This is a genomic window from Aeromonas eucrenophila, assembly GCF_000819865.1.
Lineage (GTDB): Bacteria > Pseudomonadota > Gammaproteobacteria > Enterobacterales > Aeromonadaceae > Aeromonas > Aeromonas eucrenophila.
This window is the reverse complement of the sequence record NZ_CDDF01000001.1, coordinates 1-57,671: the sequence shown is the minus strand read 5'-3', so window position 1 is coordinate 57,671 and position 57,671 is coordinate 1. Positions and strand designations below refer to the sequence as shown.

The window sequence follows — 57,671 nt, the reverse complement described above, 5'->3', positions numbered from 1 at the left end:
GATGGGGGGCGTCATCTACACGCTCGAGCTGCTGCGGGCCATTCCCGGGGTCAAGGTGACGGTACTGGACTCCCAGTGCTGCGGCATCGCCGGCACCTACGGCTTCAAGTCGGAGAACTACCAGACCAGTCAGGACATAGGCGAAGGTCTCTTTGATCAGATAAACCGCCTCAAGCCTGATCTGGTCATCACCGACTGCGAGACCTGCAAGTGGCAGATCGAGATGAGCACGCCGTTCCGTTGCGAGCACCCCATCCATCTGCTGGCCCAGGCGCTGGCCTGACGGGTAGGGCTAAGGCGAGCTGAGCACACCTGCCCCCTTGTGAACACCAGCTCCATCCGCTGGCTCAGTCGCTGAGCATAAGGGATAAACACTGCCAACCTTCAATCCAGAACAGGTAACCGTCTATATCAGCAATGAATGACGACATAACCTAAAAACAATCGCGCAGAAAAAAAAAAGAGCCGGCAATTGCCGGCTCTTTTTATCTGCCCCTCTCTATCAAGGGTGCTGGATGATCAGGCTGTGCTGATCCAGCATGGACTGCAGTATGTCGTGGGAGGAGGAGCCGCTCAGGTTCCAGCCACTGAGATCCACGTCCTTCAGGGTGATCTGCTGGGTGACATGACCATCCCCCGCCGGCGACACCGACAGGCTGACATCGCTCAGGCCGCCGCTGCCGGCGGTGACAGAGGCGGAGAGGTGATTGAGCAAGCCATCCACGCTGTTGTCGGTCACCCCCTTGAGCAGGTCCGCCAGATCGATCCTGTCCCCCTGGGCCGGCTGGAAGTCGGTGATGGTGTCGATGGCCGGTTGCCCCGCCGTCCCCTCATCACCGCTGCCCCACACGAAGAGATCGCTGCCGTCGCCGCCGGTCAGGGTGTCGTTGCCTTGGCCACCGCGCAGCACGTCATCCCCCAGCCCGCCCAGGATCCTGTCGTCACCGCTTGAGCCAAACAACCAGTCCGCCTGAGCCGTGCCCAGCAAGTCATGACCGCTCTGGCTATGGATGTTGAGGGTCTCCTGGGCCGAGCTGAGGACATTGCCACCCGCGCTCGACTCGGCCGTCAGGATCAGGGCGTGATCCCCCGGAGTCAGGCCGCTCAGGTAGAGCGGTACCGACTGATCCATGGGCAGCAGCCAGTCAGTGCCGTCGGCATGGCCTACGCTCTGGCCGTGCTCATCCACCACCTGGGCACTGCCCAGATTCTGGATCCGCACCGAAAGCTCGCCGGTTTCCGGATTGACCACACTGGCACTGAGATTGAGCGGCACCCAGGCCCCTTGCAGGGCATGGATGTCGTGGGTCCCCAGGCTCAAGAGCGGATCGTCCGCATCGGCGGTGACCTGGATGCCAACGGTGGAGCTATCGGTCAACACGCCACCAGCGCCCGTGTTGCCCTGATCCGAGGTGGTGATGGTCAGGTTGTCCTGACCCCAGAAGTCCTTGGCCGGCTCGTAGTGCAGGTTGCCATTGATGAGCGCGTTGAGATCATCGAGCGACCCCACCAGGGTGATCACATTGGTCCCCGCCCCCTGCACATTGACGGCGCCCGCCGCCCCGAGCAGGGTCAGCACCCCGTGCTCGACCCGCAGCACCATGGACAGGGGCGCACTGCCGGCGTCCACGTCCTTGACGCTGATGCCGGACAGGGACAGAGAACCGTCCTCCTTCACTTGCATGGCGTCCGGCACCTGGTTGATCGGGGCATCGTTGACCGGTTGCACCTCGATGGGCAGCACATCGGTGTCGCTCAGGGCGCCGCCGTTGCCGGTGTTGCCATTGTCGTTGGTCACCATGGTCAGGGCATCCTGGCCATTGAAGTCCTGCTCGCCCTGATAGGTGACGCCGCCACTCAGCAAGGCATTGATGGCATCCTGCGAACCACTCAGCACCAGGGATCCTGTGCCGTTGCCGGTGACAGTCACCCCGCTGCCCGCCGGCAGATTGAGGGTGCCGTGTTCGACGGACAGGGTCACCTCGATGGCGCCGCCATCCGCATCCACGTCCTTCACCTGCAAGCCATTAATGACGAAGGGGTGATCCTCCTGCGCCACCTGGGGATCGCTTGGCAGCACGTTGACGGGGGCATCGTTGACCGGTTGTACCTCGATGGGCAGCACGTCGGTGTCGCTCAGCGCCCCACCACTGCCGGTGTTGCCATTGTCATTGGTGACCATGGTCAGGTTGTCGCCGCCGTGATAATCCGGGTTGCCCTGATAAGTCAGGCCGCCATTGAGCAGGGCGTTGATGGCATCCAGCGAGCCGGTCAGCACCAGAGAGCCGCTACCGTTGCCCACCACTGTCACCCCGCTGCCCGATGGCAGATTGAGGGTGCCATGCTCCACCGACAGGGTCACTTTCATGTCGCCGCTGCCCGCATCCACGTCCTTCACCTGCAGACCCTGGATGACGAAGGGCTGATCCTCCTGCGCCACCTGGGGATCCGTTGGCAAGACGTTGATGGGCGCGTCATTGACCGGGCTCACGTCCACGTGAATGGTGCCATTGACCTCGGGGCCGAGGGCGCCGTTGTCGAGGCTCTGAGCCGTGACTTTAAGATCCAGGGCGCCATTGGCGTCATTGGTCACCAGTTCGATGGTACCCAGCTTGGTACCATCGGTGATTACCTTCCAGACGCCGCCCCCCAGATTGGCCACTGAACCAGTGACCCCGTTTGGTAACTTGATCTCGGCCCCGTCGGGCACGCCCTGAATGGTGACCTGCACCTGCTCCGGCTTGTTCTCGTGCACATTGCCGGCGCTGCCGCCGGTGGCCTGGGTGTCCCGGGTTTCCAGCCCCAGGTTCAACTTAATCACATCCCCCTCGGTGCCGCTCGCCTTGTCCTGCATGTCGGCGATGATCACATCCCCCACCGGATTGACGGTGACGGTGAAGTTGCCGCTGGTGTCTTGTGGAACGCTGAGGCCATTGTCCAGGGTGTAGGCGGTCAGGGTCAGATCCACGCTGCCGCTAAAATCGGCCGGCGGGATCAGGGTCAGGGTGGAGAAATCGGTCCCCACGGGTATCTGCCAGACGCCGTTGCCATTGTTGACCGCCGGGGCCGACAGAGTGAAGCCATCCGGTACTCCGGTGATCTGCAGCCCCACTATCTGCTCGGAGCCGTCGGTGTCGATAAGCTCGGCGCCGACCCCCCCCAGATTGACGCTGCCATCCTCACCCCCCTGCACGTCGTGCACGGTGATCTTGGCCGGATCGTTGACCGGTTTGACCTCGAAGCCTACCTGCCCGCTCCAGCTGCCGGTATCCGTGCCCGTGGTGGCGGTATCCAGGATATCCACAGTCACATCGAGCGGCACCTGACTGCTGAAGTGCTCCTTGGGGATAAACACCAGATCCTTGAGGCCATTGGCATCCACCACCAGCGACTGGACGGGATTGCCGTTGGCATCGAGGAAGTGCCCGTACTTGGCATCGACGGTCACGGTCACCCGCTCCACCGTCTCGAGGCCACCGTTGGTCACCGAGGGGCTGATATCCGCCAGTTTGACCGAGAGATCGAGGTGGATCTCGGTGTCTTCCAGGTTGTCCGGCTGGCCGTCACCGTTCACATCCTTCACATCGAGCTGCAGGCTCGGCATGCCATCGTTGCCGCCATTGACGTCGACCTCGGGGGTGATGGAGAGGCGGATGTCCTGATCCGCCGTCTTGGTATCGCCACTCAGGGTGTCGGTGTTGACCAGCCGCACGTGCAGGCTCAGATCGTCGCCCGCATAGTCCTCCGGCAGGGAAAGCGTCAGCTTGTCGAGATCGCCGAGGCCACCCGGCAGCTTGATAAGGTACTCGCCGTTGACGAAGTCAAAGGTGAGCCCCTGCACGCTCACGCCGGGTGGCAGGCCGGTGATGACGATGCTGAGCTCGTCATCGCCGATGTCCGCCGTGCCCAGGGTGATCATGCTCTTGAGCTGGTTGCCGAAGTCGACGCTGTGATCCTCCACCCCGGTGATGTGCTGGACATTGTCGAAGGTGACATCCGCCGCAATTTGACCCGAATGGGTGGCCGCATGGAAGTCGGCGCTGGCGTTCAAGTCCTTGCGCACGCTGGCGCTCACATCCCCGTCATCGCTCAAGTCGACGACCTGGGCACTCACCTTGAAGTTGACGGTGCCGGTGAAGCCATCGGGAGAGCGCAAGGCATAACTGCCGAGGGCATCGTGGGGCACAGTCCAGTTGCCGTAACCGTCGTTGATCCCGCCTATCACCACGAAGCCCGGTGGCAGGTCGCTGATCACCAGATAGTCGATGGTCTCGACGCTGCTGGGATCCAGATCCTCGAATGCGAAGACCCCATTGAGCGGGATATCGTGCCCGTCCGGGCTCTCCAGCGCCCCGCCCGTCTGCACCAGATTGCCATCGGGCTCTACCACGGCCTGGATATCCACGTGCAGGTTGCCGTCGATCACCTTCTGGGCCATGGCGCCGGAGTCCACGTCATGCTGAGTCACAGTCACGTGGCTCTGGATATGGGTGTCCTTGTCGCTGTCCTCCGGTGCCCGTACCAGCAGTTGGCCGCCGCTGAGCAGGCTCTGCAGATCCGCATCGCTCAAGTCCACGACACCGCCGTTCACGCTGAGCTGGGTTTCGACACCACCCACGCGTATCCAGATCTCGTAGCCGGGCTCGATGCCGGAGAGGCTGAGGTGCGTCACCTGCTCGGCACCATCGGTCAGCGTTGGATGCCAGTCGAGCACCACATACTGGTCTTCCAGGCCATGACTGGTCTTGTCATAGTTGCTGGCATCGATCTCGGGCTCCACCTTGATGGTGAGCGGCACGTCGAAGCTCTTGTGATCCCCGTCGTTCTCGGTCACCACCACGTGGCCGATGAGGTGAATATCGGCGGTGCTGTTGGGCGGAGGCTGGATCTGCAGGTGGCCGAGACTCGACACATTAACCTGATAGAGGGGATTGCCCCGGGCATCCAGACCGGCGAAGGTCAGAGTCACCTCATTACCGTTGTTATCGAATACCTTGGCCCCTTCCGGCAAGCCCTCCAGCACCAGGTTGAGGCTCTCGGAGCCGTCACCCGTCGTCTCCCCCGACTCCAGCTTGAAGTTCAGCGGTGCCTTGCCATCTTCATCGATGGTGATGCTGTAGCCGCTACCTTCCGGGGTCCAGCCTGTGCTGGTCAGATCGAAGTGTGGGGCGTCCACTACCCCCACCAAATCCACGTGCAGGCTCTGGGAACCCGTCTCCTTCTCGTTGACGACCACATGAGTCTGGCCGTTGGCATCGGTCAGGGTGGCTGTGTCCTTCACCACCCCCTTGATGGTGAGCTCGAAGTCGACGTTGCTATCCTTCGGCGGCTGCAGTTGCAGTTCATTGATGCGATCGTAGGGCACCTCGTAATAACCGTTCGCATCCATGGCAACCGCGACCCCGCCGAGCAGCAGGGTGGCGCCGGCGGGCAGGCCGCTGATGCGCACAAACATCTGCTCCGAGCCGTCCGCGGTATCTCCCAGATGGCTGAGGACTATCTTGCTGCCCAGATTGAGCAGGGTGTCTTCCTTGCCCTGGATCTCGCGCACGGTCAGCTTGGCGTCATCCGCCTGCGGGTTGACGTTGATCACCAGCTCTATGCTGTCGCCGAGCGCTTTCTCCTGACCGCTCACCACAGGTGTCTTCTCGGTGCTGACCGGGGTGATGGAGAGCTTGATGTCGCCGCTGTAATCCTTGCCGGGTACCACATTGATCTTGTTGATGTCGCCAGCACTGACGGTATAGATGCCGTTGGCATCCGGCTTGAGCTCCTGGCCGTTCAGGGTCAGGTTGCCCTGGCCGGACGCCCACCTGATCTGGTAGCTCAGGGTTTCTGAGCCATCGGTATCCGTGAGGTTGGCCTGCACATTGAGGGCGATGCCGTTGCCATCCTCGTCGATGCTGTAGTGCTGATGCGTACTATTGGCATCCCATTCCGGCTTGTCGGCGATCCCTTGCACCGTGATGGCGAGATCCCCGGTTATCGCCGGTGGCGGGGTCCCCTCGGTGACCCCGACTTCCACCTGTACCTGGAAGTGCAGCGGCTGCTTGTTGTTGCTCCAGCTCGACCAGTCGTCCGCCGGCACGAAGGTCAGACCCGAGGTGCTGTAGTGAACGTTGTCGCTGGTAACCATGGCCTCGGGCGGCACTATGAACCACTTGCCATCGGCCGTGGTGGTGAGCGCCACCCCGTTGTAGTAGAAGGTGCCGTGCGCGTTGGCGGGGGCCTGGATCAGCAGTTGATCCACGTGCTCGCCCCTGTCGAAGTCACCGATGTCCAGCTGCATGTTGATGGCAATGCCCTGGCTCGGATCCTGGGCCCCCTGATCCTCCTGCCCGGTCGCCCCGTTCACGGTGAAGCGCACCGCCTCGTCTTCCAGATTGAGGGTCAGGGTGCTCTCGGCGGTATCGCCATCACCGTCAACGATCTGGGCGGTGATGCGCTGAGTGAGGCTGGCGGCATCGTGATCAAAACCTGGCCTTGGGGTAAAGCTGTAGTTGCCGTCCTGACCTATGGTCAGGGATCCCATCACCTGCTTGCCATCCGGGCTCATCACGTCCAGGGTCAGGCTGCCGTTGATGGCATGCACCTCGCCGTTGACGGTGACCGAGGCCACCCTGGCGCCGTCGGCCCCCTCGTTGGCGGGGGGCAGCAGATCGCCGTTTACGACGCTGCCGGTCTCGCTCAGGTTATGGGCCAGGCTGGTGCCAATCGGCATGTCATCCTGCACCTGTACTTCGACCGTCACGTTGGGGCTGCGATCCCCGTCATGGTCGGTTACATACAGGGGGATCTCGATGCCGAGCTCATCCTTGCCCTGGGCACCGTGATCGAGCTGGCCTACCAAATGGAAGCTGTAGCTGCCGTTGACGTCGAGATGGATCCAGAACACCGGCTTGCCACCCTCGGCGCTCGCCAGATACCAACCCGGGCTATGGGCGGCCAGGGTGATCTCCTTGCCACCGGAGGTGAGGTGATTCGCCTGATTGAAGGCCGCCACATCCAGCTCGAGGGAGGCAACCCTGTCCGAGCCGGCGCCGATGGTCACCTTGCCCCCTGCGGCCTCCCCGTTTTCGGTGGGGGTGGTGCCAGGGTGCTGGGTGTTGCTCGCATCCAGATCCGCCTCTTCGACCCGAACGGATTCGATATTCGAGATCAACGGATCGGCGGCATCGGTGATCACCACGTTAGTGCTGCCATTGATCACAGAGCCGTCGCTATCGGTCACCTGTACCGGCAGGCTCAGGTTGAGGTTATCGCTCGCCCCGTGATCCAGGTTGGTGTGCACCGTCACCTGATAGTCCAGGGTCGCGTCGGTGTGGGCTTCGATGCGGCCCGGTACGTTCGGCAGGGTGACCGTCAGCACCAGGGTGCCGCTTTGGCTGATCGCCTGGAAGCTGTGGCCGTTGCTGCCCGGCACTTCCTGCCAAGTCAGGACCTCACCGTTATGGGTGATGGGGTTGCCGCTCGCATCCAATACTTGGCCGGAAAGGGTCAGCCGCACGTCCACCACGGGATCCGAGTCGGCGGTGATGGTCAGGTGGCCGGTGGCGTGTTGATCATCGCCAGTCGCACCGCTGGCGGCGCCGTCGAAGCGCCCTTCTTTCAGGGTCACCCCGGTCAGGGTGATGGTCGGGTTGTTCCCCTCGCCGATGCTGACGTTGAGGGTGCCGCTGGTGCTGTCGTTGTTGCCCGCACCCTTGTCACTGTCGACGACATTGATCTTGAACGGCAGATCTGTCGTGCTGCTGCCGTTGGCTTGGTGCACCCCTTCGAACAGGGTCACCTTGTAGTCGAAGCCGTTGTTGGCGGCGTTGTCGAGCTTGCCGCTGATTTCGACCTGCAGCACCTCGACCCGCTGGCCATTGACTTCCACATAGCCCTTGAGGATCTGATTGCCCGGGATACTGGCATCGCCGTCCACCAGTTCGTATTTCACGCTCTGGCCCAGGGCGGTCAGGGCTGGCTGCTCCGCGATATCGGCAAACGACACTTCGCTCACCCGATCCGAGCCTGCGTCCACGGTGAAGTGGCCGGTGCCGGTCAGGGTGTTGCTGCCATCGAGGTTGCCCTCATCCAGGCTCACCCCGCTGCCCGCCACGAAGCCAGGCGCGTTGCCATCCTTGATGACCAGCGGCAAGTCGGTGGAAACACTGTCACCGTCCTTGTCGGTCAGGGTCACGGTCAGCGGCAGATCCAGGGATTCGTTGCCCTGATGATCCAGTTCGCCACTCAGGGTCACCTTGGCCGTGACGCTCCAGTTACCGTTGTTATCCACCAGATCCAGCTCGGCGCGCAGCACCTCGCGGCCGTCGGCGCTGGTGCCCACCAGGGAGCCGTCAGCGTCCAGGGTGAAGGTCACAGGGCTGCCGTGGCTGCTGTATTTGCCGTCCAGGCTCTGCTGGATGGCGCCGATATCGAACTTCAAACTGGTCGCGTCGAGGGCATCGGCGCCGTGACTCACGGTGAAGCTCATGTGGCTGACCACATCCTTGGCCCCCTGATTGGCCTCGGTCATCTCGGTGCCGGTCACGGCGCTGATCACCGGGTTGGCTCCATCGCCGACAGACACGCTCAGGGAAGAGGAGACCTTGTCGCCGTCGCTGTCGGTGAGGGTGAAGCCCGCCTTGAGCAGGCTATCGGCACTGCCCTGATCCAGCGGCTGGTTGAGGGTGAAGACGTAGTGGCCTCTCTGATCAAGCGTGAGGGTGAAGACGTTCTGGCCGTTGACGGTGCCGCTGATGCTGTTGCCACTGACGCTGATCACGACCGGCTGGCCACCGCTGGTGAGCCCCTGCAAGCCAGGCTGGCTGGCATCGAAGCTGATGTTGACCAGGGGATCCGTGCCGGCGGTGATGTTGAGATCCCCGCTGAGGCTCTGGCCTGCGCTCCAGTCACTGTCTTCCGTGAGTGAAATGGACACTGCATCCACGCTCGGCAGGGCGCCGTCGGTGATGGCGATATTGAGGGTGCCGAGGTTGCTCTGATCCCCGTCAAAATCGGTGCCCTGCACCTGCAGCCCCAGGTTGACGCTGTTACTGTCCAGCGGCTGATCCAGCACGCCATCCAGTTGCAGGTGGTATTTACCGTCGAGATCCAGAGTGACAGTCAAAATGACCTTGCCAGCGACATCATGCAGTGTGATCTGGTTGCCATTGACCTGATAGCTGGTGGCTTTGCCGCCACTGGTCAGGCCGTCAAGGCCGGGCTGGCTCGCCTCGAAATTGAGGGACACCAGCCGGTCGCTGCCCACATTGACCGGCAGCTGGCCGTCCAGAGACTGGCTGGCTCCCCCTTCCTTCAAGTGGATGCCAGTATCTGTGCCAAGGTTGGGATCCGCCGCATCCGTGACATGGACTGTGGTCGTCCCGTCATTGACGGTGCCATCACTGTCCGTCACCTGCATGCCAACGCTGATATCAAGCCGATCGTTCGCGCCATGATCCAGGCTGGTGTGTACCGTCACCAGATAGTCAAAGGAAACTGTGGTATGTGCCGCTATGTTGCTCGGTACGTTCGGCAAGGTCACGCTCAGTACCAGGGTGCCGTTTGCCGTCACGGCCTGGAAGCTGTGGCCGTTGCTGCCCGGCACTTCCTGCCAGGTGAGCGCCTCGCCGTTGTGAGTAACGGGGTTGCCACTAGCATCCATCACCTGGCCACTCAACGTCAGACGCACATCGACAATGGGGTCTGAATAAGCCTGCACCGTCACCTTGCCCGAGATGGCCTGATCGTCGGCCGTCGCACCGGTGGCCGCCCCATCGAAACGCCCCTCGCTCAGGGTCACGCTATCTATGGTGACCCCGTTGACCGTCGGTCTGGTCCCCTCGGTAATGCTGATGTCCAGAGTGCCCGTGACGCTGTCGTTGTTACCGCCGCCCTTGTCACTGTCGATGATGTCGAGCTTGAGGGGCAGGCTGGTCTTGCCATCACCGCCGCTTTGATGCACCCCCTGATAGAGGGTCACCTTGTAGTCAAAACCGTTGCTGGCGGCGTTGTCGAGCGTGCCGCTGAGCTCCACCTCCAGCACCTCGACCCGCACGCCATTGACTTCCACATAGCCTTTCAGGATCTGGTTGCCCGGGATACTGGGATCCCCATCGACCAGCTCGTATTGTACCTGCTGGCCCAAGGCCATCAGCGGGGGCTGGGAGGCGGTATCGGCGAACGACACCTGGCTCACCCGATCCGATCCCGCATCCAGCGTGAAGTGACCCACTTCGGTCAGGCTATTGCTGCCATCGAGCCGACTCTCGCTCAGCTCCACCCCGCTGCCCGCCACGAAGTTGGGCGCATTGCCATCCTTGATGACCAGCGGCAACTGGGTGGAGGCGCTATCACCGTCCTTGTCGGTCAGGGTCACGGTGAGTGGCAGATCCAGAGACTCATTGCCCTGGTGATCCAGCTCGCCGCTCAAGACAACCTTGGAGGTGACGCTCCAGTTGCCGTTGTTGTCGATGAGCGACAGCTCGGCGCGCAGTATCTCACGGCCGTCGGCACTGGTGCCCACCAGATCGCCATTGGGGTCGAGGCTGAAGGTAACAGGGCTGCCGTGGCTGCTGTATTTGCCATTAAGACTCTGTTGGATGGCCGCAAGATCGAACTTGAGGCTGTTCCCATCGAGGGCATCTGAGCCGTGGCTTACGGTAAAGCTCATATGACTTATCTGAGCCCCCGTCCCCTGATTGAACTCGGTCATTTCGGTGCCGGTCACGCCGTTGATCACCGGATTGGCCCCGTCGCCGATGGCGACGGTCAGGGAGGAAGATACCTTGTCCCCATCGCTGTCGGTGAGGGTGAAGCCCGCCTTGAGCAGGCTATCGGCACTGCCCTGACCCAGCGGCTGGTTGAGGGTGAAGACGTAGTGGCCTCTCTGATCAAGCGTGAGGGTGAAAACGTTCTGGCCGTTGACGGTGCCGCTGATGCTGTTGCCACTGACGCTGATCACGACCGGCTGGCCACCGCTGGTGAGCCCCTGCAGGCCAGGCTGGCTGGCATCGAAGCTGATGTTGACCAGGGGATCCGTGCCGGCGGTGATGTTGAGATCCCCGGAGAGGCTCTGAGCGGCGCTCCAGTCGCTGTCTTCCACCAGGTTCAAAGTGACCGCATCCACGCTCGGCAGGGCGCCGTCGGTGATGGCGATATTCAGGGTGCCGAGGTTGCTCTGGTCCCCATCAAAATCGGTGCCCTGCACCTGCAGGCCCAGGTTGACGCTGTTGCTGTCCAGCGGCTGATCCAGCACGCCGTCGAGCTGCAGATGGTACTTGCCGTCCAGGTCCAGAGTAACAGTCAAAATGACCTTGCCAGCGGCATCGAGCAGGGTGATCTGGTTGCCATTGACCTGATAACTAGTGGCTTTACCGCCGCTGGTGAGACCGTCGAGGCCGGGCTGGCTCGCCTCGAAGTTGAGGGACACCAGGCGGTCGCTGCCCACATTGACCGGCAGTTGGCCATCCATTGTCTGGCCCGCAGCCCCTTCCTGCAGGCTGATGCCGCCGTCGATGCCGAGGCTGGGATCCGTGCCGTCGTTGATGGAGACCACCAGATCGGCGCGGGTCTCATCACCGTCGATCTCCTTGGCCGAGACGGTGAGCCCCAGGGAAAGGTTGTCACTGCCCTGATGATCCAGGGGCCCATTGAGGGAGACGGTGACATTGCCGTCGATGTCGCTGCCAGATTGGCTGGCGCTCAGCTCGGCCTTGATCACCTCGACCCGCTTGCCCTGATCATCAAGATAAAAACCGGTAAGCAGGCGATCGCCAGTGAATTCGAAGGTCAGCACATGACCGTCGCTGCTGAGCCCGCTGCCGTTGAGGCGAGCCAGGGTATTGGCCTGATCCGCGAAGGCGACGGAGTCCGCCAGCAGGGGATCGGCCTGGTGACCCACCACGAAGTTGCTCTGGCCCACCACGACCCTGGCGTTGGTAAAGGCATCCTCGGTGAGGGTGATAGGTGAGAGAACGAAGCCAGGCGGCGTGCTGTCCACCAGATTGACGTTGAGATTGGCGTGCACCAGATCCCCGTCGCTGTCGCGATACTCCAGCGAGAACGGCAGGCTCAGGCTGTCCTGGCCGTGATCCAGGCTCTGGTTCCAGACGATGCGATAGCTGCCGTCGTTGGAGAGCGTCAGGGTGAAGACTGTGATGCCGCCTGCGCTGGCACTGAGGGTCTGGCCGCTGATCTGATAGCTGAGCGCCGAGCCATGACTGCTGAGGCCGAGTTGCTCGAGGGCGCTCTGATCGGCCCCGAAGCTGACCTGCAGGTTGCCATCCATGCCGGCACCGGTATGCAGGGAACCGGTGGCGCTGACGGGCCCCTTGACCAAGTCGGCTTCGGACAGGGTCAGCACATCGCTCTGGCCGATGAGGGGTGCCCCGTCGCTCACCCGGTTGCCCGCGAGATCGGTCACCTCGGCGCGCACCTCGTAGGGGCCGGAGATGGTGGAGAGATCCAGGCCACTGAGCTGCCAGCGACCGTCGCTGCCCACCAGGGCGGTGCCGCTGTAAAGGGTCTGGCCATTCTGGCCGATGAGGGTGACGATGACGCTCTGGCCCGCTTCGACCTGGGTACTGGTGCCACTCAAAGTGACATTGTCATGACCCAGAATGCGGTTGGTATCGAGATCGTCGATGTCGATGCCGGCCTTGGTGTCGACGGTGACCGTCAGGGTATCGCTGGCGCGGTTGCCGGCGATGTCCACGGAGTCCACGCGAAAATCATAGGCTCCGTCCGCCATGTCGCTCGGGATCTGGTACTGCCAGTTGCCGTTGCCATCGACGGTGAGCACCGCCAGCACGGCACCGCCGAGACTCAGGGTCACGGTGGCACCGGGTTCCCCCTTTCCCTGCAGCAGCGGCGTGGTGTCGCAGGTCAAGTCGTCCACCTGGCTGGCCCCGGTGTCGCTCTCATCGGAAAGGTCGAGGGTGATGCTGGTGATGGTATCGAGCAGGGTCTGGCCGAGATCGCTGGCTCTGTTGCCGGCCGCATCCTGGGTATCGGCCTGAATAGTGAGGGGGCCATCCACCAGCTTGCCGGTGACGTCACCGAAATTGGCCTCCCAGACGAAGCCGGGCAGCACCACTGTGGTGGTGGTGAGGCGGTTGCCGTCCTGATCGGTCAGGGTGACGGTCACCGTCTGGCCGACTTCCACATCTTGCACTGTGCCGCGAATGATGACCCCGGCCGCCTCATCGGCATTGATGATGTTGTCGAGGGTCTGGGGCTCGGTGATGGTGATATAGGCCTGCTGATCCTGATCTTCGACATAGGGCTCGTCATTGCCCTGAAGGGAAGCTTGGTGGTCGGTGTCAAAGCCCGCCTCCACCAGGGTGAAGTCGTTGTTGAGATCCACCACCACGAAACCGCCGACGCTGGAGCCGACCACACCGCCTGCAGTGCCCGCGCCCGGATTACCGGCGGCCGTCTCTGCAAACAGCTCGGTCGGGTCGGCGCCCTGACGGATGGCCTCCTGCAGGCTGGCGAGCTCGGGATCGAGCTGCTGGGGATCTGGCTGCAACTGAGCCAGCTCGAGCCTGTCTGAGGCATTGGCTTCATCGGCCGGATCGGCCAACTCGAAGCGCCCATCGGAGTCGGCGAGCAGGCGCTCGCCAGGCTGCAGCTGCATGCCCACCACCGCACGGTGCAAGGAGCCGTCGGCATCCATGACAAACACCGCACCCTCCAGTTCAGTGATCAGGGTCGGTTTTTCGATTCGCAGCTCAGCCATACTTCCTCCAACGGGTAAACACTGACTCCTCAACCTAGTTAACAGATATGGGAGTCACCGTGATAGGCGGTTATTTTACCGCCTCGATTGGCATATATCCCTTCGACATTTTCGAAAATATCGAAAGAATATAGGGTGAAATGTCCTATTTAATTCAGGAAAACGTTAGCTCTTCGGGATTACCGCAAGATTTCCGTTCAAATATTTCAAACCGTTGCCGAGATGCGCCTCTTGGCACCCCTTGATGCGACAACTTTTGACCTCGAGCCCTGCCAAACCTGGCCTGGGCAATTTCACCATGGGCTTTTCCGGCTGGACCCGGTCGCGAGAAAAATGAATTTTCATTCGTTCATTCACCGTCGCCTCCCGCGCAGGCAATGCCACTCCTTGCGCCTCCAGCCCGGTGATCTTGTCCCTGCCTTTGGCTTCTCTGCTCACACGGAGGGGCCTTCTCCGGCTGCAGTCATTCTCACTAAGCTCGCAATAGCATTAAATAATTAAACCTGGATCTCACTTTTCACATTTGAGTTCGCTGGCAATTGATCTAGCGCAATCCCCGTCGCGATAAATAATTATCCATTTTACCTATTTGGTAATATCTCCCTGAGCAATCGCATAAAAAGCATTCTTTATGCACCAATAAAAATTAATCGGCCTGCCATGCCCGTCGACGACGGGCACTGATATCCACGCACCAAGATGGAAGGGTCAGGCCCCGCAAGGACATTTATCTGGGAGTGATGATCGTGGGTTCACACAACAAACCATCCAGGCTGGGCTTCGCCGCCCTGCTATTGACGGCCCTGTTGGGCAGCAGTTGGGCACAGGCCGATGAGGCCGCCCCCAAGGGCAAATTCGAGGCGCGCAACGAGCTGTTCGCCAAGGATCACGTCGATCAGTTCGACAGCTGGAAGTCGACCAGCGAAAGCCGCGAGCGCACCGACGCCCTGGCGGAAGATCCGCAGATGGTGGTGCTCTGGGCCGGCTACCCCTTCTCCAAGGATTACAACAAGCCGCGCGGCCACTTCTACGCCCTGACCGACGTGCGGGAAAGCCTGCGCACCGGCGCCCCCAAGACCGCCGAAGATGGTCCCCTGCCCATGGCCTGCTGGAGCTGTAAAGGTCCGGACGTCGCCCGCGTCATCGATGAGAAGGGCGAAGATGGCTACTTCAAGGGGATGTGGGCCAAGGGTGGCCCCGAGATCGTCAACGCCATCGGCTGCGCCGACTGTCATGACACCGCCTCCAAGGAGTTCAAGGAGGGCAAACCCGCCCTGCAGCTCTCCCGCCCCTATGCGGACAGAGCCATGAACGCCATCCACAAGCCGTTCAAGGAACAGGGTCGCTTCGATCAGCAATCCCAGGTCTGCGGCCAGTGCCACGTTGAGTACTACTTCAACGGCCCCACCAAGGCGGTGAAATTCCCCTGGGACAAGGGCACCAAGGTCGAGCAGATGGAGGAGTACTACGACGAAGTGGGCTTCGCCGACTGGACTCATGCCCTCTCCAAGGCCCCCATGCTCAAGGCCCAGCATCCGGAATATGAAACCTGGCGCGCCGGCATTCATGGCCAGAACAACGTCGCCTGCGTCGATTGCCACATGCCCAAGGTGCAGAACGAACAGGGCAAGGTCTACACGGATCACAAGGTCGGCAACCCCTTCGATCGCTTCGAGCAGACCTGCCGCAACTGCCACACCCAGAGCAAGGAGATGCTGCAAGACGTCGTCCACCAGCGCAAGGAGGCGATCACCGAGATCAAGCTCAAGGTCGAGAAGCAACTGGTGCACGCCCACTTCGAGGCCAAGGCGGCCTGGGATGCCGGCGCCACCGAAGCCGAGATGAAGGACATCCTGCAAGACATCCGCCACGCCCAATGGCGCTGGGACTTCTCCATCGCCTCCCACGGGGTGCAGGCTCATGCCCCGGAAGTGGCTTTGAGGATGCTGGGCAGCGCCCTGGACAAAGCAGCCGACGCCCGCACCAAGCTGGCTCGCCTGCTGGCCGCCAAGGGGATCAGCCACGAGATCGCCATTCCTGACATCTCCAGCAAGGAGAAGGCCCAGGCCGCGCTTGGCATGGACATGAAGCAGATGAGCAGCGACAAGGCCCAGTTCCTCAAGACCACTGTCCCCGCCTGGGAAGCCGAGGCCAAAGCGGCCGGACGGCTCGCACAATGACGAGGCCGGCGGGCCCCCTCGGGCCCGCCGCCGAATGGAGGCTTCCTATGGGTGATTTAACGATGGATTTCTTACGACTGATGCTGATGGCCGCCATGCTGCTGACCAGCGTGCAGGGCCAGGCCGCGGATCAGACAGCCGCGCCGACCGCCATGCCCGCCCCCCACGAGGTAGAGTTCTTGCGCAGCGCCGACAAGGCCTGCACCGACTGCCACAAGGAGCAGAAAGAGGGCATGCACGGCCAGCATGCCAAGGCGACCAATCCCAACAACCTGGCGCCGGTGACCTGCACCAACTGCCACGGCCAGCCCTCCCTGCAACACCGGGAAGGGGTCAAGGACGTGATGCGCTTTAGCGACAGCTTCAACCAGCCGCAAGGCAAGGATGGCTATCCTATCGCCGAGCAGAACAGCGTCTGCATGAGCTGTCACGAACCCAAGCCCCTGCGCGAGGCGCTCTGGGCCCACGACGTGCACATGACCAAACTCACTTGCACCAGTTGCCACCAGTTGCACCCGGCCAAGGAGCCCATGGTGGGGATCCCGGCGCAATCCCGCATCAAGTTGTGCGTCGATTGCCACAGCAAGCAGCACGAGGCCATCAAGGCCAAGACCACCGCCCAGGACAAGGAGGCGCCATGAGCTGCTCTCGCCGTCAATTCATGGCCGGCATGGGAGCGGGCGCCCTCATCATGATGACGGGCCCTGCTCGCGCCGGCACCGCCGCCCTCGCCCACAGCCAGACCATCGACGGGGTGCGTTACGGCATGCTGCACGACGAGACGGCCTGCATCGGCTGCACTGCCTGCATGGATGCCTGCCGGGAAGTCAACAAGGTACCGGAGGGGGTCTCCCGTCTCGAGATCCTCCGCACCGGCCCTATCGGCGAGTTTCCCGACGCCGAGTACCACTTCTTTCGCAAGTCCTGCCAGCACTGTGACAATGCCCCCTGCGTCCATGTCTGTCCGACCGGGGCCTCCCATCGCCGCGCCGAAGACGGCATCGTCGATGTGGACCCGGATCTGTGCGTCGGCTGCATGTACTGTCTCGCCGCCTGCCCCTATCAGGTGCGCTTCATCAACCCGGTGACCCGGGTGGCGGACAAGTGCGATTTTTGCCGCAAGACCAACCTGGCCCAGGGCAAGGAGCCGGCCTGCGTGGAGTCCTGTCCCACCAAGGCGCTGGTGTTCGGCAACCTGGACGATCCCCAGAGCCCGATCGCCAAGCGGCTGGTGAAGGAGACCACCTATCGCTACAAGCAGGTGCTCGGTACCTCGCCCAAGATGTATCGCGTGCCCAAAGGGGAGATAACGTCATGACGATGCAAGAGGCATTTCACTTCCCTTCCCTCGTGTGGGGATTTGTCCGATCGCCATCTACCCCGGCAGTAACAGATGGAGGGAATGACCATGTGGTATGACGCATTTCACTTCCCTTCCCTGGTTTGGGACTGGCCCATCGCGATCTACCTGTTCCTGCTCGGCATCTCCGCCGGGGCCACCACCCTGTCGGTGTTGCTGCGCCGCAAAGGGGCCGGCAGCGAGAGCGGCATCATCAAGGCGACCGCCCTGTTGGCGCCGCTCTCCGTGGTGCTGGGGCTCTTGATCCTCATCTTCCACCTGGCCCGTCCCTGGACCTTCTGGAAGCTGATGTTCCACTACCAGTTCGACTCCGTGATGTCGATGGGAGTCATGTTGTTCCAGCTCTACATGGCGGTGCTGTTCGCCTGGCTGGCGGTGGTGTTTCGAGCCGAGATCGAGGGGCTGCGCGGTCGTTTCCTCAAGGAGAAGTTCGCCTTCGTTGACGGCTTGATAGGTCTGCTGGCCCGCATCGAGCGGCTGCTGGCGCCGCTGCTCCTGCTGCTGGCGGTGCTGCTCGGGGCCTATACCGGCTTCCTGCTCTCGGCGCTGAAGACCTATCCGCTGCTCAACAACCCCGTGCTGCCGGTGCTGTTCCTGGTGTCGGGCATCAGCTCGGGGATAGCCTCCACCATCTTGCTGGCGGTGACGCTCTTCAAGGAGCACCACCACAGCCAGGGGGTGAACTTCGTGCACCGCTTCGAGCGGCCGGTGCTGGCGGTTGAGATCCTGCTGCTGGTCTGCTTCTTCACCGGCCTCTACTTCGGTGGCGGCCAGAAGGAGGTCGCCATGTGGGCCGCCATCGGCGGCGGCTTCTGGTCTCAGGTGTTCTGGGTCGGCGTGGTGGGCATCGGCATGCTGTTGCCGCAGTTGCTCGCCCTGCTCACTCCGGCGCCTTTGCGCCAGAAGAGCGGCCATCTGGTGCTGGTGTGCAGCCTGACCCTGGTGGGCATACTGCTGCTGCGCTATTTCGTGCTCTATGCCGGCCAGATGACGGTAGTTTAAGAACCTGGTCACGGCCTTACTGCGAGGCCGTGATCAAGGCTCATACGCTGCTCTTTACCTTGCTGACAGCCTCTCGCGACAGGTCGTAGACAGGCTCTAAGCAGGGCTCACAAGCGCCAGCCGCCACGGCGGCTGGCGCTTGTCTGTTGTTGAGAGTCTGGATTTTCTGGTTATGCCCCAACGCCCGCCCGGTGCGGACGCTGTGGCATGACATGAACGAATGATTGGGACTGGAGGTTGTGTGCTGGCTGAGCTCGGCTATCTCTCACTGTTGTTGGCGACCCTGCTCGCCCTGGTGCAAGGCACCCTGCCCTGGCTAGGCCTGCGGCTCGCCTCGCGCCCGTTGCTGGACTGCGCCCGCCCCCTTGCCCTGCTGACCGCCGCCCTGCTCGGGGCCGCGCTGGTGCTGCTCGCCCTCTGTTTTGGCCGGGATGACTTCACCCTGGTGTACGTGGCCCAGCACGCCAACAGCGCCCTGCCCCTTGGCTTCAAACTCGCGGCCGTCTGGGGTGGCCACGAGGGATCCATGCTGTTCTTCGTGTTCGCGCTGGCGCTCTGGGGGGCGCTGGTCGCGCTCTGCTCCAGACGGGTCGACTCGCTGATCCTGGTGCGGGTACTCGCCATCATGGGTCTGATCGTGGGGCTGTTTGGCCTCTACACCCTCGCCTTCTCCAGCCCCTTCGATCGCGCCTTCCCGGGGCCGCTGGAGGGGCGCGATCTCAATCCCATGCTGCAGGATATCGGCCTCATCATCCACCCGCCTTTGCTCTACCTCGGCTACGTGGGCTTCGCGGTCAACTTCGCCTTCGCCATGGCGGCGTTGCATTCGGGCAGGCTGGACGGCGCCGTGGCGCACTGGAGCCGCCCCTGGGCTCTGGGCTCCTGGGTGTTTCTCACCGCCGGCATCCTGCTCGGTTCCTGGTGGGCCTATTACGAACTGGGCTGGGGCGGCTGGTGGTTCTGGGATCCGGTGGAAAATGCCTCCCTGCTGCCCTGGCTGCTGGGCACAGCGCTCTTGCACGCCCTTGTCGTCTGCGAGAAGCGCGGCGCTTACGGCCACGGCGTCTTGCTGCTCTCCATCTTCACCTTCGCCCTGAGCCTGCTCGGCACCTTCGTGGTGCGCTCCGGGGTGCTCACCTCGGTCCACGCCTTCGCGGTGGATCCCAATCGCGGCCTCACCCTGTTGCTGTTGCTCGGCCTGCTGCTGACCACGGCCTTGACCCTGTTCGCGCTGCGGGCCGATACCCGCGCCCCTTATGCCCGCTTCGGTTTCTGGTCAAAGGAGGGGCTGCTCGGCGCCGCCATCCTGCTGCTGGTCGTGGCCTGTGCCAGCGTGCTGCTCGGCACCTTCTACCCCATGGTGTTCCAGTCCCTGCACCTGGGGTCGCTGTCGGTCGGCGCCCCCTACTTCAACGCCATCTTCGTACCGCTGGCCCTGATGCTGATGGCCCTGATGACCCAGATCCCGCGCCTGCGCTGGCAACAGCTGGCCACCGTCTCCCGCCTCCGCGCCCTGTTGCCACCGCTACTCGGCCTGCTGGGGGGCGGCCTGCTCAGCCTCGCCTATCGCGAGCAGGGCAGCCTTGGCTGGAGCGGCATTCTCGCCAATATGATCGGCCTCTGGCTGATGGCGAGCCTGTTGTTCAACTTCCCACTGAAAACCCAATGGCGAGATGTGAACCGGATGGGCAGCCTGCTGGCCCACCTCGGGGTCGCGGTCTGCGCCCTCGGCATCGCCCAGGTGAGCCACCATAGCCAGGAGGGAGGAACCGTGCTCAGCGCAGGCAATCCCTACCGACTCGGCGCCTACGAGTTTCGCTATGAGGGCAGCGAGCCGCTGCTCGGCCCCAACTACACCGCCGAGCGCATCACCCTCAGCGTGCACAAAGAGGGCAAAGAGATCGCAAGGCTGACGCCGGAGCGGCGCCACTACAGCGTGCGCACCATGAACATGAACGAACCCGGCATCCAGTGGGGGCTCTTTGGGGATCTCTACGTGGTGCTGGGGGAGAAGATGGGGCCGGATGCCTATGCCATGCGCCTGCACCACAAGCCGCTGGTGCGCTGGATCTGGTTCGGCGGCCTCTTGATGACCGCCGGTGGCGCGCTGCGCCTGCTGGGACGGCGTCCGCTGCTGGCGGCGCACCAGCAAGCCTGTGCGCATCAGCCTATCCCCTTGCAACCCTGGGAGGCGCCATGAGTGCTCGCCTGCGTCTCTTCATCCCCCTTGGGATAACCCTGTGCCTCGGCCTCCTGCTCTGGTTGGGGCTCGGCAACAACCCCTACAGCCAGGACGATGCCACCCTGGGCCGCGGCCTGCCGAGCTGGCAGAGCCAGGATCTGTTTAGCGACAGGCTCATCCATACCGACGACCTCAAGGGGAAGCCCTTCGTGCTCAACGTCTGGGCCAGCTGGTGCCCGGCTTGCCGCGCCGAGCATCCCTTGCTCGTCGAGCTGGCCGGCTCGGTGACTCTCTATGGCCTCAACTACCGGGACAAGGCCGAGGCGGCACGCAGCTGGCTGCGCGAGGCGGGAAACCCCTATCAGGCCGTGCTGGCGGATCCGGACGGCAAGCTGGCCCTGGAGCTCGGGGTCTATGGCACGCCGGATACCTATCTGTTTGGCGCCGACGGTACCCTGATCGCTCGCCACACCGGCGAGCTGACCCGGGATATCTGGCAGCGCCAGTTTGTGCCCCTGCTCGCCGAGGCCCATGCCAAGGCTGCCAACCAATCCCCATCGGGCAAGGCGGAAACCACCCCATGAGACGCCTCACTCTGCTCACCCCCCTCCTCAGTGCCCTGCTGCTAGTGATAAGCCTCGGGGCTCTCGCCAGCGGCGTCGATACCTACCAATTCAGCCACCCTGAGCTCCAAACGCGCGCCCAGGAGCTGGCCCGTGCCCTGCGCTGCCCCCAGTGCCAGAACCAGAACCTGGTGGAGTCCAACTCCCCCATAGCGCGGGATCTGCGCCTCGAGGTCTACCGCTGGGTGGACGAGGGGCAGAGCGATGAGCAGGTGATCGCCCGCATGACGGAGCGCTTCGGCGATTTCGTCCGCTACGATCCCCCCCTCAAGGCCAGCACCCTGCTGCTCTGGGGGGGGCCACTGCTGCTGACGCTGCTGGCGCTGGCGCGCCTTCGCCGCAGCCTGCGGCAGAAAGTGCGGGCTCCCCTTGTCGGCTATCAGCCTCAGGGCGCACCGCCCGAGGATCCCAGATCCGAGTTGAACCGGCGGATCCTGGCCGAGCAGCAGGCGGGGTTGACCCCTCACTCGCGCCTCTATCGAGAGCTGGAGCAGGCGCGGCTCGCCACTGTCACCCCGGCCGCCGAGCAGCGCCTGCGCGCCAGGGTGATGGCCGCCAGCCCCGGCATCCGCCCCCTGCCCTGGCTGTTGCTCGGGGTGTTGTTGCTGGGATCGGTCGCACTCTTCTACGCCAGCACCGGCCGTTATCAGGCGTGGCAGGGGCATCAGCAGCGCCCCGATCCCCTGGCGGGCCTGAGCCCCCGCGACTTGCAGGACAAGGAACTCGGCGCCCTGCACCAGCGGCTGCAACAGGATCCCAGGGATCTCGAGAGTTGGGCCGAGCTCGGTCAGCTCTATCTGTATCGGGACGAATACGAGAACGCCTGGCTCGCCTATCAACGGCTCGCCCTGCAAGAGGGGGGCGCCAGCGCCGCCACCCTAGCTGCCCAGGCCACGGTGCGTTACTACCAGGCGGGGCAGCGGCTCACCCCGGAGGCGCACCGCCTGCTTGATGCCGCGCTCGCGCTCGACAGCGGGGAAGTGAGCGCCCTGATGCTGCTCGCCTCCGACCACTTCCTGCATGGCCGCTACGGCGAGGCCATCACCCTGTGGCAACGGCTGCTCGATGAGGAGCGTCCCCGCATCAACCGCGCCGCACTGATCCAGGCCATTCAGACCGCTCGCATCATGGGCGGTTAATGCCGGATGTTATGGCCGCCCAGACACGACAGTTCAAGACGCCGGACACCTGGCTGTCGGGGGGCTTTTTCATGGAGCGGGAGATGGAAATGACGGGGAAACAGAATAGGTAAAAAAAGAGTGGTAACGGAGGGGCAGTTCCGGCATATAGTGCGCGTCCCTGACGGGGATATTGACGCTTATTAGCCCCCTAAATGACGTGATCCTGGCCGAATAAGGGCGCGATATAGCCGCCGATGCGGTGATTTCAAGGATCACCGTCCCATTAAAATAAAAAATTGGAACTTTTGGCATTGTGAAGCGTCAATTCCCGTCATATAACTTAGCCAAATGCCCCCCTGAGTCGTAGTAGAGCCAAATCATGAACATTCGTCCTTTTCTTCCCTTGCTGTTCGGCGCCTTGCTCCTTCCCGCCAGCATGGAAAGCGCCCATGCCAACCCGTTTTCTGCGACATCCACCTCCTCCAGCCGTCTGCTAGAGCAACGCACCAACCTCTCCCTGAGATCCGATGCCTTCGTGGTCGCCAACTCCCGTACCGGCGAGATCCTGGCCGAGCGTAACGCCAACCGGGTGATGCCCATCGCCTCCATCACCAAGCTGATGACGGCGCTGGTGGTGCTGGATGGTAATCAGCGGCTCGCCGAGACCATCACGGTCACCATGGACGATGTGGACAGGATCAAGGGCACCGGCTCCCGTTTGGCCATCGGCTCTCGCCTGAGCCGTGCCGACATGCTGCACATCGCCCTGATGTCGTCGGAAAACCGCGCCGCCTCTGCCCTGGCACGCAACTACCCCGGCGGCCGACGTGCCTTCGTCGAGGCGATGAATGCCAAGGCCCGCATGCTCGGCATGTGGAGCACCCATTTTGCCGACAGCACCGGGCTCAACCCGCGCAACGTCGCCACCGCCCACGATCTGGCCAAGCTAGCGGCAACGGCCTCCACCTACCCGCTGATCCGTCAGTACACCTCGACCGAACACAGGCTGGTGCGCAACGGCAAGCGCCAGATGCAATATCACAACTCCAACCGCATAGTGCGGGAAGGCAGCTGGCCCATTCTGGTCTCCAAGACCGGCTATATCCGCGAGGCGGGACGCTGCCTGGTGATGGGTACCACCGTCAGCAATGAACCCGTGATCATGGTGCTGCTCCATGCCAACACCACGGATGAGCGGGTCGCCGACGCCAAGCGGATCAAGACCTGGCTGGAGACCTCGGGCCGGGCGACCCTGACCGCCCAGTCCACGCCCCCCGCCAAGCTCTTCTCGGCGCAATAACCCCTCTCTGCCCAACCTAGAACCGCAGGCCACTTGCCTGCGGTTTTTGTTGCCTCCACGCCACGTTCGCCCTCCTATCCGCCCGCCTGACAGCCTGGCTGTCTTTCGTCGACCCCTCATCTCGCCATCTTTTATGGCAGCAACAAACATCATAAACCCATCGCTCAGCATGATAAAAACACTGGTTATATATGTTAATGCAGTGATAAATCACATTTCTAGGCGACAGGATTTGCCGATTTCACTGCCGATGATACCGTGATGGCCAATCTCCCCGGCAACGGGATCGGGGGCAATTCACTCCAGGTGCAACAACAAGGATGATGGAATGAAGATTGTCGTATTGGGAGGAGGCGTGATCGGGGTGACCAGCGCCTGGTATCTGGCCAAGGCGGGCCATCAGGTGACCCTGCTGGAGCGGCAAGGCGGGGTGGCACGCGAGACCAGCCATGCCAATGCGGGGCAGATCTCCCCCGGCTATGCCTCCCCCTGGGCAGCCCCCGGCATTCCCCTCAAGGCGGCGAAGTGGATGCTGCAGAAGCACGCCCCTTTTACGATAAGGCCCACCTCGGATCCCTTCCAGCTGCGCTGGATGTTGCAGATGTTTGCCAACTGCACCCCGGCGGCCTATGCCACCAACAAGGGGCGCATGGTGCGTCTGGCCGAGTACAGTCGCGACTGCATGAAGGGGCTGCGGGACGAGCTTGATCTGGATTACGAGGGGCGCCAGCTCGGTACCCTGCAGCTGTTTCGAAGCGCGGCCCAGCGCGAGGCCAGCAAGCGGGACATCGCCGTGCTGGAGGAATACGGCGTTCCTCATCAGGCGCTGGACGCCGCCGGTTGCGAGCAGGCAGAGCCCGCGCTGGCGCGGGTGCGTGGCAAGATCCTGGGGGGCCTTCGCCTGCCCGGCGACGAGACCGGCGACTGTTTTCGCTTCACCCAGGGGCTGGCGGACGAGGCCAAGCGACTCGGGGTGGAGTTTGTGTTCGATTGCCCCATCGACGAGGTGGAGCTGGCCGGGGGTCGCGCCGTGGCCGTGCGGGCCGGCGAGCGGCGCTGGCAGGCGGACGCCATCGTCTGTGCTCTCGGCAGCTATGGCACCGGTTTATTGCGTCCCCTCGGCATCGCCCTGCCCGTCTACCCGGTCAAGGGCTACTCCCTCACCCTGCCGATGACGGATCCTGAGGCCGCGCCGCGCAGTACAGTGCTGGACGAAACCTACAAGGTGGCCATCACCCGCTTCGATCGACGGATCCGGGTCGGTGGCATGGCCGAGCTGAGCGGCTTCAATCTGGCGCTCAACCCCAGGCGCCACGACACCCTGGCCATGGTGGTCAGGGATCTCTTCCCGGATGGCGGCGATCTCGCCCGCGCCGAGTTCTGGACCGGGCTGCGCCCCATGACGCCGGATGGCACGCCCCTGGTGGGCCCAAGCCCCATTCCGGGCCTGTGGCTCAACACCGGTCACGGCACCCTGGGCTGGACCATGGCGGCGGGCTCCGGCCAGTTGCTGGCGGATCTCATCACGGGCAACTCCCCTGCCATCAGCAACGAGGGCCTGACCCTGGCCCGCTACGGCTAGGCCGCTCGCCGTCACGGGGCAAAAACGAAGAGGGAGTGGCTGCCACTCCCTCTTCGTTTATCTGCGTCCTCAAGCGCCAACGCTGAGCCCGGGCAGCCCCTGCCACACCAGGGCGGGATCGGGCTCGGCGATGGCGGCCGCCACCAGCTGCTCGCTCCAACGTCGGTGCAACTGCCACATCTGGCGCCCCAGCTCCCCCTGATCCTTGGTGCACTGCTTGACCACGTCCGCGGTGCGATAGAAGTAGCGCACCAGGGTCGTCAGCTCGGGCTCGGGCCAACGGCAGCCAAAATGGCGCAGTCGCTCGGACCAGAAGGCAATCTGGCCCCGCTCGTGCTCCTGCTCCACCCCGTGCAGCGCCGGGATCAGATCCATCGCCTGCCAGAGCGCGCCATAACCGACGAAACGCTCATCCAGCGCCTCCAGCGCCTGATCCAGCAGCAGCAGGCTCTGGGGCCAGTCGACGGCCTGCTGTTTGATCGCCTCCTGCGCCTCGCACACCGCCGCCAGCCAGTCCAGGGCGAGGCGGCAGATGATCGCCTCCTTGTTGGGAAACAGGTGATAGAGCGACTTGATGCCCACCCCGGCGCGCGCGGCGATGGCATTGGTGTTGAGCGCCGCAAAGCCCTGCTCCTGCAACAGCGCCAGGGCGGCCTGCTCGATGCGGCTCGCCACGTCCTGGCTGCGCAACTGCCTGGGCTGGCGCCGCATACAGAACTCGGTCGGCAGTGAATGATCCGCCATCTCGTTTCCTCAACATGGTGACTGGTTGTCATAACTACATGATGTGACAAGCTAAACACAAGCCAAAAAAAATGCAGTAATCACTGGCATTTTTCAGGATAGCTGCAATAAACAAGGAGCTCATATCTGCAGTAAAGACTGCAATTAACTCAAGGAGAGCGCGCTATGGATAGCAAGAAGATCCCCTTCAGGTTGGGGTTGACCACCCTGCTGGTCGCCGGCCTGCTCGCTGGCTGCCAACAGGACAACAGCAGCGAGGCCCCACCGGCCAACACCCTCTACCTCAACGGTAAGATCCACACCCAGGATGGGCAACGCAGCCAGGTCGAGGCCATGGTGGTCAGCGATGGCAAGTTCACCTACGTGGGCTCCCGTGAGGGGGCCGAGGCCTATCAGAACAAGGCAACCCAGGTCGTGGATCTGCAAGGCAAGATGGTGCTGCCGGGCCTGCACGACAACCACATCCACCTGATCGGCACTGTGGCGCTGGACATGTGCGATCTCGACGGTCAGAGCATCGATCTGGATCAGCTCGCCGCCAAGGTCAAGGAGTGCCTGCCCCGCTACGCCCCCAAACCGGGGGACTGGCTGGTGGTCAATCAGTGGTCCCCCTATGACGGCAATACGCCGACCGCCACCTATGCCACCGTTCTCTCGGCGCTCGATGCCATGGCGCCGGACAACCCGGTGATGCTGGCCGGGGTCGACGGCCACGCCGGTGGCTACAACTCCCAGGCGCTGGCGCTGGCCGCAGACAAGGACGGCAATGTGGTCGGCTTCAACCCCACCACCCTGGCGCCGGGGGGCGTGTTTGCCGACTTCATCCCCTACGTGGACTTGACCAGCGGCGTCATCCGGGATGCGGCCCGCAGCGCCATACCAGTGCCCGACAGCGGCGTGCTGAGCGCGAGCGACGATCAGGCCGCCGCCCAGTATGACAAGATTCTGCCGGCCATCTCCGAGCTGATGGCGTCGCGCGGCATCACCGGCATTCAGGATGCCTGTGCCAGCGACTTCATCCGCCAGCGCCTGCGCAACATGGAGGCGCAGGATCTGCTGCACATGCGCGTCACCGCTGCGACCTGCTTCCACGACGATGATTTCAGCGGCAAGCTCGATCTCGCCGGCCACCTGGCCAAGGCCAGAGCCGTCAGGGACAGCTTTGCCGAGGATCCGCTGATCAAGGCCGATGCGGTCAAGATCTTCCTCGACGGCGTGATAGAAGGGGATCCTTTCACGGATCCCGTCTTCCTGCCCAACGCCGGTATGCTGGAGAACTACCACCGCCCCCACCTGGCCATGGATCCCGCCAGCAGCGATGTCACCATCACGGCCGACAGCGAGGACGCGGGCAGCAACGGCATCGTCAACTACAAGGATGCGGACTTGAAGCGCTACATCAGCGCGCTGGATAAAGAGGGTTTCAGCATCCACATGCACAGCATCGGCGATCGCAGCACCCGGATGGCGCTGGATGCGCTGGAGGCGGCCCGCGCCAGCAACGGCGATCACGGCATTCCCCACACCCTGGCCCACCTGCAGGTGGTCCATCCCGACGATCAGAAGCGACTGGGGGAGCTTGGGCTCTATCTGACCTTCACCTATGCCTGGACCAATCCCCAGCTGGCCTACGACATGCTGGTCTCCCCCTTCATCCAGCCGACCAGAGCGGGCCAGTCCTTGAGCGAGGCCATCTATGATCCCCTCGGCTACCTGCACGATGCCCTCTACCCGGTGGAGAGTACCCGCAAGGCCGGCGCCGTGCTGGTAGCAGGCAGCGATGCCCCGGTGGACAGCCGGGATCCGCGCCCCTTCGAGAACATGGCCGCCGGTATCATGCGAGCGGCGGATGGCCACGACGAGTATCGCGCCAGCCAGCGCATCTCCCTCTCCGAGATGCTGGCCGCCTACACCATCAACGGGGCCAGGGCGGTGCGCCAGGGAGACATCACGGGCTCCATCGAGGTGGGCAAGTCGGCGGACTTCATCGTGCTGGACAGAGACCTGTTCGCCCTGGTCAAGGCCGGCACCCCGGAGCAGATCGCCGGCACCCAGGTCGAGCGCACCGTGTTCCAGGGAAAGACCGTCTACCCCGTCATCGGCGTGACGCCCTGAACGCAGAGCCCCGAGTTCGTCACTATAAAAAAAGGCCCCGTGAGGGGCCTTTTTTTAGGCTGCAGCGGCCGCGCCTCAGGGCGACGGTACCCCCTCGTCGGCCAGCCCGGGCTGCAAGGCCAGGGTGAACAGGGCGGCCACCATGTCCGACTGGGTCAGGATCCCCACCAGCTGATCCCCCTCCAGCACCGGCATGTGGTGCAGCCCCCCGTCGGAGAAGGCCCCCACCAGATCGTACAGCGGCTGATAGCTGCGCGCCGTGCGCACCTCCCGGGTCATCAGCTCCGCCACTCGCCACTGCGCCAGGGCGATGGCTTCCCTCGGCTGCTGCCGCTCTCTGTCGATCATCAGATCGTGCAGGGTGAGGATGCCGGCCAGCCGGCCGGTCTCGTCGACCACCGGCAGGGCCTTGATCCTGTGGTGGGCAAGCAGATGCCAGGCCGCCATGGCCGACTCATCCGGCGTGATGACGATGAGATCCCGCGACATCACGTCCCGACAACACACAGTGCCCACCCGCTCGCGCAGGGCGTGCAACTGCGCCTCCTGCAGCAACTCCTGCAGATCCTGGCGGCTGATGTCGAGCAGCTCGCCGTGCTTCTCCAGCGCAAAGTCGATGTCGGTGGCGCTGGCGAGCCGTGCACTCGGCTCGGGGTCAGCGGTTTGGTGACGATTGGGCTGCGCCTTGCCGCCATTGGGGTAGCGTCGCCCCAGCACGCGGTTGTAGCAAAGACCCAGGATGAGCAACAGGGCTGAGTTGATAAGCACCGGCAGCAGCACATAGCCCACTCCGAGCTCGCGAATGCTCTCACCCCCGATGACGGCGGTCAGCGCCACGGCGCCGCCGGGGGGATGCAGGCTGCGGGTGAGGAACATGGCCGCGATGGCCAGCATCACGGCGCAGGCCGAGGCGAGCGCCAGATCCGGGATCAAGGTGGCGCTCGCCACCCCCATCAGGGCCGATACCCCGTTGCCCACGACGATGGACCAGGGCTGGGCCAGAGGGCTCGCCGGGGCGGCAAACAACAACACGGCGGAGGCACCCATGGGGGCGATCAGCCAATGGGCGTCCACCCCCAGTCCCCACTGGCACAGCCAGCCGGTGCCCAGCAGACCGATGAAGGCGCCAAGGGCACCATAACTGCACTCTTTGAGGCCGGTATTGGTCGATACCGGAAAAAAATCCCTGAACTGCATTCTGCTCCCGACGACGATAAGGTTTATTTCAAATGCGCAATATTAACGGCAGAGCCACCGCAAAGGCCAGCCACAGTGCAGTCACCAGCAACAGCCGTGATAACGAGGCCAAAAAAGAGGGAAGGCTCAGGCCTTCCCTCTCTCGTTACTTATCCCTGCTCTGCTTCGTTATTCTTGTCGTCTCAGGCCAACTCGGCCCGCAGCGCCTTGGTCGCCTCCACCATCACCTTGAGGGCGGCGGTGGTCTCTTCCCAGCCGCGGGTCTTGAGGCCGCAATCCGGGTTGACCCAGAGCCGGTCCGCCGGGATTTGTTCGGCGGCCTTGCGGATCAGATCCTCAATCCAGCCCTGGCTCGGCACGTTCGGCGAGTGGATGTCGTAGACGCCGGGGCCGATTTCGTTGGGGTAGTTGAAGCGCTCGAACGCCCCCAGCAACTGCATCTGGCTGCGGCTGGTCTCGATGGTGATGACGTCAGCATCGAGCGCCGCCACCGCCTCTATGATGAGGTTGAAGTCGCTGTAACACATGTGGGTGTGGATCTGGGTGCTGTTCACCACAGGGCTCGCACTCAGGCGGAAGGCGCGCACCGCCCAGTCCAGGTACGCCTGATGATCCTGCTTGCGCAGGGGCAGGCCCTCGCGGATGGCCGGCTCGTCGATCTGGATGATCTTGATGCCGGCGGCTTCCAGATCCGCCACCTCGTCGCGAATGGCGAGACCAATTTGCAGGGCGGACTGCTCGCGGCTCACGTCTTCCCGGGGGAAGGACCAGCAGAGTATGGTGACCGGGCCGGTCAGCATGCCTTTCACCGGCTTGTCGGTCAGGCTCTGGGCGAACTTGGTCCATTCGAGCGTCATGGGGGTCGGGCGGTCGATGTCACGGGTGATCACCGGCGGCTTGACGCAGCGGGAGCCGTAGCTCTGTACCCAGCCGAAGCGGGTGATGGCAAAGCCATCCAGCAGCTCACCGAAGTACTCCACCATGTCGTTGCGCTCGGCCTCGCCGTGCACCAGCACGTCCAGCCCGATGGCTTCCTGACGCTCGATGGCATCCTTGATCTGGGCCTGAATGCCCGCCTCGTAGGCCTTGTCGTCGATGCGACCGGCGCGCCACTCCTGGCGCAGCACCCGAATTTCAGAGGTCTGCGGGAAGGAGCCTATGGTGGTGGTGGGCAAGAGCGGCAGCTTGAGATCCGAGCGCTGGGCCTCGGCACGCACCGGATAGGCGCTCTGACGATCGAAGTCGCTGTTGGTGAGGCTGGCCAGACGAGACTGCACCGCTCGCTTGTGCACCCGGCTATCGGATTCTCTGTCGACTATGGGCTGGCTGTAGGCCGCTATCTTGTCCAGATCTCCACCATTGGGCTCTTTATTATTCAAATAAGCGGCGAGCAGCCCCAGCTCGTAGCATTTTTGCAGGGCGAAGGCGAACCAACTGCGGGTCTGGCCGTCCAGCTCGTGCTCCAGGGTCAAGTCCACCGGGCTGTGCAGCAGGGAGCAGGAGGAACCGACCCAGAGCCGCTCGCCGAGCCTGTCCTTCAGGGCCTTCAGGGTCGGGGCCAGCTTGGCCAGGTTGGCACGCCAGACGTTGCGGCCATTGATGACACCGGCGGAGAGTACCCACTGGGCAGGCAAGTGCGGGACCAGCGTCTCCAGCTGCTCGGGAGCGGCCACCAGATCCAGGTGCAGGCCATCCACCTTCAGGCTGGTGATGATGTCGCGCTGGTGGGCCACGGAGCCGAAATAGGTGGTGAGCAGCAGCTTGCAGGGGCCAGCCAGGCGCTCATAGGCCTTGAGGTAGGCCAGGCGCCACTCGTCCGGCAAGTCCAGCGCCAGGGCCGGCTCGTCGATCTGCACCCACTCCACCCCCTGGGACGAGAGCTTCGCCAGGATCTCCTGATAGACGACCAGCAGGCGATCCAGCAGGTCGAGGCGGGAGAAGCCGCTCTCTTTCTCCTTGCCGAGCCACAGGTAGGAGACGGGACCCAGCAGCACGGCCTTGACCGGCAGCCCCAGCGCCTTGGCCTCTTCTACCTCGTCAAACAGCTGGCTCCAGCCCAGTTTGAAGCGCTGGTCGCGGCCAAATTCGGGCACCAGATAGTGATAGTTGGTGTTGAACCACTTGGTCATCTCGGCGGCGGCGGCGCTGGGGCCGGTCGGCGCACGGCCACGGGCCACCCGGAACAGGGTATCGAGGTTGGTGTCGCCATCCCGATGACGCTCAGGGATAGCATCCACCAGCAGGCTGGTGCCGAGCACCTGATCGTACCAGGCGAAGTCGCCGACCGGCAGCAGGCTGACCCCGGCGGTGCGCTGGGCCTGCCAGTGGCGCTCACGCAGGCTCTTGCCCACGGCCACCAGTTCGGCCTGGGTGGTCTCGCCACGCCAGTAGGATTCGAGGGCAAATTTCAGCTCGCGCTTGGCGCCGATACGGGGAAAACCGAGTGTGTGTGCGCAGGTCATAGGTCCAATTCCTTATGCTCATTCATCTGATGGGAAACTGGATGATTTGGCCATCCAGATGTTTACACATCTAGAATGTCGAGATAAGGTGGCCCTGGCTATTGAATCCTTTTCAACTGGCTCTCAAGAAATTCTCAACTGACGCGCAAGGGGGTCTTCACCCAATGGAAGTCAGCCTGCAACGGACGCAACAAGGAGCCTCATCATGACCGCACCCCACCCCACCACCGGCAGTCAGAGCGGCAATCTGGGCATCGATCTCAAGCACCTGAAGACCATCAGCGCGCTGGCCGAGCAGGGCTCCCTGGCCGGGGCGGCATTGACCTTGAACCTCACCCAGTCCGCCCTCTCCCATCAGCTAAAAGAATTGGAAACCCGCCTCAACCTGGAGCTTTACTTGCGCAAGAGCCGGCCCCTGGTGCTGACGGCGGCGGGCCAGCTGTTGCTCAATCTGGCGCGCCAGGTGCTACCCACCCTGACCCTGACCGAACGGCAGTTGCAGGCGCTGCACAGCGGCGACGCCGGCCGGCTGCACCTGGCACTGGATTGCCACAGCTGCATCCAATGGTTGCTGCCGCTGTTGCCGGATTTTCGCCGCCAGTGGCCCGGGGTGGATCTGGAGGTCGAGTCGGTGCCCGGCTTCGATGCCATCAGCGCCCTGCTCGGCGGCCAGCTCGACCTGCTGCTCACCTCGGACGTACAGGCCCGGGGGGATCTGCACTTCGAGCCGCTGTTCGGCTTCGATCTCAATCTGGTGATGGCGCCGGATCACCCCCTCTGCCAGCAGTCACTCATCAGTCCCACCGATCTGCAACGGGAGGTGCTGCTGGTCTACCCGGTGGAGCGGGCTCGCATGGACGTGTTCAGCCGCTTCCTGCAACCCGCTGGGGTGGAGCCCGCCCGCTGCAAACTGGTGGACAACACCTCCGTCATGCTGCAGATGGCCGCAGCCGGACTCGGAGTCGCCGCCCTGCCGCGCTGGGCCAGCGAAGAGTTTGTGCGCCAGGGACTGCTCGAGGCACGCCCGCTGGGCCAGGGGATCCGCCGCCATATGTATGGCGCCGTGCGGGCCGCCGACAAGGATCAGGCCTGTCTGCAGAGCCTGTTCGAGCGCATTCGCGGCAAGATGGCGGCGGCAACTGCCCCATAGTACCGCGCAAGTATCACAACCCCCAGAGTAATAAAGCCGCCCATGGGGCGGCTTAATCAAATCAGCGGTAGCGAGTACGCAGCCCGGCCCTTGCTGGTGCTGGGCTCAGTCGGCGCAATCCTCCTGACCACCATCACGGCAACAATGGCGTGGGCAGTTGTCACACAGGCTGCCGTCACTGCGCTTGTGGTGCAGACAGCAGCGCTGGCGCACGTAACCGGGGGCGGCGCTGGCCGGCACTAGATCTCCGGACTGACGCCAACCCGCCAGGTGCTCGGCGGGCAGGCCGCAGGCGGCGAGCCAGAGCGGCGCATGGGCAGCCACCTCTTCCCGGCTGATCTCGCCGAAGAAATCGGGTACCCGCACCAGGGCCGCCAGCAGATCGTCCGCCAGCAGCGGGCGGATGAAACCGGGCCGCAGCCGCTGCACACCGGCAAACAGCTCGAACAGCTGCTGCCAGTGGCTGCGCAGCCGCCGACCCGCCGCCTCGATCAGTACCTCCCGCTCTCCCTTGATCATGGGCACCGGAGGCAGGCTGAAGCCGGACACCAGCCCACCCTGATAGCCCTGCCCCAGCTTGTCCAGGGCGGGCACGGCGCCGACGCGGTAGACGGCGACCATGGCCAGATAGATGGATTGCCAGCACAGCATGCCCCAGCTGCGGGTCAGCCAGTAGGCGGGGCCCGCCTCCGGGTGCGCCAGACGCCAGTGATCGTGCAGCGTCAGCGCCACCTCGGCGGGCGTCATGGGGCTGTCGGCGGTGCTCAGCAAGGGCGCTGAGCCTTCCACCAGCCTCCCCTTGAGGGAGCCGATAAGCGCCGAGGCCGCTGTGCACAGGGCAGCGAACTCGGCGTCCTCAGGGGCTTCTTGCCGAGCCGCAACGGCGCCGGGTCGCATGCTGCCAAACCCCATGGGACTGGCGACACGGGGTTTGGCAGCAGGACGATCGCCGCGCTGCGGCGATCGCTTGTGAATAAGCCCCGGCACTTGGCCGGGGCGCAGGGTCAGAATGCGTATTTGAGTCGAGCCTCCACGTTGCGCTCGGCACCGAACCAGCAGTTGTTCTGGTCGTAGCAGGAGTAGTAGGTCTTGTTAAGCAAGTTGCTGGCGCTAAGCGACGCCTGCACCCCTTTCAGGCTCTGGCTGAGGGCGGCCAGATCATAGGAGGCGGACATGTCCATCAGCAGATAATCCGGCACAGTATCTGTATTGGCGGCATCGAGCTGGGCCTCACCCACGTAGCGCAGGCCGGCGCCGACCCGCATCCCCTGCAGCGTGCCGCCGGCATAGTAGTTGCTCCACAGGGAGGCCATCTGCTTGGGCACCCAGACCGGGGTCTTGCCCTGCAGATCGGTGGTGTCCTTGGTGATCTCCATGTCCTGGCGGGTATAGCTCAGCGCCAGATCCAGCCGATCTGTGATGTCCATCCGCCCCTCCAGCTCGATCCCCTTGGAGACGATCTCGCCGGTCTGCAGCTTGGGTCCGTAGATGTTGTCCGGATCCGTCACCAGGGCGTTTTGCTTGGTGATGTGGAAGGCCGAGATCGTGGCCGTCTTGCTCATGTCCTCGGACAGGAACTTGAGCCCTCCCTCCCACTGATGACCGGTCGAGGGTTCGAAGGCCTTGCCATTCTTGTCCGCCCCCGGCACCGGCTCGAAGCTGTCGGCATAGCTCACATAGGGTGACAAGCCATAGTCCAGTTCATACAGAGCGCCGAGGCGGAAGGAGAGGTTGTCCTGATCGATCTGGGCCAGCGACTGGCTGGCCGCGCCCAGGTAGAGGCCGTGGCTGTCGGTGTCCATCCGGTAGCTGTCGTAGCGGGCGCCGCCGATTGCCACCAGCCGATCCAGGCGCACCTGATCCTGCAGATAGACGCCGGTCTGGGACTGACGAATGGTCTTGCGATCCTCATAGGAGAAGACCAGGGCATCCGGCTTTATCTGGTTGTGGTTCGGGTTGAACATGTCGATGCTGGGGGCGGAATAGTCGAGCGTGTCCTGGTAGAGGATGCGCGCATCCAGATACTGGTAATCGACCCCGAGCAGCAGGTTGTGCTGGGCCGGGCCGGTCTGCACCTTGCCCGCCAACTGGTTGTCGATCACAAAGCCTTTCGACGCTTCATCGGTGAGATAGGCGTTGCGGGCCACGGTGCGGTTGTCCGCCGCCAGGGCCGCGTTATAGGTGTTGCGCTGATAGGCGGAGGCGTCCATGTAGCGGGCGTTTTGCAGCACCTGCCAGTTGTCGTTGAACGCGTGGCTCAGCTTGTAGCCGAGCAGGGTCACGTCCCGGTTGTACTCGTTCCAGTTCTCGTCGCCGAGGAAGGTATCGCTGCCAAGCTGCCCCAATGGGTTGCTCTTGACCGAGCCGCTGGCCGGCACAGTGGTGTAGATGCCCGCCTCGGGATCCTTCTGGTAATAGAGGTTGAGGTTCAGCAGGGTGCGCTCGCCGAGCTGCCAGTCCAGCGACGGCGCGAACACGTAGCGCTCCTCTTCCGAGGTCACCGCCTGGCCGTCCTTCTGGCGGGCCAGTCCCACCACCCGATAGGCGAGCTGCTCGTTGATGGCGCCTGTGCTGTCGAAGCTCATCTCCTTGAGGGTCCCCGTGCCCGTGGCCACGCTGACGCTGTGTTTGGCGTCCCGCTGGGGACGCTTGGCGATGAGGTTGACCATGCCGCCCGGCGGCATGCTGCCGTAGAGCACCGAGGTCGGCCCCTTGAACACTTCCAGCTGCTCGATGGCCACCGGATCTATCTGGGGTTGCAGGTTCCACTCGTTGTATTGCAGCAACAGGCCGTCATAGAAGTTCTGGTAGTTGTCAAAGCCGCGGATGTTGAACAGATCCAACCGATTGACCGCCCCACCCCGCAGCTCGGTGTTGACCCCGGGCACATAGCGAAGCGCCTCGCTCACCGAGCTGACCCCACGCTGCTCCAGGGTCTCGCTGTCCACCACCGAGATCGCCTGGGGCGTCTCTATGGGGTCGAGCTGGGTCTTGGTCGCGGTGTTGCGATAGGTCTGGCCGAGCACGGTCAGCGTCTCGTCGGCGATCGCCGCGTCCGAACTGGTGGGCGCGGCGGCCAGCGCAGAGCCTGCCAACAGGGCGGAGATGGTCGCGGCGACCACGGTCAATGGGGGGTGAACAAGTTGCATCTGATCCTCGACTGCTACTGCATGTGAATGGTAACAAATATCATTTGCATTTTATTGTTCTATTTTGCCCCTGAATTAACAATTTGGGGCATGTTGGCGGGGGAAACGGAGAGAAAAGGGGTTGTTCGGTGCCATTTGACCGCGAATTGCGGGGAGAAACCTGGAAGGGACACAAGCGACCACGCATCGCAGGAGGGAACATGGGGGGCCGCAAGAGACCGCCGCGAAGGGGGTAGTCATCTATAGGGTTTTATTGCGATTTTTTAGCGCGAATGATTACTGTTTATTTATAAGGCAGCGGAAGCTGCGACAGAATTGGTCATTCGCGATACCAAATATAGAGTAATGGCTCTTTTTTCATCAACCCAATTGATCCGGGTCAAGCCCCGTTGACAGGGGCAACTATAGACTCCCCTCCCCTATAATCAGCCCTATTCGAGACGATACAAGGCCACCAGGTAGCGCCCATGAACAGCATCATCAGCAAAGACCTGCACTGCAATACCCAGCTCAATATCTCCTTCAGCGTGGTCATTCTGACCATGCTCATCAGCATGGCGACGGTGAGTTACATGATCCAGCGCTCGGCCGAGCAGACGTCTCATTCGATGGCCGCCATGTTCGTCCACAACATGGCCACCCAGTTTATCGAGCAGCAGTTCAAGCCGCTGGAATACACCCTCAACGAGACGAGCAACTTCATCGACGAGCAGCGGCTGGGGGCCTTTCTGGACGAGGAAAAATCCCCTTTGCGCACCGTGTTGATACAAACGTTGTCTATCAATCCGAACATCACCAGCATCGTGGCCTCCGATCTGCAAGGCAACTTCAATACGGTCCCCTTCCTGCCGGTTGCCACCGATTTCGATGCCACCAAACGCCCCTGGTTCAGGTCGTCCACCTCCCGCAGCCTGTTCGTCAGTTACAGCAATCGTTACACCAATGCGCAAACGGGATTGCAGACCGTCTCCATCTCCCAGCTCATCGTCAGCAAGGAAGGTTATCCGCTCGGCACCCTGGCCATGGATCTCAACCTCGAGCACCTGAGCTACCCCCTGCGTCAGCTCAAGAGCCCGCTCAAGGGGGAGTTCTACGTGGTGGACAGGGCCGGCGACATCCTGCTGCACTCCGACGTGAGCAACCTGTTTCGCCACAGCGTCGATCCCGCCCTCATCAACAAGATGACCAATGGCGCCGATCACCTCTTCGATGAGAAGAGCCAGTCCCATGTCTACTACTACTCCTTCTCCAATCCGGACTGGTTCGTCATCTACACCGTCAGCGATGCCGAATTCAAGCAGGTCAGCCGTGCCGATGCCGATCTCTTGCTGATCGCCGCCCCCGGTTGCCTGCTGATCTGCCTGCTGTGCTGGGGATCCCTGCGCAACTCCTTCAACAAGATGATCATCCAGATCGTCGCCATGTTGCGCGTCGGGCGCATCGATCTCGACAAACCCGACAACCTGCTGCGCCAGGAGATCCAGAGCGGTCACGAGCTGATGCAGGAGGCCGTCACCGCCTCCACCACGGATGCCCTCACCGGCTTGTTCAATCGTCGCAGCTTCGATCAGGATCTGGCTGCCTGCCTTGCCAGCGGCCACCCTTTCTTCCTCGGCATGGTCGATCTGGACAACTTCAAAGCCATCAATGACAAACGAGGCCACTTGATGGGGGATTCGGTGCTCAAGACGGTGGCGCAGGAGGGAGTGCAAAGCGCGGGCAGACGGGCAAACCTCTACCGCTATGGCGGCGAGGAGCTGGCCATCCTTATCCCCGGCCAGGACAAGGAGGCGGCCATGGCACTGCTGGATCAGTGGCGCCAGCGGGTAGCAACCCGCCAGTGGCGTGAGGCGGATCTGGTGGTGACCTTCTCCGCCGGGCTCGGCCAATGGCAACAGGAATCCATCCCACAGCTGATCGAGAAGGTTGATCAGTCCCTTTATGAGGCCAAGCACAGTGGCAAGAACCGGGTCCACTATGCCGACTGAAACCCTCAAACAACGACTGCGTCTGGCCGCCCTGCTCGGCGTTGGCCTGCTGATCGCCCTGCTCGCCCTCAACCTGATGCAGGCGGCGGCGGGCCTTCGCAAGGACAGCGAGCGCAGCCTGCGCCATGCCGAGGCGATGATCGACGGCGCCATCGATGACAGCCAGGCGCTGATCGAATCGGCGCGTCCCCTGGTCGGGCGCGCCTGCAAGGAGAACAGCCTGGCGCTGCGGGATCTCATCACCGCCTCTCCCTACGCCCGCGCGCTCTACGTGCTGGAAGGCCACCGCTTGCTCTGCACCACACTGCACAGACCCATCCAGGCGCAGAATCTGCCGGACTACCTCTTTGGCAAGCAGGAGCTGATCCTGGCGAGCCACAGCCCCATCACCAACCAGACCGCCATCCTCTATCGCAAGCAGCTTGGCAAACGCACCCTGCTGGCCGAGCTGGACGGTTTTCACATCTTCGGCGCCCTGCGGGCCGTCAAGGGAGAGGACAACCTCTTCTTCATCCTGGGAGACAGGGCCCTCGACGGTCATGGCAGGACCCTCTCCGCCGCCCCCTTGTTGCAAGACGAGGGCAAGCTGCTGTCGAGCCCGCTGGAAGGACATCCCTACCGGCTGGTGGCCCTCAACGGCTACCCGCAGATCCTGGCCTTCGCCTGGGATTACAACAGAGACACCCTGCTCGCCACGCCTGTGCTGGCGCTGCTGCTGGGGCTGCTCAGCTTCCATCTCAGCGGCCGGGGTGGCTCGCCGCGCCGTGAGCTGGCAAGAGCGCTGGCGGCCCGGGAGTTCATTCCCTTCCTGCAACCTGTCATGAGCGGGGACGGCAAGCTCTGCGGCGTCGAGGTGCTGATGCGCTGGCGCCACCCGGAGCAGGGCATGATAGCCCCCGGCCACTTCATCCCCCTGGCGGAAGAGTGCGGCTACATAGTACCCATGACCCGCCAGCTGATGGAGCAGACCCTGGACTATCTGCTCAGGGTGGCCGACAGGCTGCCCCCCGGCTTTCATGTGGCCATCAACGTCTGCGCCCAGCACTTCAAGAACCAGGATATCCTGACCGAGTGTCGCGCCTTCCTGGCGGCCCTCTCGGGTCACGACATCCGGCTGGTGCTGGAGCTCACCGAACGGGAGATGCTCGAGGGCGATGCCCAGACCCTGAGCATCTTCGACGCCTTGGATGAGATGGGGGTGCTGGTGGCCATCGATGACTTCGGCACGGGCCACTCCAGCCTCTCTTACCTGCAGATGTTCCATGTGGACATCATCAAGATCGATCGCAGCTTTATCATGGGGATCCAGGAGGAGGGGCCCTCGCGCCTCATCGTCGAGAACATCCTGGATCTCGCCCGCAGGATGGAGGTGGCGCTGGTGGCCGAGGGGGTGGAAACCGCGGCCCAGGTCGAGATGGTGCGCCGCTATGACATCGATTTTCAGCAGGGCTTCTACTTCGCCAAGCCCCTGCCGCCGACCGAATTCAGCCAGCACTTTCTCCCCCAGACATAGCGGGGGAAGGGCTGCTTATCCCTCGCAGGGGGCGATGGGCAGCCAGTACTCCATGCGGGCATCCGCCTGCGCCCCGTTGAAGTGGGGGCCGTAGCACTCCAGCTCGAAGCCATCCAGCCCCCGGTAGCAGGAGCCGGGCAGCCAGTGCAGGATGAACCAGTTGAGGGTCTCTGCCAGCTGGTGGATGGGGCCCACGTGGCTGAGCACCGCATATTCCTGAGGCGGGATAGCCAGCCGGGCGAACCCAGCGGGCAGAGGTTCCTCTTCCGTCGCCGCCACCCCGGCCCAATAGGGCAGCGCCTCCCCCGCCGCCGACACGTCCACCACCCCCAGCAGCTCCCCCATCGAGGGCAAGCCCCCGGCCGCCTGGGCAGCGCGCCAGATGGCGGGCACCGTCTGATGGAAGTCGGGATTCGCTGCAAACAGTCCCCGGATCTCCCCCTTGATCCCGTGCAGCACGAAACCAGCCCGGCTCTCGACCCGCACCTGCACCCATTTGGGCTCGCAGGCCTGCGGCGTCTGGGCCCGTACCAGCGGCATGGAGAGACCCAGCCGCTGTCCCCGCTTGCGATAGGCCAGGGGCGAGCAGCCAAAGTGCTGCTTGAAGGCGCGGCTGAAGCTCACCTCGGAGCCAAAGCCATAACAGAGCGCCAGATCCAGCACCCGCTGCCGGCTCGAGAGCAGCGCCTCTGCCGCCTGGCTCAGTTTCAGCTCCCGCACATAGTGGGCCACGGTCAGCCCTGTCTCGTGCAGGAATACCCGCTGCAACTGCCAGCGGGACCAGCAGCTCTGCTCCGCCAGCTGCTCCAGAGAGAGGGGCTCATCCAGATGGGCATGGATGTAGTCGAGCACCCGCTCGATGCGGGTGAAATGGGCCCGGGCCTGTGGTGCCTGGCCGGGATGCGCGAGGGGGATGCTTGCTGTCATGGTGGATTCGGGGTCTCTGCCTGCGAAGGTTCAGCCTCCGTTCAGGAAGTGCACATTAAACATGGCCGCCGCCCTGGCGGCAAGTCCTCTGCTGGCCGCCAGCCTGCACGCCAGGGCGCCGCCCCTCTCCAGCTGGATAGAGCCCCTTGGCCATTCGAGACCTTCACTCACCTCTCACGACCGGGACGGCGCCCCCTGCCCCTCCTCGAAGTGGCGGCGCAGGGCGGCGATCACCCGCCGCACCTTCTCCGGGATCTCCCGCTGAGGGGTGATGGCGTGGATTTCCATGGGGGGCACCCGAAAGCCCGGCAACAGCTCGAGCAGCAGGCCGGAGGCGAGATCCTCCGCGATTTCCCCCTCCGGCTGCAGCGAGATCCCTTGCCCCGCCAGGGTGAACTGGCGCAGGGGCAGCACGTTGTTGCACAGCACCCTGGGCTTGGGCTTCACTTTGTGGCCCTGCCCCTTCTCATCCAGCAGCATCAGGCCACCGCCGAGCAGGTCCGACGCCAGCCAGTCATGGACCAGCAGATCCTCGGGGCTGCGCGGGGTGCCCTTGCGGGCGAGGTAGGCCGGCGAGGCGCACAGCAGCATGCGGGTCTGCCCCAGCCGACGCGCCACCAGGGTGGAGTCGGACAGGGTGCCGACCCGCAGCGCCACGTCGATGCGCTCGGCAATGAGATCCCGCTTGCCATCGTCGGCGATGATCTGGATGCACAGGCCAGGATGGGCCTGCAACAGTGGCGACAGCGCCCGCGCCAGGGGCTGGCCAGCCATGCCCACCGGGGCCGTGATCCGCACCTCGCCGAGCAGGCTGTCACGCACCTCGGACAGGCGCAGATCGGTCTGATTGAGGGTCTGTTGCAGGGCCTGGCACCCCTGCCACACCACCTCCCCCGCCTCGGTCAGGTTGAGGCGACGGGTGGAGCGGTGCAGCAGAGTGAGGCCGAGCAGGCTTTCGAGCTGACTGATGTGTTGGCTGACGGCGGAGGGGGTCATGCCGAGGGCCTTGGCGGCCCCGGTCATGGTGCCCGCCTCCACCACGGCGGCGAAGATGGCGTAGCGTCTGAGCTGATCCATTATTAAACCCAGCTTACAAGTGAATGCATTTTATAGAGGATTATTAAATCACATTCGGGGGCGTAGGATAGCCCCATTCCAACAGTGAAGGAGAATCCCCATGAAAATTGCCCTGATCGGTGCCAGCGGTTTTGTCGGTACAGCCATCCTCAACGAAGCCATCGACCGTGGCCACAGCGTCACCGCCCTGGTGCGCGATGTGAGCAAGATTGCGCCCCATCCCCAGGTTCGCGCCGTGGCGGTAGACGCCCAGGATCCCGAGGCCCTGGCCGAGGCGCTCAAGGGACACGATCGGGTGATCAGTGCCTACAACCCTGGCTGGAGCGTGCCGGACATCTATGAGCAGTACCTCAAGGGGGCCAGCGCCATCGTCCATGCGGCGGTGGCGGCCAAGAGCTGGCTGCTGGTCATCGGCGGCGCCGGCAGCCTGGAGATTGCCCCCGGCGTGCAGCTGGTGGATACCCCGGACTTCCCGGCTGAGTGGAAGCAAGGGGCCCTGGCCGCCCGCGACGGCCTCACCGCGCTGCGCCGTGAAGCCGTCCTCGACTGGCGCTTTGTCTCTCCCCCCGTGTTCCTCGAACCCGGCGAGAAGCGCGGCGGTTACCTGCTCGGCGGCGATCAGGTGCTGTTTAGCGGTGACAAACCCGCCGGGATCACCGTCGGCGATCTGGCCGACGGGGTATTGAACGAGGTAGAGCAACCGGCCCACCTGCGCCAGCGTTTCACCCTGGGCTACTGATAGTCGCGCCGACCCATGGCCCTCAACGTCCATGGATAGCCAGAAACACCATAAAAACGAGGGAGGCCGATGCCTCCCTCGTCTCTTTTTGCCTACCGCAGCAGGTTTCTCTGCCTGCTCATCCCCTGTCAGCCAAAGCGTCCAGCGCCAGATTCATCTCGAACGGATCGCCCGCCAAACGGCGTGGATGCCGCTCAAGCCCCCCATCCCCGAACAGGATTCGATTTCTATTTCGATTTTTGTATATAACTAAGAATAATTCGTTGTTTTGCCGTTATAACTCCGAATCGTAGTATCACCTCAAGCCAGTGGGTGACCGCTCGTGCTCGGCCTCAGGGCCGCCGGCGGCGCACCCCACCTTTATCCGATAACGGGACGAGGCGCCCGGATCTGACCCCGCGAGGAGATGCACATGGAAAACGTATCACTGCCCATCATCGATTATGCCGCCCTGAGTGGCACCCCCGAGGCTCGCCGCCAGATGCTGGCAAAGCTCGGCCAGGCGGCGCGGGAAGTCGGTTTCTTTTATCTGACCGGCCATGGCCTGAGCGAGGCTGACCAGAAGGCGACCCTGGCACTGGCGGCGAGCTTCTTCGCCCTGCCGGAGCAGGAGAAGCGCAGGGTGCAGATGGTGCACTCCCCCCATTTTCGCGGTTACAACCAGGTGGGAGCCGAGCTGACCCGCGCCAGACCGGACCGACGCGAGCAGTTTGACATCATGGGCGAGGAGGCGGCGATCGGCGCGGAGGCGCTGCACCAGCCCTGGCAGCGACTGACCGGCCCCAACCAGTGGCCCGCCGCCCTGCCCGGGATGAAGACCCAACTGCTGAACTGGCAGGCGCGCCTCACCGACATCACCCTGGGCCTGCTCTCTGCCTTCGCCGAGGTGCTGGAGCAGCCGGCGGATGTGTTCGATGCCAGCATCCGCGGCGCCCCCTATCAGCACATGAAGCTCATCCACTACCCGGGGCGGGAAGTGGGCAGCAGCGACCAGGGGGTCGGCGCCCACAAGGATCCGGGCTACCTGACCCTGGTGATGCAGGACGATCAATCCGGCCTGGAAGTGGAGACGGCCAGCGGCTGGATCTCCGCGCCGCCCCTGCCGGGGGCCCTGGTGGTCAACATCGGCGAGCTGCTGGAGCTTGCCTCCAACGGCTACCTCAAGGCGACCCTGCACCGGGTGGTGAGCCCGCCTCCCGGGGTCTCGCGCCTCTCCTGCGCCTTCTTTATGGCGGCAAGACTGGACGCTACCGTGCCGCTGCTGTCGCTCTCACCCGAGCTGGCAGCCCAGGCGCAGGGACCGGAGAGCGATCCCACCAACCCGCTCTTTTATCAGGTGGGGGAGAACGTGCTCAAGGGTCGGCTGCGCTCCCACCCGGACGTGGCGGCCCGCCACTATCCTTCTTCACAGGAGCAGGGCACTCTGCGGCGGGAAGCCCTGCCCGCCTGAATATAAAGAGGTGATGGCCCATTTTGCCATCCCGACCCAAGGGGCGATGCCAAGACCCTCGCCCCATCGACAGTGACATGAGAACATCCGCCAGCTCGCTGGCAATGACGGAGCAAGACGATGAAATTCAAGACCATGAGCGTGCACAGCGGCCAACGTATCGATCCCCAGACCGGCGCCCTCACCACCCCGCTCTACCAGAGCAGCACCTTCAGCTACTTCAACGCCCAGGCGGGCAAGGAGCGCTTCGCCGGTCAGGCCCCCGGTTTCATCTACAGCCGCTTTGGCAACCCCACCACCGCCGAGCTGGAGCAGAAACTGGCGGCACTGGAAGGGGCCGACGAGGCGCTGGTGGTGGCGAGCGGCATGGCGGCGGTGAGCGCCATCATGTATGCCCTGGCGGACAGCGGTGACGAGGTGGCCTACGTAGGCCCGCTCTACGGCGGCACCGATGCCTTCCTCAAACAGACCTTCAGCCGCGCCGGCATCACCGTCACCGCCTATGACAGCGATCAGGATCTGCTGGCCAACATCAGCCCCGCCACCAAGGTGGTGCTGTTCGAGACGCTGACCAACCCCACCCTCAAGGTGGTGGATCCGCGTATCGTCGTACAGGCGGCCCGCAAGGTCGGCGCCATCAGCGTCTGTGACAACACCTTCCTCACCCCCTATCTGCTGCGCCCGCTGGAGCTTGGCATCGACATCGTCATGCACAGCGGCACCAAGTACCTCGGCGGTCACGGCGACATCATCGCCGGTGTGGTGGCGGGCTCCCACGCCCTGATGAAGTCCATCCGCACCGTGGCCCTCAAGCACATCGGCTCCCCCATAGGCCCGCAGGAGGCCTATCTGCTGCAACGCGGGGTCAAGACCCTGCCCCTGCGCATGGATGCCCATCTGCACAATGCCCAGAAGGTGGCCGACTTCCTGGCTACCCACCCGGCGGTGAAGAAGGTGATCTACCCGGGGCTGGCGAGCCACCCGGGCCACGATGCCCTCGGCGCCTTCGCCAGCGGCTTTGGCGGCATGGTGAGCATCGAGCTGGAAGGGGGCTTTGCGCGCTGCGCCACCCTGCTCGACAACCTGCAGCTGTTCGTGCAGGCGGTGAGCCTCGGGGATCTCGAGAGCCTGGCCTGCCATCCGGCCAGCACCACCCACGCCGCCATGGACGAGGCGAGCCGCCTCGCGGCCGGGGTGAATGACGATCTCATTCGCTTCAGCATCGGGGTGGAGGATGCGGACGATCTGATCGCCGATCTGGCGGCGGCGCTGGCGCTGATCTGACCCTGAACGCCTTATTAAAGCGTCCTCGGCCGGTAGAGAAAGCACTCGGGAACCGAAAGGCGCACAAAACAAAAAGGGAAGGCTCAGCCTTCCCTTTTTTATACCAATAAATTCGGTTTTCACATGACAGTGCACCACATGAAGGTGCCTATGCAGCATAAGCTGTTGCCAATAGATCTCTGATGGGGAGGAGTCGACCAGCGGCCTCCCCTTCCCCGGCCAGACTCAGGCGTCGTGGTAGTCCTGGCAGGCGCTCAGGGTATTTTCCATCAGGCTGGCCACCGTCATGGGGCCGACCCCACCGGGTACCGGTGTGATGAAGGCCGCGTGATTGCGCGCCGTCTCAAACTCCACGTCACCCACCAGGGAGCCATCGGCCAAGCGGTTGATGCCCACATCGATCACCAGGGCGCCGGGCTTGACCCACTCCCCCGGGATGAAGTTCGGCTTGCCCACCGCCACCACCAGCAGATCGGCGCGGCGCACCTGATCTTCCAGATCCTGGGTGAAGCGATGGCAAGTGGTGGTGGTGCAACCCGCCAGCAGCAGCTCCAGGGTCATGGGGCGGCCCACGATGTTGGAGGCACCGACCACCACCGCATGCAGGCCGTGGGTCTTGACCCCGGTCGCCTCGATCAGGGTCATGATGCCCTTGGGGGTGCAGGGGCGCAGGGCCGGGATGCGCTGGGCCAGACGGCCCACGTTGTAGGGATGGAAGCCATCCACATCCTTGTCGGGGCGAATGCGCTCGAGCAGCTGGGTGGTATCGCAATGGGCCGGCAGGGGCAACTGCACCAGAATGCCGTCCACCTCGCTATCTTCATTGAGCCTGTCGATCAGGGCCAGCAACTCTTCCTGACTCGCGTTGGCACTCAGATCGTAAGAGCGGGAGACAAAGCCCACCTCTTCACAGGCACGACGCTTGCTGCCGACATAGACCTGGGACGCCGGATCCATCCCCACCAGGATCACCGCCAGTCCAGGAGCCCGTTTGCCCAACGCGACGCGCTGTTGGACCTGTGCGGCGACCTGGCTGCGAATCGTTTGCGCAACCTGTTTTCCATCAATGATTTTGGCAGACATCGTTCTTCACTCATCCTGTGTTCAACTGCGCGCATTGTCGCATTTTTTTGGCGCGGGTGTTAGCGGCTCGCGTCTGGCGGGCAATAAGTAGGCATTTGAATTTACTGGCGGAAAAAGTCATTGACGCTGCGTTTATCGCTTGGGTATGATGCCCGCCCGTTGCCCAGTGGTACCGCTATCGGTATGCTGGACAGTGAAATTTCGGTGATTAGCGCAGCCCGGTAGCGCATCTGGTTTGGGACCAGAGGGTCAAAGGTTCGAATCCTTTATCACCGACCAGGTTCATCGAGCAGTTCTCAGGACTTCTCGATACAGAGCGCCCTTAGCTCAGTCGGATAGAGCAACGGCCTTCTAAGCCGTGGGTCGCAGGTTCGAATCCTGCAGGGCGCGCCATTAATGTGAGAGCTTTTAAGCGAACATTAACGGCCAATTTCAGTGGTGGCTGTAGCTCAGTTGGTAGAGTCCCGGATTGTGATTCCGGTTGTCGTGGGTTCGAGCCCCATCAGCCACCCCATTATTCTGTTTGTGCCGCGCGCGGCCAACAGCGGTCAGCCAGACTGACCCATGCACATCGAGTGCATCTACTTGAAACCGGCCTAGCGCCGGTTTTTTGTTTTCCGTTCGCTGCCCATCCCCCTTCATCCTGCTAGCCACCCGCGCTTCGCACCCCCCTGATCTCGCCCCTCTGCCCTGCACCTGTATCCTGCCACTGTGCGTTCTTTACCCGGCCCACGCTCATCGCCATCGATAAACATATAGAAAATATCTACTAATTCATGTGGTTAGTGACGACATCACAGAAATGAACATCGACAGGGTCCGGGCCTAAGCTATCCCTGCACGCAATGACGTAGCGCAATCTTTGGCGCTGCCGACTGTGATACTGATGAAAAAATAAGTAATCCCCCCTGCGGCCATCATACTGACAAGCTGCTGGCCGGCAGTGTTCGGATCACGCGAATAAGCCGCCGAAACCCGAGGAACAGCCAGGCAGTGCCGGCCGCGGCGCTCGAAGCCAGGGCTGTGCCGAGGGGAAAATGGATTGTGAGAATAGATGGGCTTAATCCATTTCTTCACGACTCATGTGCGACATTCAAGATTAAGGTGATGAAAACAAAGCATTAGTTGATGACAGCCTGACCAGGAGATGGCGAGTGCGGCAGGACAGGCTCAGATAGCAAAGTGGAAATTTCCCGCATACTAAGTTGTTAGGCTTGCAAACGATTGCCAAGGAGAGACCGAGATGAGTGAAGAAAGCAAATGCCCCTTCAACCACACCGCCGGCGTCGGAAGAACCAATCGTGACTGGTGGCCAAACCAGCTGCGGCTGGATCTGCTGCACCAGCATTCCGCCAGCTCCGACCCCATGGGCAACGACTTTGACTACACCAAGGCGTTCGAGAGCCTGGACTACAAGGCGCTCAAGAAAGACCTGGTCAGGCTGATGACCGACTCCCAGGAGTGGTGGCCGGCTGACTTTGGCCACTACGGACCCCAGTTTGTCCGCATGGCCTGGCACGCCGCGGGCACCTATCGCACCACGGATGGCCGTGGCGGCGCCGGCCGGGGTCAGCAACGCTTCGCCCCCCTCAACAGCTGGCCAGACAACGTCAACATCGACAAGTCCCGCCGCCTGCTGTGGCCCATCAAGCAAAAATACGGCAGCCAGATCTCCTGGGCCGACTTGCTGATCCTCGCCGGCAACGTCGCACTCGAATCCATGGGGTTCCGCACCTTTGGCTTTGGCGGCGGCCGTGCCGACGTCTGGGAGCCGGATCAGGACGTGAACTGGGGGGATGAGATCGCCTGGCTCGGAGTCGACCCGGATCGGGTCAAGGGCGATCGTGAGCTTACTGCCCCCTTCGGCGCCACCCATATGGGCCTGATTTACGTCAACCCGGAAGGGCCGAACGCCAGCGGCGACTACATGGAGGCGGCCAAGGACATCCGCTCCACCTTCGGCCGCATGGCCATGAACGACGAGGAGACAGTCGCCCTCATCGCCGGTGGTCACACCTTTGGCAAGGCCCACGGCGCCGCGCCGGAATCCCACAAGGGGCCCGAGCCAGAAGCCGCGCCGCTGGAGGCTCAGGGCCTCGGCTGGATCAGCAATTACGGCAGTGGCCATGGCAAAGACACGGTATCGAGCGGCATCGAGGTCACCTGGACCAAGACCCCCGCCCTTTGGAGCAACAACTTCTTCGAGAACCTGTTCAAGTTCGAGTGGGAGCTGACCAAGTCACCGGCCGGCGCCAAGCAGTGGGTCGCCAAGGATGCCCCGGAGATCATCCCGGATGCCCACATCCCCGGCAAGTTCCACAAGCCGACCATGCTGACCACCGACCTGACCCTGCGTTTTGACCCCGAGTTTGGCAAGATCTCCCGCCACTTCTACGAAGACCCCCAAGCCTTCGCCGATGCCTTCGCCCGCGCCTGGTTCAAGCTGACCCACCGCGACATGGGCCCGGTAGCCCGCTACCTGGGACCGGAAGTGCCGAAAGAGGAGCTGATCTGGCAAGACCCCATCCCCGCCGTCAATCACCCCCTGGTCGGTGACAAAGAGGTCGTGGCCCTCAAGGATCAGATCCTGGCGGCGCCCCTGTCGGTCGCCGAGCTGGTCTCCACCGCCTGGGCATCCGCCGCCAGCTTCCGTGGCTCCGACAAGCGCGGCGGGGCCAACGGCGCCCGCATCCGCCTCGCCCCGCAGAAGGATTGGGCGGCCAACCAGCCAGCCCAGCTCGCCAAGGTGCTCAAGGCCCTGGAAGGCATACAGCAGGGGTTCAACGCCGCCGCCACCGGTGGCAAGAAGGTGTCGCTTGCGGATCTGATCGTGCTGGCCGGCGGTGTCGGTGTCGAGCAGGCCGCCAAGAAGGCGGGCGTCGCCGTGACCGTGCCCTTCGCACCGGGCCGGATGGACGCCTCCCAGGCGCAGACCGATGTCGAGGCCTTCGCCGTGCTCGAGCCCCTCGCCGATGGTTTCCGCAACTATCTGGGTGGGGACTATGCCGAGCTTTCGGAGGCCATGCTGATCGACAAGGCGCAGTTGCTGACCTTGAGTGCCCCCGAGATGACGGTGCTGATCGGCGGCATGCGCGTGCTGGGCACCAACACGGGCGCGAGCGCCCATGGAGTGCTCACCACCAAACCCGGTGCACTCTCCAACGACTTCTTCGTCAATCTGCTCGACATGGGCACCGAGTGGAAGCCGGTAGCGGGCGTCAAGGGGCTGTACGAAGGGGTGGATCGCAAGAGCGGCAAGACCAAGTGGACGGGTACCCGGGTCGATCTGGTGTTCGGCTCGAACTCCCAGCTGCGGGCCCTGGCCGAGGTATACGCCAGCGCGGATGCGAAAGAGAAGTTCGTGAAGGACTTCGTGGCGAGCTGGACCAAGGTGATGAACCTGGATCGCTTCGATCTGGCCTGATCCTGACGCTGTGTTGACCGGCGCCCCGGTCCTGGCGGCTGGCCCCTTGGGCCAACCCCAGGATCGGGGCGCTTTTTCATGAATCCGCTCTGTGGCGCGGGTTGAATACCGCCCTTCTTATGCATCCCCTCTTGAGACGTCACCTCCCCGACGTTCTCGACGTTGGCCGACATCGCCAGACGGCTTCCTACCTGAGCTTCTGCCGCATGGGGACCCTCTTTTACACTGCCTAGCCCATAAAAAACCGCCATCATCCCTTTCGGCATGATAGCGGCTTGTATGAATGAGCGGTTTTATATCACCTCACGGCATATTTGACTGCCCAGTCAGAGCGTCTCGCCGTTGCTGGCGATGACCTGTCGATACCAGTCGAAGCTGCGCTTCTTGCTGCGCGCGAAGCTGCCGCTGCCGTCGTCGTTTTTATCCACGTGGATAAAGCCGTAGCGCTTGCTGTACTCCCCCGTGGTGAAGGAGACGCAGTCGAGACATCCCCAGGGGGTGTAGCCCATGACGTCCACCCCGTCCTCGACGATGGCGAGCTTCATCTGTTCGATATGGGCGCGCAAGTAAGCGATGCGGTAGTCGTCGTCTATCTCCCCTCTCTCATCTTTCTGATCCCGCGCTCCGAAGCCGTTCTCGACGATAAACAAAGGCTTCTCGTAGCGGCCGTAGAGCAGGTTCAGGGTGTAACGCAGCCCCACCGGATCGATTTGCCAGCCCCACTCGGAGGCCTGCACATGGGGATTGGGCACACTGCCCTCAAAACCCGACAGGGCGGTACCCGTGCCGGCGCCGTGGGCCCGCACCGCGTTGCTCATGTAGTAGCTGAGCCCGATATAATCGGCGCAGCCCGCCCGCAGGGTCTCTTCGTCCCCCGCGTCCATGACGATGTGATAGCCCTTGCGCTGCCACTCCTTGCGGATATAGGCGGGGTAATGGCCGCGCATGTGCACGTCTCCGAACAGGAAGCGCTCGCGCATGGCGATTTCCGCATACATCACATCGTCCGGGTGGCAGGAGTAGGGATAGAGCGGCACCATGGCCAGCATGCAGCCTATCTGCAGCCCGGGGTTGATGGCGTGCCCCAGACTGACCACCTTGGCGCTAGCCACGAACTGGTGGTGCAGCACCTGGTACATGCACTCTTCCGGGTTCGGCTCCTGGTTGTAGATGACCCCGGAGCAGCAGTAGCCAAACAGCGGCACCTTCCAGTTGCGCTGGTTGTTGATCTCGTTGAAGGTCATCCAGTATTTGACCTTGTGCTGGTAGCGGCGCAGCACCACCTCGCTAAAGCGCACGAAGCAGTCCAGCACGGTGCGGCTCTTCCAGCCGCCGTACTGGGTCACCAGGTGGTTCGGCATCTCGAAGTGGGAGAGCGTGATGACGGGCTCGATGCCGTGGCGCAGCAGCTCGTCGAACATATCGTCATAGAAACGCAGCCCCGCCTCGTTCGGCTCGGCTTCGTCCCCAAGCGGGAAGATGCGCGACCAGGCGATGGAGGTACGAAAACACTTGAAGCCCATCTCGGCAAAGAGCGCGATGTCGTCTCGATAGCGGTGGTAGAAATCCACCGCCTCGTGGTTGGCGTAACGATGGCCTTCTTCAATCTTGTCGGTGATGACGCGCTCCACCCCGTGGGCGCCACTGGTGAGCACATCGACGATGCTGAGCCCCTTGCCACCCTGATCCCAGCCCCCTTCTACCTGGTGAGCGGCGACCGCCCCCCCCCACAGAAAGTCTTTTGGTAATGCATTGTTCATGACTTGTCGCTCCTTATACGGCTTCGGATGTCAGCGGCTGGGGTTGGCTGACGTCGGCATCGGTCTGAAAGCCCGCCATCCAGGAGAAGATAACGCCGAGGGTAAAGGCGACGCCGATGGAGAGCAGGAAGCCCAGGAACTGCGCCATGTGTCCCTCTTTGAAGAACACCGGCAGCACGGCGATGCCGGGGATGCAGTAACTCCAGGAGACCGCATTGAAGGCTCCCGCGACCGTGCCGCCGATGGCGCCGGCCAGACAGCCGCAGATGAGTGGGCGCTTGAAGCGCAGGGCTACCCCGTAGATGGCGGGTTCGGTGATGCCAAACAGCGCGGTCACCCCGGCCGAGAGGGTCACGCTTTTTAGCTCAGGATCCTTGGCCTTGAAGTAGACCCCGAACACGGCGCCGGCGATGCCGAACACGGCGGAGGCTTGCAGGCCGGTGAAGGTGTCATAGCCCAGGGTGGCGTAGTTGCCGACGGTGACCGGGGTGATGCCCCAATGCACGCCGAGGGTCACCAACGGAGTCCAGACAGCGCCCACCACGAAGCCGGCGATGGACGGGCTCAGATGATAGAGGGTGTTGTAGATGCCACCGATGGCACCACCGATGAGGTTGCCGATGGGGCCGAAGGCCAGCAGGGTCAGGGGCACCATGATGGCGAGGCAGAACATGGGGGTGAACAGGTTGCGCACCACCACAGGCAGGATCCGCTCGAAGAAACGCTGTACATAGGACATGGCCCACACCATCAGGATGATGGGGATCACCGAGGCCGTGTAGCTCAGATACTGCACCGGCAGACCGAGGAAGCTGAGCGGCGCGCTGTTGAGCGGCACCCCCACCAGGTTGACGATGGCCTCGTTGATGGCCGGGTTCTCCATCGCCGACTGCATCAGCGCCTGCACCGCCGGATCTGCGGAGTTCGCGAGGATGATCTTGTTCGCGGTCAGCATGTTCATGTAATCGGGTGACACCAGGGCGCAGGCGGCGATCACGGCGGTGAAGGGGTTCACGTTGAACTTCTTGGCCGCGGTGAAGGCGACCATCACCGGCAGGAAGGTAAAGCCGGTCCAGGAGACGAAGTTGAGGATGCGGAAAGTGCCGCTGGCGGGGTCCATCCAGCCGATGGCGGCGAAGAAGGAGATGAGCCCCTGCAACACGCCGCAGGCGGCCAGCGGGTAGAGGAAGGGGGCGAAGATGCTGGAGATGATGTCCATCAGGTGGTTGACCATGCCCACCTTGGGAGCATCGATCACGGCGTTTTCGTCGATCTGCACCAGTTTTTGCACTTCCCGGTAGGCATCCCCGACGTGGTTGCCGATCACCACCTGCAGCTGGCCGCTGGACTCGATGACGGTGATGACCCCCTGCACCCGTTTCAGCACCTCCTTGTCGACCTTGGCCATCTCTTTCAACACAAACCGCAGCCGGGTGGCGCAGTGGGTGACGCTGATGACGTTGCCGTCACCACCAATCAACTCGACGATCTGTTTCGCCGAGTCCGCATAGTTAATTGCCATAATGTTCCTTCCCTGCCATCTATTAATTAATATCGAAACAATTCAAATGTTGTGAATTGATGGTAGGGAAAGCATTCATCCTTGTCACGATATAACAAAATACCTACTTTGTTACTTGTTACATAAACGACACACCCTGTGACACCTCGGCACTTATCTTGTTTGCCAGCTGGCGACCGATGGATTCAATGATATAAATCACCGGCACCTGGGTGGTAATATCATATTCATTGTCGACCACCAGCCTGGCCGCATGATATGAAATATTGAAATCCGCCATCTGGGCCAGGGTGGATTTATTATCGCTGGTAATAGTGATGACCTTGCAGTGATGAAACAGGAACTGTTTCGCCAGCTTGACTATCTCGGTGGTCTCCCCGGAGACAGAGAGCACGATCGCCACCGCCTGCTTGTACATGTCGGTGTTGACCGGGTAGTAGGGATCGTCGATGTGGTTGCTGAACTTGCCGATGTTGGAGAAGAAGCGCGCCCCGTAGCGCCCCAGCGTGCCCGAGGTACCCGCCCCCACGAAGATCACCCGCTCGGCTCCGGCGATCTGCTCGGCGGCGCTCGCGATCAGGGCATCGAACTCGTCGTTGTTGATGCTCTTGAAAAAAGAGAGAAACTCGTTGGCACCGTGTGGCAGGGATATTTCGCCGCGTTTCTCGGCATTCATTTTCAGATAGGCTTTGAATTCCGCATAACCGCTGCAATTCATCTTCTTGCAGAATCGCAATATGGTGGCGGTCGACACATCACAGGCTTCGGCCAATTCCCTGACCGTCATATAGATAACCGTCTGATGATTCTTGATTACATAGTTATAAACTTTAAACTCGAAGGTATTTAATGTTGAGACCAACTGATTATTAAACATGATAATTCACCGAGCGCAGCCGCGTCCTTATTCAGGATGATGTCACGCAGTGTAACAAAAGGAGTGACTCGGTCGAGGAAGGATAAATCTAAAGGCTCGAACTGTGATAACTATCACAATCAGGTCGGCAGGGGTTTCGAGCGATAGCACAGGACTTCGACGAGAGAAAGGGTAATTAGGCTCTGCATGGAACCTAATTTAGGCGGATATCATTGTGTCTATTGCCGGGGGCAATATCAGGTTATCGGCGAGCGCCCCCCACCCTCGGATCAGCGGGCTTGTCCCGCTGATACAAGGCCAGCAGGGAGTGAGCGTACTTATCTATTTCACCTGCAAGGCGCCTGAGCACAAGGTTCCGCCAGTGGATGAACGTATCCATTCGTTATGCCTCTCTCAATGACGGCCAACATGGGCCCGGCTATCCGGCCGTGATGACGGTGCAGCCGGACGCCTCGAAATGCCCCATCAGGACGGCGTCCTGCCGGCTGCAGATCAGGTAGTCCAGCTCACTGGATTGCAGGAAGGGATAGGACGCCAGGGATTCCATCTTGTCGTCGTTGCAGAGCACGGCCAATGACCCCGAGCGCGAGGCTACCCGCCGCTTGAACTCGCTGTCCTGATAATGGATGGCGCTGAATCCCAGATCCGAGGACCAGGCGCACACCCCGAGGAAGCAGAGGTCGAAGCGGAACTTGTTGATGGACTCCGCCGCCGTGATATCGACGGCGCCGCCGACCATGGGGTCCAGCTCACCGCCGATCAGGATGGTCTTGATGCCCTTTCGCTCCAGGAGCCGCGCGGCAATGGCCGGACTGTTGGTCACCAGGGTCAGGCCCAGCTGCTCGGGCAAGATGGCGGCCAATGACAGGTGGGTGCTGCTGGCATCCAGAAAGATAAGCTGGTCCTTCTTTATTATCTTCAATGCCGCCAGGGCCAGCGCCTGCTTCTCGCTGACCTGGTTCTTGCTGCGCTCGGTCAGGGTACTGGTTTGCGGCGACAGCGAAATTGCGCCGCCGTGGATGCGCTTGCAGCGCCCCTCATCGGCGAGATGGCGCAGATCTCGTCTGATCGTCGCCTCTGTGGTACCGAGCTGGGGCGCCAAGTCTGCCGCCATCACCTTGTGGTGGGATGCCAGCAGATCCAGGATCAACCGCTGCCGCTCTTCCGGTGAATACTTTTCCATAGGTAAATCAGTGCCTTCAGATAGTGAGGGGGTTAGTCATGGCATTGCAGGGCCAGCAGTTGCAATATGGTGTGCATGACGGCGTCTTCGTCATTGGAGCGGGCGATGAAATTGGCGGCCGCCTTGGTCTCATCGCAGCCATTTCGCATCGCGAAGCTGAGCTCGGCGCAGCCCATCAGCTCGACGTCGTTGAGCCCATCCCCAAAGACCAGGGTTTCATGCTTGCCGACCCCCACCAGCGCCTGCAGCCTGGCCACTGTGCTGCCCTTGTGCACCCCCGCATTGGCGATATCGATCCAGTTCTTCTCGGACACCACTATATAGGCATCGTCATTGAAGGCATCGAGCTCGCCTCGGATGTCCGGGCAACGCCCTTGCTCGTCATAGACGGTGATCTTGACGAAATCGGCGTTGATCTCGTTAAAGTCCCCAACGGTTTTGACCTTGCTGTAGGAGCGGCGCACCAGCTCTTTCAGGTGGGGCGCGATATCTTCTCTGATGAAGGCGAACTCGGGCGTGCAGGCGATGGTGATGTGTGAGCCCGGCACGCTCGCGAGCTGCGCTATGATGGCCAGCCCCAGGCGGTTTGGTAGCAGCGACTGATAGACATAACGGCCCTGATGCTTGATGCGAGTGGCACTGTCGCCCAGGATCCAGAAGTTCGCACTCTCCTCCCCCAGCAGCTCCTCGACCCTGTCCACCTGCTTGCCGGTGCAGGGCGCAAAATGCACCCCTTGCTGCGCCATGGCACTGACGACCTCGGAGAAGAGCGCTCTGTTGTAGTCCCCCCGGCTGTTGAGAAAAGTGCCGTCCATATCAGTAATAATCAGCTTAATCATGACCTTACCTATCGTGCCATCACCATTGTGACCACTATATCACCGCCACAAAATGAACACAAACAAACACCACTGGCATACTTTATGTTCATTTTTATGTTCATATTTCATCATTTGTGTCATCTTTATGCTCATCTGATCCGCCACTTATCCTAGTGATCTGGCGTATATCTCTGTTTCTTAATTATTTTATTCAGGAGTCACCATGCTGTCCGCACTGGCCATGAAGCTGCCGCACATCGACAGGCTGGCCACCAGAGCCACCTTCTTCTGCTCGGGGTTTGCCACCGCCGCCTGGGCGTCGAGCATTCCCTTCATCAAGCTCAATGTGCAGCTCAGTGACGGCGCCATGGGATTGATGCTGCTCTGCCTGGGAGGCGGTGCCCTGATCGGCATGCCTGTCTCCGGCATCTGTACCAGTCGATTCGGCTGCAAGAAGGTGCTGATAGGCACAGTCTCTGCCATCGCCCTGCTGTTGCCACTGCTGGTCCTGGCGACCTCCCCCTCGGCATTGGCCATCACCCTGGTGCTCTATGGCATCAGCATAGGGACCACGGGCTGCACCATGAACATTCAGGCCATCGCCGTGGAAAAAGAGGCCAACAAGCCGCTCATGTCCGGCTTTCATGGTTTCTACAGCCTGGGTGGCATGATGGGGGCCTTCGTCTTGACCCTGTTATTGACCGCGGGCATCACCCCGCTTGCGGCAACCGGGATCACCTCATCCTTGATCATGGCGCTGCTGATCTTGAGCACCCCGGGCTACAGCACCCGGGTCGTCTCTCACTCCGGGCCCTACTTTGCCATGCCAAGAGGCCCGGTCTTTATCATCGGCATCGTCTGCTTCGTCTTCTTCCTGGCCGAAGGCACTGTGCTCGACTGGAGCGGCATCTTCTTGAATGAATACCGCGCCGTTCCCGCCAGCGCCGCCGGCATGGGCATCGTCTTCTTCTCCATCGCGATGACCCTGGGGCGCCTCTTGGGAGACGGCATCGTCGCCCGTTTGGGGGCCCGAGTCGTGGTCACCCTGGGGTCACTCATCGCCATCAGCGGCTTTCTCGTCAGCTTGTCGCTGCCCTATTGGCAGACCGCACTGTTGGGCTATGCGCTCATCGGGATCGGTTGCTCGAACATAGTGCCCATCATGTTCTCGGCCGCGGGCAGACAAAATGTCATGCCTGGCCCCCTGGCCATCACGGCGGTCTCCAGCCTGGGGTATATCGGCGTGCTCTCGGGCCCCGCCATCGTCGGCTTTGGCGCCGAAATAGCTGGACTGCCGGCGTCACTCTACGGCGTCGCCTTGCTGGTAGTGCTGGCCTTGCTGCTCAGCAAGCGAGTACGACTGACTCAGGCAGCCTGAGCGGATGCCATCAATTTATCTGGAGGATCTATGAAAAACCCTATTTTCGGCGAAGTGGTACTGAACAAGCAGGACATAGAACTGGGTGTCGAGGTGATCGCCAAGCGGCTCAACGAGAGATTCAAGGAGGCGGTGGTGATCACCGTGGTGCCGGGGGGCATGCTGTTCACGGCGGATCTGGTCAGGCGGCTCGACTTTGACCTCGCCATGGATTACATCTCCTGCCCCCACACCCCGGGTGAGCGCCACAACGACTCCCACATCGTCTTTCACGACAATGTCGGCATCCAGGGCAGAGACGTCATCCTGATGGACGATGCCATCGAATCGGGCGGCACCATGAAGCGGCTGGTGGAATACCTGCAGGCCTTCTCGCCAAACTCCCTCTGTATCGCGACCCTGTTTGTGAAACCAGGCCGCGTGACGATCCCCGCCGAGCAATTTTATGCCTATGAGATGGCAACGGATGAGCTGCTTATCGGCTACGGCCTGCCCTGGGAGCACAAGTTCAGAAACATCCCCTATATCTCCAAGTTGAAGAGATAACGACGCGACGGGAATGATGTCTTGTGTGGCTGATGATTAAGTCCAGAAAGCAAAAAGCCGACCCTGAGGTCGGCTTTTCAATTTGGCAGGGTCGGGATTGACTCACGCCGCCCTGGGCAGCCTGCGGCTGTCCAGAAGGGCTATTCTGTCGAGCCAGGGCCCAAACCGAGCCGCCCATCATCGAATAAAACAAAAGGGCCTGT

35 protein-coding genes and 3 tRNA genes (1 of these 38 running past the window's edge) are annotated in these 57,671 nt (G+C 62.6%); 23 read left to right on the top strand and 15 right to left on the bottom strand.

Annotated features, from left to right (window positions below; translation table 11 throughout):
- Window positions 1–283 carry the final stretch of an anaerobic glycerol-3-phosphate dehydrogenase subunit GlpC gene (gene glpC / locus BN1124_RS00190; protein WP_042638003.1) on the top strand. Its footprint begins 920 nt before the window's first position, so 283 of the gene's 1,203 nt are visible here — the last part of the coding sequence; its start codon lies beyond the left edge, outside the window; it ends in the stop codon at window positions 281–283.
- Between the two features lie 219 nt (window positions 284–502).
- Here glpC and BN1124_RS00185 read toward each other — a convergent pair whose 3' ends face one another.
- Complete coding sequence (locus tag BN1124_RS00185) at window positions 503–13,729, bottom strand: retention module-containing protein (RefSeq protein ID WP_048822912.1); 13,227 nt, start codon at window positions 13,727–13,729, stop codon at window positions 503–505.
- Between the two features lie 165 nt (window positions 13,730–13,894).
- Window positions 13,895–14,167, bottom strand: a complete 273-nt coding sequence (locus BN1124_RS00180; RefSeq protein WP_156127959.1) for a hypothetical protein — start codon at window positions 14,165–14,167, stop codon at window positions 13,895–13,897.
- Between the two features lie 302 nt (window positions 14,168–14,469).
- Between BN1124_RS00180 and nrfA the strand changes: the two genes are divergently transcribed.
- The 9 genes from nrfA to BN1124_RS00135 all read left to right on the top strand — a co-directional run bounded on the left by nrfA (window position 14,470) and on the right by BN1124_RS00135 (window position 25,079).
- Complete coding sequence (nrfA, locus tag BN1124_RS00175) at window positions 14,470–15,909, top strand: ammonia-forming nitrite reductase cytochrome c552 subunit (RefSeq protein ID WP_042638001.1); 1,440 nt, start codon at window positions 14,470–14,472, stop codon at window positions 15,907–15,909.
- Window positions 15,910–15,956: 47 nt separating this feature from the next.
- On the top strand, window positions 15,957–16,550 hold the full coding sequence (nrfB, locus tag BN1124_RS00170) for a cytochrome c nitrite reductase pentaheme subunit (protein WP_042637999.1): 594 nt from the start codon (window positions 15,957–15,959) through the stop codon (window positions 16,548–16,550).
- Entirely contained in the window at window positions 16,547–17,227 is a 681-nt protein-coding gene (gene nrfC, locus BN1124_RS00165; RefSeq protein ID WP_042637996.1) for a cytochrome c nitrite reductase Fe-S protein, read from the top strand. The genes nrfB and nrfC overlap by 4 nt, the downstream gene beginning before the upstream one ends.
- 90 nt (window positions 17,228–17,317) lie before the next feature.
- The gene (gene nrfD / locus BN1124_RS00160) at window positions 17,318–18,271 is read left to right on the top strand and encodes a cytochrome c nitrite reductase subunit NrfD (protein WP_042638909.1); all 954 of its coding nucleotides are present in this window, start codon (window positions 17,318–17,320) and stop codon (window positions 18,269–18,271) included.
- Between the two features lie 241 nt (window positions 18,272–18,512).
- Window positions 18,513–20,471 carry a heme lyase NrfEFG subunit NrfE gene (nrfE, locus tag BN1124_RS00155; RefSeq protein ID WP_042637994.1) on the top strand — a complete coding sequence of 653 codons (1,959 nt, stop codon included), beginning with the start codon at window positions 18,513–18,515 and terminating at the stop codon, window positions 20,469–20,471.
- Window positions 20,468–21,037, top strand: a complete 570-nt coding sequence (locus BN1124_RS00150) for a DsbE family thiol:disulfide interchange protein (protein WP_042637992.1) — start codon at window positions 20,468–20,470, stop codon at window positions 21,035–21,037. The genes nrfE and BN1124_RS00150 overlap by 4 nt, the downstream gene beginning before the upstream one ends.
- Window positions 21,034–22,215: a heme lyase NrfEFG subunit NrfF gene (gene nrfF, locus BN1124_RS00145; protein WP_042637990.1), complete on the top strand. Its 1,182-nt coding sequence runs from the start codon at window positions 21,034–21,036 to the stop codon at window positions 22,213–22,215. Before BN1124_RS00150 ends, nrfF begins: the two co-directional genes overlap by 4 nt.
- Window positions 22,216–22,576: 361 nt before the next feature.
- Window positions 22,577–23,497, top strand: coding sequence for a serine hydrolase (locus BN1124_RS00140; protein WP_033132569.1), 921 nt, complete (start codon window positions 22,577–22,579; stop codon window positions 23,495–23,497).
- A 295-nt stretch (window positions 23,498–23,792) separates the two neighbouring features.
- Window positions 23,793–25,079 (top strand): D-amino acid dehydrogenase, encoded by a 1,287-nt coding sequence (locus tag BN1124_RS00135; protein WP_331415497.1) that lies wholly within the window; start codon window positions 23,793–23,795, stop codon window positions 25,077–25,079.
- Between the two features lie 69 nt (window positions 25,080–25,148).
- On the opposite strand, the gene BN1124_RS00130 is transcribed toward BN1124_RS00135, so the two are convergent.
- Entirely contained in the window at window positions 25,149–25,823 is a 675-nt protein-coding gene (locus BN1124_RS00130; RefSeq protein WP_042637986.1) for a TetR/AcrR family transcriptional regulator, read from the bottom strand.
- A 165-nt stretch (window positions 25,824–25,988) separates the two neighbouring features.
- Between BN1124_RS00130 and BN1124_RS00125 the strand changes: the two genes are divergently transcribed.
- On the top strand, window positions 25,989–27,938 hold the full coding sequence (locus BN1124_RS00125) for an amidohydrolase (protein ID WP_042637985.1): 1,950 nt from the start codon (window positions 25,989–25,991) through the stop codon (window positions 27,936–27,938).
- Window positions 27,939–28,013: 75 nt separating this feature from the next.
- Here the strand turns inward: BN1124_RS00125 and BN1124_RS00120 are convergent, their stop codons facing one another.
- On the bottom strand, window positions 28,014–29,135 hold the full coding sequence (locus tag BN1124_RS00120; protein WP_042637984.1) for an HPP family protein: 1,122 nt from the start codon (window positions 29,133–29,135) through the stop codon (window positions 28,014–28,016).
- Between the two features lie 182 nt (window positions 29,136–29,317).
- Window positions 29,318–31,597, bottom strand: coding sequence for a 5-methyltetrahydropteroyltriglutamate--homocysteine S-methyltransferase (gene metE / locus BN1124_RS00115; RefSeq protein ID WP_042637982.1), 2,280 nt, complete (start codon window positions 31,595–31,597; stop codon window positions 29,318–29,320).
- 205 nt (window positions 31,598–31,802) lie between these two features.
- Here metE and BN1124_RS00110 point away from each other — a divergent pair, with 205 nt between their 5' ends.
- Window positions 31,803–32,747, top strand: a complete 945-nt coding sequence (locus BN1124_RS00110) for a LysR substrate-binding domain-containing protein (protein WP_042637980.1) — start codon at window positions 31,803–31,805, stop codon at window positions 32,745–32,747.
- A gap of 105 nt (window positions 32,748–32,852) precedes the next feature.
- On the opposite strand, the gene BN1124_RS00105 is transcribed toward BN1124_RS00110, so the two are convergent.
- Window positions 32,853–33,644 carry a siderophore ferric iron reductase gene (locus tag BN1124_RS00105; protein WP_042637978.1) on the bottom strand — a complete coding sequence of 264 codons (792 nt, stop codon included), beginning with the start codon at window positions 33,642–33,644 and terminating at the stop codon, window positions 32,853–32,855.
- A 107-nt stretch (window positions 33,645–33,751) separates the two neighbouring features.
- Window positions 33,752–35,896, bottom strand: a complete 2,145-nt coding sequence (locus BN1124_RS00100; protein ID WP_042637976.1) for a TonB-dependent siderophore receptor — start codon at window positions 35,894–35,896, stop codon at window positions 33,752–33,754.
- Between the two features lie 467 nt (window positions 35,897–36,363).
- On the opposite strand from BN1124_RS00100, the gene BN1124_RS00095 reads away from it, so the two are divergent.
- Both BN1124_RS00095 and BN1124_RS00090 read left to right on the top strand, forming a co-directional pair.
- Window positions 36,364–37,884: a sensor domain-containing diguanylate cyclase gene (locus BN1124_RS00095; RefSeq protein WP_048822911.1), complete on the top strand. Its 1,521-nt coding sequence runs from the start codon at window positions 36,364–36,366 to the stop codon at window positions 37,882–37,884.
- On the top strand, window positions 37,874–39,397 hold the full coding sequence (locus BN1124_RS00090; RefSeq protein ID WP_048822910.1) for an EAL domain-containing protein: 1,524 nt from the start codon (window positions 37,874–37,876) through the stop codon (window positions 39,395–39,397). The genes BN1124_RS00095 and BN1124_RS00090 overlap by 11 nt, the downstream gene beginning before the upstream one ends.
- Before the next feature lie 15 nt (window positions 39,398–39,412).
- Here BN1124_RS00090 and BN1124_RS00085 read toward each other — a convergent pair whose 3' ends face one another.
- Entirely contained in the window at window positions 39,413–40,324 is a 912-nt protein-coding gene (locus tag BN1124_RS00085; protein ID WP_042637973.1) for an AraC family transcriptional regulator, read from the bottom strand.
- A gap of 174 nt (window positions 40,325–40,498) precedes the next feature.
- Window positions 40,499–41,401: a LysR family transcriptional regulator gene (locus BN1124_RS00080; protein WP_042637971.1), complete on the bottom strand. Its 903-nt coding sequence runs from the start codon at window positions 41,399–41,401 to the stop codon at window positions 40,499–40,501.
- A gap of 100 nt (window positions 41,402–41,501) precedes the next feature.
- Between BN1124_RS00080 and BN1124_RS00075 the strand changes: the two genes are divergently transcribed.
- The 3 genes from BN1124_RS00075 (at window position 41,502) to BN1124_RS00065 (ending at window position 44,874) form a co-directional block, all read left to right on the top strand.
- Window positions 41,502–42,140: an NAD(P)-dependent oxidoreductase gene (locus tag BN1124_RS00075; protein ID WP_042637969.1), complete on the top strand. Its 639-nt coding sequence runs from the start codon at window positions 41,502–41,504 to the stop codon at window positions 42,138–42,140.
- A 412-nt stretch (window positions 42,141–42,552) separates the two neighbouring features.
- Window positions 42,553–43,590 (top strand): isopenicillin N synthase family dioxygenase, encoded by a 1,038-nt coding sequence (locus BN1124_RS00070; RefSeq protein ID WP_042637967.1) that lies wholly within the window; start codon window positions 42,553–42,555, stop codon window positions 43,588–43,590.
- Window positions 43,591–43,710: 120 nt separating this feature from the next.
- Window positions 43,711–44,874 (top strand): trans-sulfuration enzyme family protein, encoded by a 1,164-nt coding sequence (locus BN1124_RS00065; protein ID WP_042637965.1) that lies wholly within the window; start codon window positions 43,711–43,713, stop codon window positions 44,872–44,874.
- A 225-nt stretch (window positions 44,875–45,099) separates the two neighbouring features.
- Here BN1124_RS00065 and folD read toward each other — a convergent pair whose 3' ends face one another.
- The gene (folD, locus tag BN1124_RS00060) at window positions 45,100–45,957 is read right to left on the bottom strand and encodes a bifunctional methylenetetrahydrofolate dehydrogenase/methenyltetrahydrofolate cyclohydrolase FolD (protein ID WP_042637963.1); all 858 of its coding nucleotides are present in this window, start codon (window positions 45,955–45,957) and stop codon (window positions 45,100–45,102) included.
- 202 nt (window positions 45,958–46,159) lie between these two features.
- Here folD and BN1124_RS00055 point away from each other — a divergent pair.
- From BN1124_RS00055 to katG, 4 genes are all read left to right on the top strand, one after another.
- Window positions 46,160–46,236 (top strand) — tRNA-Pro (locus tag BN1124_RS00055).
- A 37-nt stretch (window positions 46,237–46,273) separates the two neighbouring features.
- A tRNA-Arg gene (locus tag BN1124_RS00050) sits at window positions 46,274–46,350 on the top strand.
- A 45-nt stretch (window positions 46,351–46,395) separates the two neighbouring features.
- Window positions 46,396–46,471, top strand: a tRNA-His gene (locus tag BN1124_RS00045).
- 729 nt (window positions 46,472–47,200) lie between these two features.
- Window positions 47,201–49,381 carry a catalase/peroxidase HPI gene (gene katG / locus BN1124_RS00040; RefSeq protein WP_042637962.1) on the top strand — a complete coding sequence of 727 codons (2,181 nt, stop codon included), beginning with the start codon at window positions 47,201–47,203 and terminating at the stop codon, window positions 49,379–49,381.
- 326 nt (window positions 49,382–49,707) lie between these two features.
- On the opposite strand, the gene BN1124_RS00035 is transcribed toward katG, so the two are convergent.
- The 5 genes from BN1124_RS00035 to BN1124_RS00015 form a co-directional block, all read right to left on the bottom strand.
- Window positions 49,708–51,141 carry a 6-phospho-beta-glucosidase gene (locus BN1124_RS00035; protein ID WP_042637959.1) on the bottom strand — a complete coding sequence of 478 codons (1,434 nt, stop codon included), beginning with the start codon at window positions 51,139–51,141 and terminating at the stop codon, window positions 49,708–49,710.
- Between the two features lie 13 nt (window positions 51,142–51,154).
- Window positions 51,155–52,663 carry a PTS transporter subunit EIIC gene (locus tag BN1124_RS00030; protein WP_042637957.1) on the bottom strand — a complete coding sequence of 503 codons (1,509 nt, stop codon included), beginning with the start codon at window positions 52,661–52,663 and terminating at the stop codon, window positions 51,155–51,157.
- A gap of 118 nt (window positions 52,664–52,781) precedes the next feature.
- Window positions 52,782–53,540, bottom strand: coding sequence for a MurR/RpiR family transcriptional regulator (locus BN1124_RS00025; protein ID WP_042637955.1), 759 nt, complete (start codon window positions 53,538–53,540; stop codon window positions 52,782–52,784).
- A 418-nt stretch (window positions 53,541–53,958) separates the two neighbouring features.
- Window positions 53,959–54,723 (bottom strand): DeoR/GlpR family DNA-binding transcription regulator, encoded by a 765-nt coding sequence (locus tag BN1124_RS00020; protein ID WP_042637953.1) that lies wholly within the window; start codon window positions 54,721–54,723, stop codon window positions 53,959–53,961.
- A 32-nt stretch (window positions 54,724–54,755) separates the two neighbouring features.
- Complete coding sequence (locus BN1124_RS00015; protein WP_042637951.1) at window positions 54,756–55,562, bottom strand: HAD family hydrolase; 807 nt, start codon at window positions 55,560–55,562, stop codon at window positions 54,756–54,758.
- A gap of 205 nt (window positions 55,563–55,767) precedes the next feature.
- Here BN1124_RS00015 and BN1124_RS00010 point away from each other — a divergent pair, with 205 nt between their 5' ends.
- Together BN1124_RS00010 and BN1124_RS00005 are read left to right on the top strand one after the other, a co-directional pair.
- Complete coding sequence (locus BN1124_RS00010) at window positions 55,768–56,922, top strand: MFS transporter (RefSeq protein ID WP_042637949.1); 1,155 nt, start codon at window positions 55,768–55,770, stop codon at window positions 56,920–56,922.
- 30 nt (window positions 56,923–56,952) lie between these two features.
- Window positions 56,953–57,468: a phosphoribosyltransferase gene (locus tag BN1124_RS00005; protein ID WP_197066144.1), complete on the top strand. Its 516-nt coding sequence runs from the start codon at window positions 56,953–56,955 to the stop codon at window positions 57,466–57,468.
- Window positions 57,469–57,671 lie beyond the last annotated feature (203 nt).

Excerpts from the sequence above, each read along its gene's own strand:
- katG (WP_042637962.1), top strand. The coding sequence starts at position 47,201 with ATGAGTGAAGAAAGCAAATGCCCCTTCAACCACACCGCCGGCGTCGGA.
- folD (WP_042637963.1), bottom strand. The coding sequence starts at position 45,957 with ATGTCTGCCAAAATCATTGATGGAAAACAGGTTGCGCAAACGATTCGC.
- BN1124_RS00105 (WP_042637978.1), bottom strand. The coding sequence starts at position 33,644 with ATGCGACCCGGCGCCGTTGCGGCTCGGCAAGAAGCCCCTGAGGACGCC.
- BN1124_RS00035 (WP_042637959.1), bottom strand. The coding sequence starts at position 51,141 with ATGAACAATGCATTACCAAAAGACTTTCTGTGGGGGGGGGCGGTCGCC.
- nrfB (WP_042637999.1), top strand. The coding sequence starts at position 15,957 with ATGGGTGATTTAACGATGGATTTCTTACGACTGATGCTGATGGCCGCC.
- BN1124_RS00090 (WP_048822910.1), top strand. The coding sequence starts at position 37,874 with ATGCCGACTGAAACCCTCAAACAACGACTGCGTCTGGCCGCCCTGCTC.
- BN1124_RS00125 (WP_042637985.1), top strand. The coding sequence starts at position 25,989 with ATGGATAGCAAGAAGATCCCCTTCAGGTTGGGGTTGACCACCCTGCTG.
- BN1124_RS00185 (WP_048822912.1), bottom strand. The coding sequence starts at position 13,729 with ATGGCTGAGCTGCGAATCGAAAAACCGACCCTGATCACTGAACTGGAG.
- BN1124_RS00020 (WP_042637953.1), bottom strand. The coding sequence starts at position 54,723 with ATGGAAAAGTATTCACCGGAAGAGCGGCAGCGGTTGATCCTGGATCTG.
- nrfF (WP_042637990.1), top strand. The coding sequence starts at position 21,034 with ATGAGACGCCTCACTCTGCTCACCCCCCTCCTCAGTGCCCTGCTGCTA.
- BN1124_RS00095 (WP_048822911.1), top strand. The coding sequence starts at position 36,364 with ATGAACAGCATCATCAGCAAAGACCTGCACTGCAATACCCAGCTCAAT.
- BN1124_RS00005 (WP_197066144.1), top strand. The coding sequence starts at position 56,953 with ATGAAAAACCCTATTTTCGGCGAAGTGGTACTGAACAAGCAGGACATA.
- BN1124_RS00065 (WP_042637965.1), top strand. The coding sequence starts at position 43,711 with ATGAAATTCAAGACCATGAGCGTGCACAGCGGCCAACGTATCGATCCC.
- BN1124_RS00100 (WP_042637976.1), bottom strand. The coding sequence starts at position 35,896 with ATGCAACTTGTTCACCCCCCATTGACCGTGGTCGCCGCGACCATCTCC.
- BN1124_RS00025 (WP_042637955.1), bottom strand. The coding sequence starts at position 53,540 with ATGTTTAATAATCAGTTGGTCTCAACATTAAATACCTTCGAGTTTAAA.
- BN1124_RS00010 (WP_042637949.1), top strand. The coding sequence starts at position 55,768 with ATGCTGTCCGCACTGGCCATGAAGCTGCCGCACATCGACAGGCTGGCC.
- BN1124_RS00130 (WP_042637986.1), bottom strand. The coding sequence starts at position 25,823 with ATGGCGGATCATTCACTGCCGACCGAGTTCTGTATGCGGCGCCAGCCC.
- nrfD (WP_042638909.1), top strand. The coding sequence starts at position 17,318 with ATGTGGTATGACGCATTTCACTTCCCTTCCCTGGTTTGGGACTGGCCC.
- BN1124_RS00075 (WP_042637969.1), top strand. The coding sequence starts at position 41,502 with ATGAAAATTGCCCTGATCGGTGCCAGCGGTTTTGTCGGTACAGCCATC.
- BN1124_RS00140 (WP_033132569.1), top strand. The coding sequence starts at position 22,577 with ATGAACATTCGTCCTTTTCTTCCCTTGCTGTTCGGCGCCTTGCTCCTT.
- BN1124_RS00120 (WP_042637984.1), bottom strand. The coding sequence starts at position 29,135 with ATGCAGTTCAGGGATTTTTTTCCGGTATCGACCAATACCGGCCTCAAA.
- BN1124_RS00150 (WP_042637992.1), top strand. The coding sequence starts at position 20,468 with ATGAGTGCTCGCCTGCGTCTCTTCATCCCCCTTGGGATAACCCTGTGC.
- BN1124_RS00085 (WP_042637973.1), bottom strand. The coding sequence starts at position 40,324 with ATGACAGCAAGCATCCCCCTCGCGCATCCCGGCCAGGCACCACAGGCC.
- BN1124_RS00030 (WP_042637957.1), bottom strand. The coding sequence starts at position 52,663 with ATGGCAATTAACTATGCGGACTCGGCGAAACAGATCGTCGAGTTGATT.
- nrfC (WP_042637996.1), top strand. The coding sequence starts at position 16,547 with ATGAGCTGCTCTCGCCGTCAATTCATGGCCGGCATGGGAGCGGGCGCC.
- metE (WP_042637982.1), bottom strand. The coding sequence starts at position 31,597 with ATGACCTGCGCACACACACTCGGTTTTCCCCGTATCGGCGCCAAGCGC.
- BN1124_RS00070 (WP_042637967.1), top strand. The coding sequence starts at position 42,553 with ATGGAAAACGTATCACTGCCCATCATCGATTATGCCGCCCTGAGTGGC.
- BN1124_RS00080 (WP_042637971.1), bottom strand. The coding sequence starts at position 41,401 with ATGGATCAGCTCAGACGCTACGCCATCTTCGCCGCCGTGGTGGAGGCG.
- BN1124_RS00110 (WP_042637980.1), top strand. The coding sequence starts at position 31,803 with ATGACCGCACCCCACCCCACCACCGGCAGTCAGAGCGGCAATCTGGGC.
- BN1124_RS00015 (WP_042637951.1), bottom strand. The coding sequence starts at position 55,562 with ATGATTAAGCTGATTATTACTGATATGGACGGCACTTTTCTCAACAGC.
- nrfA (WP_042638001.1), top strand. The coding sequence starts at position 14,470 with ATGATCGTGGGTTCACACAACAAACCATCCAGGCTGGGCTTCGCCGCC.